The organism is Mixta calida (genome assembly GCF_002953215.1).
In the GTDB taxonomy this organism is placed as follows: domain Bacteria; phylum Pseudomonadota; class Gammaproteobacteria; order Enterobacterales; family Enterobacteriaceae; genus Mixta; species Mixta calida.
Genome location: NZ_CP026378.1, coordinates 4,109,751 through 4,166,830 on the forward strand (window position 1 = coordinate 4,109,751; position 57,080 = coordinate 4,166,830).

Here is a 57,080-nt window from a genome sequence, read left to right on the forward strand (position 1 = left end):
CGCGACGCCGAAGGCCATGAACAGCGTCATAACGAAATCGAGATAGCTGGTGATATCGGTCGCCATCGTGACGCCCTGCGGTGCGGTTTTAGCAAAAAAGCCAAACGCCATCGGGAACACGACGAAATAGGCGAACGCCACGCCGATATAAAACAGCAGCGTGCTGGAGAACAGCAGCGGCATCACCAGACGACGCTCATGACGATACAGCGCCGGCGCGACAAAAGCCCAAATCTGGTAAAGAATGACCGGCACCGCCAGAAAGACGGAAACGATGATAGTGAGCTTAATCGGCGTCAGGAACGGCGAAGCCACGTCGGTGGCGATCATGCTGGCGCCCGCTGGCATCTGCTTAATCAGCGGCTCCGAGACCAGCTGGTAGATATCGTTAGAGAAGTAAACCAGCGCAAGAAAGATAGCCAGCACGGCGATAATGCAGTTAAGCAGCCGTTTACGCAGCTCGATCAGGTGGCTGATAAGCGGTTGGGTATCTTCAACGGCCATGTTCGTCATTCATCGTTGGTTGAGTGAAAGAGGCGGGCTTTTCCCCGGCGACAGGCGCAGTGACGGAAGCGGCGGCCTGGCCTGCGGGCGTCGCTGGCGACGCGTTTTCCGTTTTCGCAGCCGGAGCGGCAGCGGGTTCAGCCGACGCGGCGGACGTATTGACCGGCTTGCCGACAGGCTGCATTTCCGGCGCGGCGGCATTCACCGCCGCCTGCGGCTTCGGCTTCGGCGCGCTGTCATGCTGAGCAGCAGCTGGCGCGGCGTCAGCGTCCGACGCTACGGCTTCCGGCTTCTGCGCTGGCGCGCTGGCCTGATGGTCAGCGCTGCCAGGCGTTACGCCGGTATGCTCGTCCTGCGGCTTGATCAGCGGGTTGTGAATCGTGTGCGCTTCGTCATCGGCCTGCTCGTTTTCGCCCAGGTAGGAACGACGCATCGAGTCCGCCGTTTTACGCAGCTCTTCCATCGATTCCTTCAACTCTGGAGAAAGTGAATTCTTGCTGGCCTGCTCGACTTTCTTCAGGCTGTCCTGTAACTCCTGCAGTTTTAACTCTTGCGCCAGTTCGTTCTGGACGTTCGCCGCCAGCGAACGCATGGCGCGAATCCAGCCGACGACCGTTTTTACCGCTATCGGCAAACGCTGCGGACCCAGCACTACCAGTCCGATAACGAACACCAAAACCAGTTCGCTAAAACCTATGTCGAACACGTTTTATACCTGCTCTTTATCTTTTTTGGCCTCTTCTTTATTTGTCGTGGTCGCCTGCTTATCTACCAGCGGCCGCGTATCAAATTCAGCATCCTGCTGTTTATGCGTCTCTTTGTCGTCATCGCTCATCGCTTTTTTAAAACCTTTGATCGATGAGCCTAAATCGGAGCCAAGATTACGCAGTTTGTTGGTGCCGAAAAGAAGGACCACGATCACGGCAATGATGAGTAACTGCCAAATACTGATACCGCCCATGAGTATGCCTCTGATAAAAAGAAGTGTGAAAACGAGTGGAGAGGCAGTATACCTCAGCTTATGGGCCAGTGACGATGCGTAAGCCCGTCCCCCTGGCCGCAAAGCGCGATTTTACCTTTCCTGACAATTAGCTTGAACGGCGCCATCCGATCAGCCAGGCGCACAGGCCAGCGATAATCATGATCGTCGGCGTCGCGTCCATACCCGGACGGGTAATCAGCAGCGCCGTGCCGCTCAGCAGCAGCGTGGCGCCAATGCCGAACAGATAACGCGACTGATGCTGCCGCTCGCGCTGAACGCTCAGCTCGTTCGCCAGGCGATCGACGCTGTGCTGCAAACGCTTATGCTGGCGCATGCTGTCATAAAACAGATCCGGCAGCTCCGGCAGACGCTCGGCCCAGAACGGCGCTTTCTCTTTCACCGAACGGATAATCGCCGGAATGCCTACCTGATCCTTGATCCAGTCTTCGAGGAACGGCTTCGCGGTTTTCCACAGATCGAGCTGCGGATAGAGCTGTCGCCCTACTCCTTCGATATAGAGCAGCGTTTTTTGCAGCAGCACCAGCTGCGGCTGCACTTCCATATTGAAGCGGCGCGCGGTGTTGAACAGATTCAGCAGCACATGGCCGAAAGAGATTTCCGCCAGCGGCTTTTCAAAAATCGGTTCGCACACGGTGCGAATGGCGAATTCAAAATCTTCTACGTTGGTGTCGGCTGGCACCCAACCGGAATCAACATGCAGCTCGGCCACTTTACGGTAGTCGCGGTTAAAGAAGGCGATAAAGTTTTCCGCCAGGTAACGTTTGTCCGCTTTGTTCAGCGAGCCGACGATGCCGCAGTCGATACCGATATAGAGCGGATCGTGCGGATGCTCATAGCTGACGAAGATATTGCCGGGATGCATATCGGCATGGAAGAAGCTGTCGCGGAAAACCTGGGTAAAGAAGACCTGTACGCCGCGTTCCGCCAGCAGACGCATATTGACGCCATGCTGCTCCAGCGCCACCACATCGTTGACAGGAATGCCGTAGATACGCTCCATCACCAGCATCCCTTCGCTGCAGTAGTCGGAGTAGACTTCCGGCACGTAGAGCATATTGCTGTTTTCAAAGTTACGGCGCAGCTGAATGGCGTTCGCCGCTTCGCGCAGCAGGTTCAGCTCATCGATCAGCGTTTTTTCATAATCCGCCACTACTTCTACCGGACGCAGACGACGGCTTGCCGGCATCAGGCGCGGCAGCCAGCGGGCGAGACGATAAATCAACCGCATGTCCGCCTTGATCACCGGTAAAATATCCGGGCGGATAACTTTGATCACCACCGCTTTGCCGTTCTCTTTCAGCGTCGCGGTATGCACCTGCGCGATAGAGGCGGACGCCAGCGGCGTAATATCGAAATCATCGAACCAGGATTCAACCGGGCCGCCGAGCGACTTTTCAATCTGCTCTTTCGCGCGAGCGCCGTCGAAAGGCGCGACGCGATCCTGCAAGATCGCCAGCTGATCGGCAATTTGCGGCGGAAAGAGATCGCGACGGGTGGACATCATCTGCCCGAACTTGATCCATACCGGCCCCAGCTCTTCCAGCGCCATGCGCAACCGCACGCCCAGCTCCAGATCTTTATGGCGGTTAGGCAGCCAGAAAACGCCGCGCCGCCAGAGGCGGATCGGCAGGGTAATGCGCAGGCGCGGGATCAGCTCATCCAGACCGTAGCTGAGGAAAACTTTGATGATGAAATAGAGGCGGCGAATTTCTCCGGGCGTCATTTCGCCTCCAGCTTTTGCAGACGTTGTTCAAATTGACGGGCCTGGCGCTCCAGCGCCTCGACCTCATCACCATACCAGGCCATCTCCAGCGGACCGGGCGCGACGCGCCACTCTTCGGTCAGGGTTTCCGTCAGGTAGCGCTGTTTGCGCTGGACATCGCCGCGCACCAGCTGAAAGCCGCGTCGGACGACATTGCTGAGGCTCTGCGCGAGAATGTCGCCGGTCCAGGGCGCGAGGTATTCGGCCGGATCGAGCTCCGCCATATCCACCAGCGCGGAGAACTGCTGAACCACCTGCAGATCGCCCTCGACCTCCAGCTCGCCGCTGCGGATCATTCCGGTCAGCTGCTGACGGTCGCGCAGTTTCGGCAGCAGCGACAGACGCGTTTTCACCGTACAGTCGCAGCGATCCTGCCAGTCACCCAGCACATCTACCTGTTGTTCGCTGAACACCAGCGTAATCGGCTGCGCCAGCTCCTCTAGCCGCAGCTGCAACACGCGGCCATTCAGACGCTGTCGGGCCGCTTTCAGGCCTCGGTCGCGATAAAGAACTCGATTCAGTGCGGTCTCCAGACCGGCGGTTAACAGCGGGGTTAACGTCATTCGCTTTCCTGCTTAAAACTTGAACCCGCGGTGCAGAGCGACAATTCCGCCCGTCAGGTTGTGGTACGAGGTGTTTTCGAAACCGGCATCCATCATCATCGATTTCAGGGTTTCCTGATCGGGATGCATACGGATCGATTCCGCCAGATAACGGTAGCTTTCGGCGTCTTTCGCCACCAGCTCGCCGATACGCGGCAGCACATGGAATGAATAAGCGTCGTACACTTTGCTCAGAGGTTCCAGTACCGGTTTAGAAAACTCCAGCACCAGAAGACGTCCGCCCGGCTTGAGAACACGAAACATGGAGGCCAGCGCCTTCTCTTTTTCCGTGACGTTGCGCAGGCCGAAAGAGATAGTGATACAGTCGAAATAGTTGTCCGGGAAAGGCAGAGCTTCGGCGTTCGCCTGCACATAGCTGACGTTGCCGATCACGCCGCTGTTGCGTAACTTTTCGCGGCCCATTTGCAACATAGAGCTGTTGATGTCTGCCAGCACCACCTGCCCGGTTTCGCCCACCAGACGCGAAAATTTCGCCGTCAGGTCGCCGGTGCCGCCAGCCAGATCCAACACGCGCTGACCACGACGCACGCCGCTGCAGTCGATGGTAAAACGTTTCCAGATACGATGGATTCCCATCGACATCAAATCGTTCATCAGGTCATATTTCGCGGCAACGGAGTGAAAGACGCCCGCTACCATGTCCGCCTTTTCGTCTTTTGCTACGGTGCGAAAGCCGAAGTGTGTCGTTTCCCTGGATTCATCTGCCATGTGCTTCACCTGCTCCACAATCAAATATCTTTGCAGTGTAACAGAGTCCCCGTAGTCAGGCACGTCAGCCTGGCGTTATTCATTGATGCGCCGAATGCTGTCATGCCAGGTTGCGGCGCCCTGCTCCGACGCGTTTTCCGCCGCGTCAGTGTCCTCGTCATCGTCATCCGGCAGCGCGCTTTCCGGCATCGCCTGCTCTACCAGCCGGGGATTGATGCCGCGCTTTATTTCCACGCCTAAATGACGAAAGCTTTCACTTTGGGCGATCAAGTTGCCGCGCCCTTCCGACAGCTTTTTCATCGCCTGCCGGTAACTCTCCTGCGCCCTGTCGAGATTCTGTCCCATGCTGGTCATATCATCGACAAACAGCCGCATCTTGTCATACAGCCGCGCGGCGCGATCGGCGATGCGCTGGGCGTTGCGGCTCTGGTGTTCATAACGCCAGAGATTATTGATGGTGCGCAGCGCCACCAGCAGCGTGGTGGGGCTGACCAGCATAATATTGTGCTTCAGCGCCTCGCTGATCAGCTCCGGCTGACGATCGATCGCCAGCAGAAACGCCGGCTCGACAGGGATAAACATCAGCACATAATCCAGCGATCGTAAACCGGGCAATTGTTGATAATCTTTACGGCTCAGCAGGCGGATATGGCCGCGAATGGCGGCGATATGCTCGTCAATTGCCTGGTCGCGCGTGACCTTATCTTCCGCGTTGAAGTAGCGTTCATAGGCTACCAGCGTCATCTTCGCATCAACGACCACGTCCTTGCCCTGCGGCAGACGCACAATCACATCCGGCTGCATGCGGCTTTGCGCGTCGACCTGAATATTTACCTGGGTTTCGTACTCATGCCCCTCACGCAGGCCGGACGCCTCCAGTACGCGGGTCAGCACCACCTCGCCCCAGTTGCCCTGGGTTTTATTGTCGCCTTTCAGCGCGCGGGTAAGGTTAATGGCTTCCTGCGCCATCTGCGCATTGAGCTGTTGCAGGTTGCGGATCTCATGCGCCAGCGTATGGCGCTCGCGTGCCTCCTGGCCAAAGCTCTCCTGCACCTGACGTCGGAAGCCATCGAGCTGCTCGCGCAGCGGCGCGATCAGGCCGTTCAAACTCTGCCGGTTCTGTTCATCGACACGACGGCCGCTCTGTTCAAAGATGCGATTGGCGAGGTTTTCAAACTGGGCGCTGAGACGCTGCTCGCTGTTGGTCAGCAGGCGCTGCTTCTCTTCGGCGGCAAGGCGGGTTTCTTCAAGACGGATAGTGACTTCGCGCAGCTCCGCTTCCTGAGCGCTGTTAACCTCCAGCTGATTGCGCAGTTCACGGCTCAACTGCTCGCATTCATTGCGCCAGTAGTCGAAGTGCTGGAGTTTTTCCTGGGCGGCGGTCAGCGAGCCATGCAGCTGACGCAGCTCTTTTTCGCGCTGTTGCAGCTGCTGCTGTTCCATCTGACACTGCTGTCGCAGCTGCGCTTCCTGCTGCTGCGCCTGAGCCAGCGCCTGTTCCAGCAGCCGTCGCTCTGTCTCCTGCGCGGCCTGCTGTTGCAGCGCGCGAAAATGCGCGAACAGCCAGCCGGCCAGCCCGCCGGCCAACGCAAAACTGACGCCGACGATCAGTTGATTATCCACCGCACCTTCTCCTTCCCGCTGCAAACAGAGCAAAGGTAGAGGCGCGCTGTATGAATGTCCACACAAAAAAATGGGCCGACGCGAAGCCAGCCCTGAGCGGTTACGCCAGCAGGCGGCGCGCCGCGTCGACCACGATGGCGATCGCGTTGCTTTCGGTCTGTTTCATGGTCGCGGCGTCCGGGATCTCTTTCTGCGTGCGGTTCACGATCACGCCTGCCACCATACCGGCGCGCAGTCCCTGACTGGCGCACATAGTCAGCAGCGTGGCGGACTCCATTTCATAGTTCAGCACGCCCATCTGCTGCCACTCTTTCATCGAGCCCTGGAAACGGCTGACGACGCGGCCTGAATAAGTATCGTAACGCTCTTGCCCCGGATAAAAGGTGTCGGAAGAAGCGGTCACGCCAATATGTGGTTCGGCACCGGCGGCTTTCGCCGCGTCCACCAGCGCGGTAGTGCAGGCGAAATCGGCGACGGCGGGAAACTCCATCGGCGCGAAATGCAGGCTGGCGCCGTCGAGACGGACCGCTGCGGTAGTCACCAGCACATCGCCAACCTTAATATCAGGCTGAATGGCGCCAGTGGTGCCGACGCGCAAAAAGGTGCGAATGCCCAGCTGCGCCAGTTCTTCCACCGCGATAGAGGTAGAGGGCCCGCCGATGCCGGTGGAGCAGACGATTACCGCTTTGCCGTCCAGCTCGGCGCGCCAGCTGGTGAATTCACGGTGCGAGGCGAGAGGCTGCGCATTATCCATCAGCGCGGCAATCTTTTTTACGCGCTCAGGATCGCCCGGCACGATAGCCAGCGTGGCGCCCTGCAGGTCCGCTTTGGTAAGTCCTAAATGAAACACATCTGACTGGGCCATATTTCCTCCTGAGAAAAATCAGTTAATCGCGCTACTTTACGGGATGCCCTGCGAAAAATATGTGAGATAAATCAACAGCAAAAATGAAAGTTACATTTTCATGAAAAAACAGTGTGACAAGAATCACATTAAAACGTTATGTATCACCTGTTTGCCACAACTTGCTGTGTGTCTTTATTCAGCAGAATGTTAAAGAGATGTGAGATATGCAGACCGGAGACCCTTGCTGATTTTGGCTATAGTTACCGGATTGCGCTACCAGCAGCACGGAGAGAACAATGAAAACCGAAGACAATCTGGCTCAGAAAGAGCGTAATCGCGGGTTCGCTCCTGCGGCGGCGCCCACGGCTTCCACGACCATCATCACCGATAACGACGCCATTCAGGGCGGCGATACCACCATTAACACCCAGGGCGAAAATATGCCCGCCTGGTTCGCGCGCCCGAAAGAAGCAAATGGCCCGCTGCCGGTTGTGCTGGTGGTACAGGAAATTTTTGGCGTTCACGAACATATCCGCGACATTTGTCGCCGCCTTGCCGCAGAAGGCTACCTGGCCGTGGCGCCGGAACTCTATTTCCGTCAGGGCGATCCCAGTGAATACAGCGATATCAAACAGCTGTTTGAGGAACTGGTCAGTAAAGTACCTGATGCACAGGTGCTGGCGGATCTCGATCACGTCGCCAACTGGGCGGCGCGACACGGCGGCGATATGCGCAATATGGCGATTACCGGCTTCTGCTGGGGTGGCCGCATCGTCTGGCTTTACGCAGCGCACAATCCTCAGCTGAAAGCGGGCGTCGCCTGGTATGGGCGTCTGGTCGGCGAAAAGACGATGAAGCAGTCGAAACACCCGGTTGATATCGCCGTCGATCTGAATGCGCCGGTGTTGGGTCTGTATGGCGCGAAAGATGAAGGCATCCCGCTGGAGAGCATCGAAACCATGCGCCAGGCGCTGAACGCGGCCAACGCCACGGCGGAGATCATTGTCTATCCCGAAGCGGGGCACGCCTTTAACGCCGATTACCGTCCCAGCTATCACGAAGCGTCGGCAAAAGATGGTTGGCAACGGATGCTGGCGTGGTTCCATCAGTATGGCGTGAAGCCGAATCGCTAATAAAAAGGGGCGCACAGCGCCCCTTCTCACCACAACAAAACATCCGTAGAAAAATTTATGCGTTTTCCTCACGCAGCTTGCGCGCCGCCTGCACCATGTTGGCCAGCGCCAGGCGGGTTTCAGTCCAGCCGCGCGTTTTCAGGCCGCAGTCCGGGTTGACCCACAGACGCTCAACCGGAATACGCTTCGCCGCTTTACGCAGCAGCGCCTCGATCCACTCGACGTCAGGCACGTTCGGCGAGTGAATGTCATACACGCCTGGGCCGATTTCGTTCGGATAATCGAACTCTTCAAACGACTCCAGCAGCTCCATATCAGAGCGTGAGGTTTCGATGGTAATCACATCGGCGTCCAGCGCGGCAATAGAATCCATGATGTCATTGAACTCGCAATAACACATATGGGTATGGATCTGCGTATCGTCCTGCGCCACGGCGGCGTTAAGACGGAAAGCGTCCACCGCCCAGTTGAGATAGGCCGCCCAGTCAGATTTGCGCAGCGGCAACCCTTCGCGCAGCGCCGGTTCGTCAATCTGAATAATACCGATGCCCGCCTGCTCCAGATCCGCCACCTCATCGCGCAGCGCCAGCGCGATCTGTTTGGCGATGGTTTCACGCGACACGTCCTCACGCGGGAACGACCAGCAAAGAATCGTCACCGGGCCGGTCAGCATACCTTTTACCGGTTTGTCGGTCAGCGATTGGGCATACTTCGCCCACTCAACGGTAATCGGCTCAGGACGGCTGACGTCGCCGATAATCACCGGCGGCTTCACGCAGCGCGAACCGTAGCTCTGCACCCAGCCGTTCTGGGTAAAGACAAAGCCGTCGAGATGCTCGCCAAAATACTCCACCATGTCGTTGCGCTCAGCTTCGCCATGCACCAGCACATCCAGCCCCAGACGCTCCTGTTCGACGATCGCTTGTTTGATATGCTCCGCAATGCCGGTGCGATAATGATTGCTGTCCAGACGACCCTGTTTGAAATCGAGGCGCAGGCCACGGATCTCCGTCGTTTGTGGGAAAGAGCCGATGGTGGTGGTTGGCCAGGCGGGCAGGTTAAAGCGTTGACGCTGCGCTTTGGCGCGTTCGGCGTAGCTGCTTTGACGCTCGCTGTCCTGCGCGCTGATGGCTGCCAGACGCTGCGCCACTGCGGCGTTATGCACGCGTGTCGAACTGCGGCGGGCGCGGATGGGCGCGCTCCAGGCTTCCAGCGAGGCGGCGTCGTTGTTATTCAGCGCCTTGCTCAGCAGCGCCAGCTCGCCACACTTCTGTAGGGCGAACGAGAACCAGCTTTTTACTTCGTCATCCAGACGGGTTTCTGTGTTGAGATCGATCGGGCTGTGCAGCAACGAGCAGGAGGAGCCGATCCAGAGCTGCTGACGCTGCGCCGCCAGCGGCTGCAAACGCGTAAACCAGCTGCTCAGGTCGGCGCGCCAGACGTTGCGGCCATTGATCACGCCCAGAGAAAGCAGCCAGGAAGACGGTAACTGCGCGTTCAGCGTCGCGGCGTCATCCTTGCCGTGAACCAAATCGACATGCAGGCCCTGCACCGGCAGTTCACGAATGGTTGCAATATTCTGACCGATGCTGTCGAAGTAGGTCGTCAGCAGCAGCTTGCTGTGGCCCTGCAACGCCTGATAAGCGGGCTTAAAGGCCTCCAGCCACGCCTGCGGCAGCTCCAGCACCAGCGCAGGCTCATCAATCTGCACCCATTCGATATCGCGCTTCGCCAGTTCCGCCAGCACCTGCTGGTAAACCGGCAAAATATCATTCAGCAGGCTCAGACGATCGAACTGTTCGCCCTTCACCTTGCCCAGCCACAGGTAGGTCACCGGGCCAAGCAGCACCGGCTTCACTTTGTGGCCCAGCGCCAGCGCTTCGTCCACTTCATCCAGCAGCTGCGTCCAGCTCAGACGGAACTGCTGCCCTTTCGTGAACTCCGGCACCATATAGTGATAGTTGGTATTGAACCATTTGGTCATTTCCGCTGCTGCCGCCGGTTCGCCGGTCGGCGCGCGACCGCGTCCGATGCGGAACAGCGTATCCAGATCGACGGCGCCATTTTTATTCTGATGACGTGCCGGCACGTTGCCCAGCAGCAGGCTGGTGGTCAGTACATGATCATACCAGGCGAAATCGCCCACCGGCACGATATCCACCCCAGCGTCTTTCTGCTGCTGCCAGTGGCGGGCGCGAAGTTCACGTCCAACCGCCAGCAGCTCTTCCTGGCTGCTGTTGCCAGCCCAATAGCTTTCCTGCGCTTTTTTCAGTTCGCGGCGCAGGCCGACGCGGGGAAAGCCGAGCGTATGATTCAGAATAGTCATGCTGTTTCTCCATCGAAATTCATTAATTTGGCGCGGACGGCGCGGTCAGTTTACGTACGGCCAGCGTTAAGCAACCGGGGCGAGCCGCAGTTCGCAGGTTGCGAACCCTGCCCAAACGTAAAATGACCCGCTGCCAAGATGTTTAGCCGTCCAGATGTTTACACCGCTATAATCTGCAGGTACTGTATATTCCTCAAGCGCAAATTGTTCATTGTCGATGTGAAGGACTCTCATGATCGAAATCAGGCACCTGCGAACGTTGCAGGCTCTCAGGCATACCGGCTCTCTGGCCGCAGCGGCGGCGCAGCTTCATCAAACTCAGTCGGCGTTATCTCATCAGTTCAGCGATCTTGAGCAGCGCCTCGGTTTCCGCCTGTTTGTGCGTAAAAGTCAGCCGCTGCGCTTTACGCCGCAGGGTGAGATCCTGTTACAGCTCGCGGAGCAGGTTCTGCCGCAGATTCAGCAGGCGTTGCAGGCCTGTCATGAGCCGCATCAGACGACGCTGCGCATCGCCATTGAGTGCCACAGCTGCATCCAGTGGCTGACGCCAGCGCTGGATACATTCCGTCAAAGCTGGCCGCAGGTAGTGATGGATTTTAAATCGGGCGTCACCTTCGATCCGCAGCCTGCGCTACAGCAGGGCGAGCTGGATGTGGTGCTGACCTCCGATATCCTGCCGCGCAGCGGTCTGCACTATTCGCCGATGTTCGATTTCGAAGTGCGTCTGGTGCTGGCGCCGGATCATCCGCTGGCGCGCGTCGGCGTGATTACGCCGGAGGATCTCGCTCAGGAAGTATTAATGATCTATCCGGTGCAGCGTCAGCGTCTCGATATCTGGCGGCATTTTTTACAGCCCGCCAGCGTCAGCCCGACGCTGAAAAGCGTCGATAACACGCTGCTGCTGGTACAGATGGTCGCGGCGCATATGGGCATCGCCGCGCTGCCGCACTGGGTGGTGGAAAACTTCGAGCGTCAGGGCCTGATTGTGACAAAAACTCTGGGCGACGGGTTGTGGAGCCGCCTTTATGCGGCGGTCAGGGATGGTGAACAGCGGCAGCCGGTTATCGACGCCTTTATTCGCTCCGCGCGCCAGCATGCCTGCCAGCATCTCCCTTTTGTGCGCGACGCTTCACGTCATTCATCGCCGGTCGGTTAATATTTCCCGGTCGGTCCGCCCGGCCGGGAAAATAAGTATATTTTCAAAAATGTAATATCCTCCTGATTATCAGTCATGTTTAATTAAAAGATGAATCTTAATTAATTGACCCTTTAATCGCACAAAGCATAATCCCTCAGGGAAAAAAGATTCCCGACATTAAAATATCAATTATGAGGGTTTAGAAATGAAAGAATTATCTGTAATCGAAATCCAGGCTGTAAGCGGCGCAGGAAAAATTGAAGATTGTCTCTCATCTGTATTTGGAAATTTTTTTAGCGATGCAACTAAAGTACTGAATGGCGTATTTAACTTAGGTTATGAAGTAGAAGCTGCACAGCAAACCGGGCAGGATTTTGGCAGCCGTCTGGGTAAAGCGATCGAAGATGGTGTGAACAATATTCTTTCCCGCTTCAAGAAAGAAATTATTGGTTAATTAAAAAGTACCGGATTCAACAATAAATCCGGTACTTTCTTTAGCGAAGAACCCAGCGACGATGTATCCATAACGAAGCGACAATCAGCCCACCGCCGATAATAAAAGGCGGCCAGTCCGGCTGCTCCTGCCAAATCGCCAGGTTTACCAACAGTCCCGCTGGCACATGCATATTATTCATAATGCCCAGCGTGCCGGCATCAACCTGCGTCGCGCCGTAGTTCCACATAAAATAGCCCAGCCCGGAAGCGACAACGCCCAGCCAGATCAGTATTCCCCATTGCAGATGCGTGGTCGGCAGTTTCTGCGGGTTGCCCCACAGAAACCAGGCGACGATCGCCACCAGCACCGCGCCGATATAAAACCAGGAAAAGGCGGTATGCTGCGGCATCGGGCGTGTTTCCTGTAAACGTTTGTACCCGACCATCCCGACGGCAAAGCAGATATTGGCCAGCTGCACCAGCAGCAGGCCGGTCCAGAAATGCTCGCTCAGCTGGTCGTAGCGAATAATCGCTGCGCCGATCACCGCCAGCAGCGCGCTGAGCGCATAGCCGATGCGCACGCCACGACCACTAATCAGGTCATATATCAGCGTGACGTACAGCGGCGTCATAACGGTAAACAGCAGGAATTCCGGCACGCTAAGATAGAGATACGCCTCAAAACTCAGCAGATACATAATGCCGAGCTGCAACATCCCGACCAGCATATAGAGCAGCAGCGTAGAGGCGCGATAGCCGCGCCAGCGCAGGAACGGCAGAAATACCAGCGCCGCCAGCGCCAGGCGCACCAACACGGAAAAAACGCTGTCCACCTGCCCCGCCAGATAAACGCCAATCAGGCTGAACGAAAAGGCCCACAAAATAGTAGTAATAATCAGTAATGCCACAGTTGATGTCTCCAGCTAAACAGGCGGCTATTGTAGCGGAATGTTCGCTGCGCCTGGCGACTTAGTGGTTGACATCTGTTCTTATTTTGCGCAAAAGCGCCTCCTGATACTCCTGTGGCAGTCCTTAACTGGCCCGCTCTGGCGCCCTACCACGCCGCACTACCCTGTATGGCGCCTTTTTGTGACATCGGTTACAACCCTTTGTCATAAAACTGTAACATTTGCGCTTTACCTCACAGTCAATTTCATCCTCAACCACTATTCTTTGCGCGAAATAGAACATCGGGCAAAAAAATGCCCCTTTTCGCTCATTTTATGCGTGTTTAAAAACATTCTCGCCTCTGGAGGCCTTTTTATGCTTAGCATTTTTAAGCCAGCACCACACCAATCCCGCGTGGCGGCGGATCGCACCGATCCGCTTTACCGCCGTCTGCGTTGGCAGATCTTTATCGGCATCTTTTTCGGTTACGCCGCCTACTATCTGGTACGAAAAAACTTCGCGCTGGCCATGCCTTATCTGGTGGAGCAAGGCTTTTCACGCGGCGATCTCGGCTTTGCCCTCTCCGGCATCTCCATTGCCTATGGCTTTTCGAAATTTATTATGGGTTCGGTCTCCGACCGCTCAAATCCACGCGTTTTCCTGCCCGCCGGCCTGATAATGGCGGCGCTGGTGATGCTGGTGATGGGCTTTGTTCCCTGGGCCACCTCCAGCATTATGATTATGTTCACGCTGCTGTTTGTTTGCGGCTGGTTTCAGGGCATGGGCTGGCCGCCTTGCGGACGCACTATGGTTCACTGGTGGTCTCAGAAAGAGCGCGGCGGCATCGTCTCGGTCTGGAACTGCGCGCATAACGTCGGCGGCGGCATCCCCCCACTGCTGTTTCTGCTTGGTATGGCCTGGTTCAACGACTGGAAGGCGGCGCTTTACATGCCCGCGTTCGCCGCAATTGTCGTCGCGCTGATTGCTTTTGCGCTGATGCGCGATACGCCGCAGTCGTGCGGTCTGCCGCCGATTGAAGAGTATAAAAACGATTATCCGCCCGATTATAACGAGCAGCACGAACAAGAGCTGACGGCGAAACAGATCTTTATGCAGTACGTGCTGCCCAACAAACTGCTGTGGTATATCGCGCTGGCGAACGTTTTTGTCTACCTGCTGCGCTACGGTATTCTCGACTGGTCGCCGACCTACCTGAAGGAAGTGAAGCACTTTGCGCTGGATAAATCCTCCTGGACCTATTTTCTCTACGAATATGCAGGCATTCCCGGCACGCTGCTGTGCGGCTGGATGTCGGATAAGGTATTCAAAGGCAACCGCGGCGCGACCGGCGTATTTTTTATGGTGTTGGTGACCATCGCCACCGTCATTTACTGGCTCAACCCGGTTGGCAATCCGGGCGTGGATATGGCCTGTATGATCGTTATCGGCTTCCTGATTTACGGCCCGGTAATGCTTATCGGCCTGCATGCGCTGGAGCTGGCGCCGAAAAAGGCGGCGGGCACCGCGGCGGGCTTTACCGGCCTGTTTGGTTATCTTGGCGGCTCCGTCGCGGCAAGCGCGATTGTCGGTTATACCGTGGACTATTTCGGCTGGGACGGCGGTTTTCTGATTATGATCGGCGGCTGCGTGCTGGCGGTGATCCTGCTGCTGCTGACCATGCTGAGCGAGACTAAGCACAAACGCCAGATGCAGCATGAGGGTGAAAAATGAAAGCAAAACGGTTAATCGCGACGGCGCTGCTCGCCGTCGCCTGCGGCGTCAACGCGCAGGGGCCTGACAAGATCGTTATCGCGCACCGGGGGCCAGCGGCTACCTGCCTGAACATACGCTGCCCGCCAAGGCGATGGCCTATGCGCAGGGTGCGGACTTTCTTGAGCAGGATCTGGTGATGACCAAAGACGATCGGCTGGTGGTGCTGCACGATCACTATCTCGATCGCGTTACCGATGTCGCCGAACGTTTTCCCCAGCGCGCGCGTAAGGATGGTCGCTACTACGCCATCGATTTCACGCTGGCGGAGATTAAAAGCCTGAATTTCACCGAAGGCTTTAAGCTGGTGGGAGGCAAGAAGGTGCAGACCTGGCCTGGCCGCTTCCCAATGAACACCTCCTCTTTTCACATTCATACTTTTGAAGAGGAAATTGAGTTTATTCAGGGGTTAAATCATTCAACCGGCCGCAATATCGGCATCTATCCTGAGATCAAAGCGCCCTGGTTTCATCATCAGGAAGGCAAAGATATCGCCAGCGCGGTGTTGCAGACGCTGAAGCGTTATGGTTACAGCGGCCGTCAGGATAAGGTCTGGCTACAGTGCTTCGATTTTAATGAGCTGAAGCGCATTAAAACCGAACTGGAGCCGAAAATGGGTATGGATCTGCGGCTGGTGCAGCTGATTACCGAAACCGATTCGCATGAAACGGAAGAGTTGCGCGAAGGCAAATGGGTGAACTACAGCTACGATTGGATGTTTAAGCCAGGCGCGATGAAAGAGCTGGCGAAGCATGTAGACGGCATCGGCCCCGATTATCATGAGTTGTTCAGCGCCGATTCAAAGCCGGGCGCGGTACGTCTGACGCCGCTGGCGCAGGAAGCGCACGCCAGCCATTTGCAAATCCATCCCTATACGGTGCGCGCCGACCAGCTGCCCGACTGGGCTACGGACGTGAATCAGCTGTATGACGCGCTTTATAACCGGGCGCAGGTGGAAGGACTGTTTACCGATTTCCCCGATAAGGCGGTTCAGTTCCTGCAGCGACAGTAAATCTGGCAGAGTTGCGTTTCTCTTTCCGACGCTGCAAAGCGCCTGTGTCGAAAGATAAAAGCGGGAACGCTCAATAAATCAGGCGGCCGTGGGCCGCCTTTTTTACACTCAGGCAAGGAATAGCTGGCGCAGCGTGCGCGGCACCGCATCTTCCGCGTTGCTGCCAATCACTTCCAGCTCCGGCAGCAGATCTTTCAGACGCTGATGGGCATTACGCATGATGTAGCCTTTACCAGCCATAATCAGCATCTCTTTATCGTTCATACCGTCGCCGAAGGCGATAGCGTTTTCCAGCGAATAGCCCAACAGCTTCGAGACCTCTTCCAGCGCATGGCCTTTCGACACGCCGCCCGCCATCACTTCCAGGCAGGTGGGGAAAGAGAAGCTGACATTCACCCGATCGCCCCAGCGCGCCACAATCGCTTCTTCCAGCGGCACGAGTTTTTCAGCGTCGTCGCAGATAAAGAAGACCTTGCTGATGCCGTCAGTCGGCAGCAGACCCGGCTGATAAACCTGATAAGTAAACACCGACTCACGGAAATAGCGTTCTTCCTCCGGGCGGTGCCGGTTCAGAAACCATTCATCATCGCGGTAAACGTTAGTAAGGATATCGGGATCGTCATACTTCAGCGCATAAAGATCGCGGGCGATATCTTCATCAAGGTTGTGGCTGAAGATCAGCTCGCCAGCGGTGTTATGCACGCGCGCGCCGTTAGAGGTGATCATATAGGCTTCGATTTCCAGATTATCACGCATCTGCGAAACATCGACATGATGACGGCCGGTGGCGAAAACGAAATGTACGCCGCGCGCTGTCAGTAGCCGGAGCGTTTCTTTAGTGTAGGGCGTTAAACGATGATCGGGAGAAAGCAGGGTGCCATCCAGATCGGAAGCAACAACATGGTACATGCAAACCTCTGGTATCGAAGAGAGTGGTAACGTTCTGAGTGGTGCAATTTAATCATGCCGCTCGAAAAAATTGACGATGGCATGTAAAGCTTCGGCGCGCATGGCGTCTTTTTCAAACAGGATCTCATGACGCGCGCCTGCAATAACATAGGGCTTTCCGCCTTCGCAGGGATGACCGGCGGCCTGCATCGCCGCGCAGAAGAGATCCTGCGAACGGTTATCGACCACTTTGTCATCCCCGGCCTGCAACAGCAGCAGCGGCGTAGTAATCGCTGCCGCTTTTTTCAGGACATTCTGCCCCGCCTGAATGCCTTCGCGCACCCAATGGTAAGTTGGCCCGCCAACCCGAATCGCGGGATCGTCTGCATAAAAACGCAGGTTGCGCTTATAACGTTCGCGGCTGTGCGTCAGTTCGTTCAGGCTGAACGGCCGCGCACGCCAGCGACCGGTTCCCAGGGCGTAGCCGTCACGCATTGCCGGACGTTTTTCCGCCCAGTCAAGAATGCGGTGCGCCATCCAGGCAGGCATCGGCAGGTAAATGCCAAACATCGGCGAAGCCAGCACCGCCGCGTTAAACGCCGTGGGATTGCGTGCCAGCAGCAGCGTTAAAATAGCGCCGCCCATCGAGTGCGCCAGGGCATAGCGACGGCGGTAGTGGCCAGCGATCAGCTCTTTCAGGCAGAGTGTTTCCAGATCATCGACATAATGTTCGAAATGAACGACGTGTCCCCGATGGGCATCTTTCAACAGCCTGCCGGATCGCCCCTGCCCGCGGTGATCGACAATCACGATATCATAGCCGCAGTGCCAGAGGTCGTAAGCCAGTTCCGGGTATTTAACGTAGCTTTCAATACGGCCGGGCACGATGAGTATGACTTTGTCGTGTTCCGGCGATGTGAAGCGCACATAGCGGATCGGGACGTTTTCGATGCCGGTGAATTCGCATTCTTCGCGTTGACGCCAGAAATCAAGCAGCGGCCCGGTAGCAAAAGCGGCGAAAGCTTGTTCCCGTATTGGCCAGTGTTTTTTATGACTGGTCATGGCTCGACTCCTTTAAACCTTCCGGCAAACAGCCGCCGTAGCGCAACCGCTGGCAATGGCGTATTGTGGCATAATTCTGCGCATTCAGGGAGTGTTACCCATGACTATCGAATGGTGGCTGGCCTATCTGTTAACCACCGTGATCCTCAGCCTGTCGCCCGGTTCGGGCGCTATCAATACGATGAGCACCGGCATCAGCCATGGCTATCGCGGCGCCGCGGCGTCGATTACCGGACTGCAGGTGGGCCTGGGGCTGCATATTGTATTGGTGGGCGTGGGGTTAGGCGCGCTTTTTTCCCGTTCGCTGTTGGCGTTTGAGGTGTTGAAGTGGGCGGGCGCAGCCTATCTTATCTGGCTGGGCATTCAGCAATGGCGCGCCGCCGGCGCGATCGATTTGACTGCGGTTTCGCGCGCGATGCCGCGCCGCCGTCTGTTTCAGCGCGCGGTGCTGGTGAATCTGACCAATCCCAAGAGCATTATTTTTCTTGCCGCACTGTTTCCGCAGTTCATTATTCCCCATCAGCCGCAGGCGTTGCAGTATCTGGTGCTGGGCGTGACTACGATTGTGTTCGATATCGTGGTGATGATCGGCTATGCCACGCTGGCGCGGCGTATTGCGGTATGGATTAAAGGCCCGCACCAGATGAAGCTGCTGAATCGGGTATTCGGCGGACTGTTTGTCGCTATCGGCGCGTTGCTGGCGTCGGCGCGGCGGATGGCATAGAAAGGGCTGGCGTTCTGGTTTCGGTCAGCGGCAAAGAATTGGGCGCCCAGGCTCCGCTCAGCGGGGACAGGCAGCTACGTAAAGACGCCGTGAATCCATCCCTGGAGGCTCCGCCGCGTCATCCATGACGCGGAGGCTTTACTCCGCTGCCTGCCCCCGCTTCCCTGGCTTCAGTGTCTGCCGCTTCCCTGTTTGCTATCAGCCAACCCTATTATCTTTAACGCCCGTTTGTAGCCAGGCCGCCTACACCACAGCCAGACGGCCGTCGACGGCGCAGTGAGTTGCCGTTCGGCCAGCACGCAGCGATCCGAGCGTATAGTAATACGTGAGGAAGCGAGTACTGCCCGGACGGCAAATCATCAGTAAGCCAGGCCGCCTACACCACAGCCAGACGGCCGTCGGCGGCGCAGTGAGTTGCCGTTCGGTCAGCATGCAGCGATCCGAGCGTATAGTAATACGTGAGGAAGCGAGTACTGCCCGGACGGCAAATCACCAGTAAGCCAGGCCGCCTGCACCAAAGCCAGACGGCCGTCGGCGGCGCAGTGAGTTGCCGTTCGGCCAGCACGCAGCGATCCGAGCGTATAGTAATACGTGAGGAAGCGAGTACTGCCCGGACGGCAAATCACCAGTAAGCCAGGCCGCCCTCAGCGGGAAAGGATCAGATGGATGCCGAACCCGGCGAATAGCACTCCCGCCATGCCGTCGATCCATTTCGCCATACGCTGATACTGTCGGCGCATCCACGGCAGCGCGAACACCGCCGCCACCAGGGTAAACCAGGCGAACGTTTCACTGATGATCAGCACAAAAAGCCCCAGCGCGTGCCGGTTGCGACGTCGTCGCCGACAAACAGTGAAAAAACGCTGCCGAAGTAGATGACGGCTTTAGGGTTGGAAAGGTTGGTCAGGAAACCTTTCAGGAAGCTGTGGCCTTTTTTCGCCAGCGCGACTTGCGGCTCGGCATTTTCCACCGGCTGACGATGCTGGCGATGCGCGGACCGCAGCAGCTGCCAGCCCAGCCAGGTCAGATAGAGTCCACCGCACACCATAATCACTTCATGCAGCCACGCCATTTTTTGCAGAATAAGGTGCAGTCCCATCAGCGCCACGCCTGCCCAAATGACTATCCCCAGCGTGATGCCCAGCACCCCCATCATCGCCTCTTTGCGTGAGCGGCTGGCGGCGGTTTGCGAGACAAAAAAGAAATCAGGACCGGGGCTCATCAGTGCCACTAAATGCACTGCGGCGACGGTGAGAAAAAGCGCGAGCATAACAGTTTCCTTGCCGATGAATGGAGTGAGAAAGCCGACGGGCTTTTCACGACGCGCATGATTATTACGCTAAATCCTTTTCGGTTCATCTGTTATCTGCGGCGTCGTGCGACGCCCGGAGAGGATTTATTCCTCGCCGTCGACATGCTCGCGGATCATCACCAGGAAAGGCTTGCCAAAACGCTCCAGCTTGCGATGGCCAACGCCGTTAACGCTGAGCATTTCCGACGCCGTCAACGGCATCTGCTCCGCCATCTCAATCAACGTCGCATCGTTAAACACCACGTAAGGCGGGATGTTCTCTTCGTCGGCGATCGCTTTGCGCAGCTTGCGTAGCTTGGCGAACAGCTTGCGGTCGTAGTTGCCGCCGTAACTTTTCTGGTTGTTATATTTCGCTTTTACCGTCACCAGCCGCGGTACGGCAAGCATCAGCGGCGCCTCGCCGCGTAAAACCGGCCTGGCCGCTTCGGTGAGCTGCAGCGCGGAATGCAACGTAATGTTTTGCGTCACCAGCCCAAGATGAATAAGTTGGCGCAGCACGCTGACCCAGTGTTCATGGCTCTGATCGCGGCCAATGCCATAGACCGGCAGCTTATCGTGGCCCAGCTCGCGAATACGCTGGTTGCTGGCGCCGCGCAGCACCTCAACCACATAGCCCATGCCAAAACGCTGGCCGACGCGATAGATGGTCGACAGCGCTTTCTGCGCCTCCACCATGCCATCGTAGCGACGCGGCGGATCGAGGCAGATATCGCAGTTGCCGCACGGCTGCTGGCGTCCCTCGCCGAAATAGTTAAGCAGGACCAGACGGCGGCATGTTTGCGCTTCGGCAAACGCGCCCATCGCATTCAGTTTATGACGCTCAATATCCTGCAGCGGACCGGGCGCTTTCTCTTCCAGACACCGGCGTAGCCAGGCCATATCCGCCGGATCGTAAAGCAGCATGGCTTCAGCAGGCAGACCGTCTCGTCCGGCGCGTCCGGTTTCCTGATAATAGGATTCAATGTTGCGCGGAATATCGAAATGCACCACAAAGCGCACGTTGGGTTTGTTAATGCCCATGCCGAAAGCGACAGTTGCCACGACGATTTGCAAATCGTCGCGCTGAAATGCCTCCTGCACCTGCGCGCGATGGGCGTTTTCCATGCCGGCATGGTAGGCGCCTACGCTTAAACCGCGGCTTTGCAGACGCGCCGCCGTGTCTTCCACTTTCGCCCGGCTGTTGCAGTAAATAATGCCGCTTTTACCGCGCTGATCCTGCACGTAGCGCAGCAGCTGTTCGGTCGGCTTGAATTTTTCCACCAGCATATAGCGGATGTTCGGCCGGTCGAAGCTACTGATTTGAATCAGCGGGTCGTGCAACTGCAGCAGGCGGACAATATCATTGCGCGTGGTTTCATCGGCGGTTGCCGTCAGCGCCATCACCGGCAGCGACGGGAAACGCTGGCGCAGCTGGCCCAGCGCGCCATATTCCGGGCGGAAATCATGTCCCCACTGGGAAATACAGTGCGCCTCATCCACCGCCAGCATCGCCGGCTTCCAGTGCGTCAGGCTGTCGAGGAAGTTATCCATCATCAGACGTTCCGGCGCGATGTAGAGCAGACGTATTTCGCCGCTGCGACATCCCGCCATCACCGCCTGCTGCTCTTCGCGCGTTTGCGTCGAATTCAGGCACGCCGCCGCCACGCCGTTCGCCAGCAGCTGATCGACCTGATCTTTCATCAGCGAAATCAGCGGCGAAACGACCAGCGTCAGGCCATCACGCAGCAGGGCCGGAATTTGATAACAGAGCGATTTTCCGCCGCCGGTGGGCATCACCACCAGACAATCCCGGCCGCTCAGCGACGCCTGAATGATGGTTTGCTGCCCGGGGCGAAACTGCTGATAGCCGAAGGTATCGCGTAATACCTGTTCAGCCAGCGCTTCCTGATTAATTACTGCCGCCGTAGACACGTCTTCCCCGTATTGCACTGCATTATGATGATGTGACGGGCGGGATAGCCGCCCGAAGAGACAATGACTGTGTGGCAGGCCCGCGTACGGGCCTGTATCAGAACAGATCGTTTAAGGTTACGCCAACGCCGACGCGGGTCTGACGATGATTATAATCGATTAACGATTCGCCGTAGCCACTGAACACCTGCGTATAGAAACGCACATGCTCGCTGATCGGATAGCTCCATCCCAGTTCTGCGCCGCCATAACCGCTGTTCCAGTTATAGTTGCCCTGCACGCTGAAGACGCTGTTGCCTACCCGGTAACCTAATTTGGCGCGATAGTAACCCATGTACTTGGTAATGTCAGGGTTGTCATCGTTGCTTTCGCCATCCGGCAGACGATACCAGGGCTTAATTTCCGCCAGGAGGTTGCCGTTTTCCGCCATCAGTCGCGCATAAACGCGGTTCCAGCTGCGCGACGTCGGATCGGAACGTCCGTTTGACTGGTGGTTCAGGCCCAGCTCGATATCACGCAGCGTCCAGCCGGCGAAAGAGTAGTCCGTTGCCCATCCGAGAAAAATTTGCGGTTCGTAGTTCGTCTCGCGGAAAGGCGATGACGCGCCGCGGTTGGAAAGCTGCCACCAGGAACGCTGAGTATAGGACGCCGCCAGTACGGAATTATCGCCCAAAATGCCGCGCCAGAGCGGAAACGCCAGGCTGAGCTGAAATTTTACCTCATCCTTTTTCGCTTTGTCAGCCCAGTCGTATGATTCAATGGCTTCCTTGTTCATATCGCTGGTCAGGGTATAAAGCAGATAATTGCTTTCATAAGGATAAAGCACGAAGGGATTGTCATGCTTTTCCAGCAGGTTGGCGATAATGCTGCCCTGAACTGCTGGCGCGTCATGTACTTCCCTGACGGTGGCTTCTTGAGCCTGCGCAAAGGCGGGCAATAATAAAGCCGCCGCTATTAGCATACGCATAGTCTTCTCCGGTGAAGCGCTGTGTGACCATTAAATAAAAAAAGCAGGCCATTCTACACACAATCCCGCAACGAGATCAGCGCTGTTTTCTTAAAGTGGAAAGCAGGTTCCTGTCAGCATAAAATACACAATCTGTTAACATCCTAACGCTTTACCAGCCGGTACCAGGAAAATCCTTTTATGTCAGAGACTCAGTTAGATCGGGCGGCGGCCCGCCAGCTTATCGGCGAAATTTTCGTCTACCATATGCCCTTTAATCAGGCGCTCGGTCTGGAGCTGAAAAGGCTTGAATCAAACTACGCTGAACTGCGCTTCGCCAATAAAACCATGCTGGTCGGCAATGCGGCCCAGCAGATCTTACACGGCGGCGTTATTGCGTCAGTACTGGACGTGGCCGCCGGGCTGGTCTGCGTCAACAGTTCTCTGACGCGCCAGGAGCATATTACCGAGGAGGAGCTGCGTCACCGCCTGTCGCGTATGGGCACCATCGATCTGCGCGTGGATTATCTGCGTCCCGGACGCGGCGAACACTTTATCGCCGCCAGCAGCCTGCTGCGCGCCGGGAATAAAATCTCCGTCGCGCGCGTCGAACTGCATAACGACGCGGGCGTCCATATCGCCAGCGCCACGGCAACCTATCTTGTTGGTTAATTTCAACCGCACGCCCGTTTTTACTTTAGACTGGCGCTTTTAATCTGAGAGTACGTGATGGACACACAACAAACGCGCCAGGGTATTTTTTTCGCGCTGGGCGCCTATTTTATCTGGGGCGTTGCGCCAGCCTATTTCAAACTGATCCAGCAGGTGGCACCGGGCGAGATCATGACGCATCGCGTCATCTGGTCGGCGCTGTTTATGCTGCTGCTGATCTCCGTCAGCCGCAGCTGGCCGCGCGTGAAAACCGTAATGCGTCAGCCGAAGAAAGTGCTGATGCTGGCGGTTTCGGCCACGCTGGTCGGCGGCAACTGGCTGCTGTTTATCTGGGCGGTAAATAACCACCATATGCTGGAAGCGAGCCTGGGCTATTTCATTAACCCCTTGCTCAACGTGGTGATCGGCATGCTGTTTCTCGGCGAGCGCTTTCGTCGTATGCAGTGGCTGGCGGTGTTGCTGGCGACCGCCGGCGTGCTGGTGCAGCTGTGGAAGTTCGGATCGCTGCCGCTGATCGCGCTGGGACTGGCGCTCAGCTTCTCGCTATATGGCCTGACGCGTAAAAAAATCGCGGTGGACGCGCAGAGCGGCATGCTGATCGAAACGCTGTGGCTTTTCCCTGTCGCTTCCTGGTATCTGTTCGGCATCGCCGACAGCGCCACCAGCCATCTGTCGCACAATAGCGCCATGCTGAATCTGCTGCTGATCGCCGCCGGGATTGTCACCACCATTCCGCTGATGCTGTTCACCGCCGCCGCTACGCGCCTGCGTCTCTCGACGCTCGGCTTTTTCCAGTACCTGGGACCGACGCTGATGTTTCTGCTGGCGGTGCTGTTCTACGGCGAAGCGATGACGCCCGACAAAGCGGTGACGTTCGGCTTTATCTGGCTGGCGCTGGCGCTGTTTATTATCGACGCGCTCTATACGATGCGCCGCTCACGCACGGGCAAAGCGTGAGATAAAGCGCGCCATAGCCGGGCCGGTAAGCAGAATGGTAAACAGCCGCAGCGTTTGCAGCGCCATGACGAAAGCGATATCGACCCGGCTTCCTGCAGCAATAATCGCCACGGTATCCAGCCCGCCAGGGCTGGTAGCCAGATAAGCGGTCAACAGATCGACATGTAGCAGTTTAGTCAGTATCCACGCCATTCCTCCGCACAACAGCATCAGCCCGGCAATCGACGCCAGCATCTGCGGTAACGTGCGCAACGCCAGACGGAAAATGGGCAGCGTAAAGCGCAGCCCTACCGTCCAGCCGATCAGCGTGTAAGCGGCGGCTAACAGCCATTCCGGCACCTGCAACGCTACCGTTCCGCTGCTTTGCAACACCGCGCCAGCCAGCGCAGGCAACAGCAGCGCGCCCGCCGGAATGCGAAAACGCTGGCCGAGAAACGCGCCTGCCAGCATAACGCACAGCGTGATGACAAAGCGTATATCAAGCGCCGGAAACCAGACCTGCGGCGCCGCGCTTTGCGCATCATCGCCCAGGCTGATGCGAGCGACAGTCGCAGCGGCAGTCGCCACGAACAGCACGCGCAGATACTGCATAAAGGCCACCAGCCGCGCGTCGGCGCCGTAGTCGGCCGCCATCACTACCATCGCCGACGCGCCGCCCGGCGATGAACCCCAGGCGCCGGTCGGCCCCGGTAGATCGCTGTAACGCACCAGCAGGAAACCGGAAAGGCCGCTGGCAGCGAGCGTCATCAGCAATACCGCCAGCACCACCGGCCAGTCGGCGATCAGCGGATCGATAATCGAGGGAGAGAGGCTGCGGGCGATCATGCAGCCCAGCACCGCCTGACAGAGAATAAACAGGCGCTTATCAATACGCAGCGTCGCGCCCAGCAGCCCCATGACCACGCCGACAATCATCGGCCCCAGCAACAGCGCAGCCGGCACATGGAAATATTGCAGAACAAAACCCAGCAGCAGCGAGACGACAATCAGCATCGTCCATTGCTGCCAGCGCGAAAGCTTTTCCATAAAAGGGTGATATCACAGCGGCTTGAAAAACCTAAGGTTACGCACAACCCGCCAGGAATGCCAGCGGCGGAAGGCCGGTGTTTATCCGGCCTTCCGGCTTTACAGCCAGTTTTTACGTTTAAAATAGAGGTACGGCGCCAGCCCGGCCAGGATCATCAGGCCGATCGCGGCAGGATAACCAAAGCTCCACTTCAGCTCCGGCATAAATTCAAAGTTCATGCCGTAGCTGGAGGCGACCAGCGTCGGCGGCAGGAAGACCACTGATACCACCGAGAAGATTTTGATGATGCGGTTCTGCTCGATATTGATAAAGCCCATCGCTGCCTGCATCAGGAAGTTCACCTTCTGGAACAGCGATTCATTGTGCGGCAGCAGGGATTCGATATCGCGCAGGATTTCGCGCGCCTGCTCCAGCTGGTTAGTCGGCAGACGCGCCTTGCGCACCAGGAAGTTCAGCGCGCGCTGCGTATCCATCAGGCAGAGACGCACCTTCCAACCGATATCCTCCAGCTCCGCCAGCGTAGAGAGCGCCTGATCGAACTCGTCGCCCTGCTGTCCTTCCATAATCACGCGGCTCAGCTTTTCCAGATCGCTGTAGATGTTTTCGATCTCATCCGCCAGCTGTTCGATTTTGGTTTCAAACAGATCAAGCAGCAGTTCATAGGCGTTACCGTCAATCAGCGTCTGGCTGCGGGCGCGCATGCGATAGAGGCGAAATGCGGGCAGTTCACGCTCGCGCAGCGTATAGAGGCGGCCTTCGCGGATAGTAAAGGCGACGGTGGCGTTGCCCGCGTGATCTTTGGCGTCTTCGTAGAAAAAGAAGGAGTGAATATGCAGGCCGTCTTCGTCCTCGAAAAAGCGGGCGGACGCCTCGATATCTTCCAGCTCAGGGCGCGTGGCCAGGCTCTGACCCAGCTCACTCTGTACGCGCTCGCGCTCCGCTTCTTCCGGCTCGATAAGATCGACCCATACTGAAGATATCAGGTCTTCCGGCGCATCTTCCAGCTCCAGGCGGGTAAGGCGGCTGCGATCCAGTTTAAAAGCGCTCAGCATAGCAGTACTCCCAATTGGTCATTCAAACGGGACAATACGCCAGAACACAGAAACCTGAGTTTCAGTCAGTGATAAACGCTAACTCGCGCGACGGGAAAAAGAGAGTCGCTGACAACCACAAAGGCTATCAGCATAAGAGGATGGCCTTAGGGGTTGTACCTGTTGACAAGGTGGTTGAGCCAGCATCGACTGGGAGTGTCCAAGGCGAAAGTCCTCTTAGGGTAATCGTGCGCGCATGTTACGCCGAGACGAAAAAGGCGTCAAGCGAAGCCGGGCGCCCTGAAGAGTGCGTTGCTGCTGGCCAGCGAGCGCGCAAGTTAATCCCGCCTGACGCGACGGTCAACGGCGGGAACATCGCCTGCGGTGATGCGCTCAGCCTCTTGCGCTATACCGCTTCGAGACGAGCGTAGGCGGCCACCAGCCATTTAATGCCCTGTCCCTGAAACGCCACCTGCAAACGACTGTGATCGCCGCTGCCTTCGAGATTGATGATGGTGCCTTCGCCGAATTTGGCGTGACGTACGCGCTGACCCAGCGTAAAGCCGCTGTCGTTTTGCGCCACCGGCGTGCCCATGCGCTGATGATTGACCGGCCTGCTAATACTGGCGCGCAGGCGCACCTCATCGACGCACTCTTCCGGCAGCTCGCCGATAAAGCGCGACGGGCGATGATAAACCTCTTTGCCGTACAGCCGACGCGTTTCCGCATAGGTCAGCGTCAGCTTTTTCATCGCGCGGGTGACGCCAACGTAGGCGAGACGGCGCTCCTCTTCCAGCCTGCCGCCCTCATCCAGCGCCATCTGACTGGGGAACATCCCCTCTTCCATACCAACGATAAATACCTGACTGAACTCCAGCCCTTTCGCCGCATGCATGGTCATCAGCTGCACCGCGTCCTGCCATTTGTCCGCCTGGCCTTCCCCGGCCTCCAGTGCCGCATGCGACAGGAACGCCTGTAAGGGCATCAAATCTTCATCTTCATCCTGGTAGCTGTACTGACGCGTGGCGTTTACCAGTTCCTCTAAGTTTTCGATGCGCGTCTGGCCTTTTTCGCCTTTTTCCTGCTCATACATCAGCCACAGGCCGGAATCTTTAATCACCCGGTCAGTCTGGACGTGCAGCGGCAGTTCGGCGGTCTCCTGCGCCAGCGAATCCACCAGTTCGGTGAAGCGTTGCAGCGCAGCGGCGGCGCGTCCGGCCAGCGCTTTTTCCTGCAAAAGCTCGCGGCTGGTTTGCCACAGCGTCAGCTGACGATCGCGCGATGCCTGACGCACCACGTCCAGCGTGCGGTCGCCGATGCCGCGCGTCGGCGTATTGACCACGCGCTCAAAGGCGGCGTCGTCGTTGCGGTTGGCGATCAGACGCAGATAGGCCAGCGCATCTTTGATCTCCTGGCGTTCGAAGAAGCGCATGCCGCCATAAATGCGGTACGGCATACTGGCCTGTAATAACGCCTCCTCCAACACGCGCGACTGGGCGTTGCTGCGATAGAGAATGGCGCAGTCGTTGAGCGCCCCGCCGTTCTCCTGCCAGACCTTGATGCGGTTAACCACAAAGCGCGCTTCATCCAGCTCGTTAAACGCGCAGTAGAGCGAGATCGGCTCGCCGTCGCTGCCGTCGGTCCACAGCTCTTTGCCGAGACGACCGTTGTTGTTGGCGATCAGGGCGTTGGCCGCTTTCAGAATATTGTTGGTGGAGCGATAGTTCTGCTCAAGTCGAATGGTTTCTGCGCCGCGAAAATCCTGCAGGAAACGCTGGATATTCTCCACCTGCGCGCCGCGCCAGCCGTAGATAGACTGGTCATCGTCGCCGACGATCATCACTCGACTGCTGTCGCCCGCCAGCAGACGAATCCAGGCGTACTGAATATTGTTGGTGTCCTGGAACTCGTCCACCATGATGTTGGTGAAGCGTTCGCGATAGTGATTGAGAATATGCGGCTTAGTAAGCCACAGCTCATGGGCGCGCAGCAGCAGCTCGGCAAAGTCGACCAGCCCGGCGCGATCGCACGCCTCCTGATAGGCCTGATAAACGCGCAGCCAGGTTTGCTCCACCGGATTGCCGTAGCTCTCGATATGATGTGGGCGCAGCCCTTCGTCTTTCTTGCCGTTGATGTACCACATCGCCTGACGCGGCGGCCACTGCTTCTCATCCAGGTTCATCGCTTTGATCAGGCGCTTCAGCAGGCGCAGCTGGTCCTCGCTGTCGAGGATCTGGAAATCCTGCGGCAGACGGGCGTCAAGATGGTGCGCGCGCAGCAGGCGGTGCGCCAGACCATGGAAGGTGCCGATCCACATGCCGCCCTGGCTGGTGCCGATCAGCTGCTCAATACGGTGACGCATTTCCGCTGCGGCCTTGTTGGTAAAGGTCACCGCCATAATTGAATAGGGCGAGCAGTTCTCTACCGTCAGCAGCCAGGCGATGCGGTGCACCAGCACGCGTGTCTTGCCACTGCCCGCGCCCGCCAGCACCAGCAGGTTGGTGCGCGGCGCCGCAACGGCCTCGCGCTGTTTATCATTCAGGCTGTTTAGCAGGTCAGAAACGTCCATAAGCACCGTCAGTCAGGAAAAACGCACCAGTGAGACACTGGATATTTGTACAGAAGATTATAACAACGCCGTCAGCGATGCCAACTGCGTAATTTCAACATGCGGCAGCAGGCGCGCATCATGAATCTGCATCAGATTGCCCTCGCGCAGATTGATCCAGCAGGCCTGCATGCCGCAGCGCACCGCGCCAGCAACGTCAGTCGTGAGATCGTCGCCGACGTGCAGAATGTTTTCCGGAGCGATATTCAGCCGCTGCGCCGCCAGATGATACATATCCTGGTAAGGCTTGGCGCGCCCATGCGGGCCCGCGCGCAGCACAAACTGAAAATAGCGGTCGAGCCCGAACAGGTGCGGCTCGGCATTGCCGTTGGTGATCGCCACCAGCGGCACGCGCTCCGCCAGCGCAGCCAGCGCGACGTGCGTTTCCGGCGGCACGCTAATCTGGCTGCGCCAGTGAGCGAATACCTCCATCACCTTATTCGATCCCTCCCGCGCCTCGTTGAGCGTGAGACCCACATCCAGCATCGCCTGTTCGACGGTGCGGCGTCGCCATTCGGTGACGTCGTGGTAGATCTCAGGCTCCTCGGCCAGCAGCCGGTCGCGTAATTTTTGATACGCTTCGGTGGAAAAGTCGCGCAGGCTCGGATGATATGCCTGCAAAAAACGGTGCGACTCCTCGGTGGTCTTCAGGATGACCGGATAGTTGTCATACAGCGTGTCATCCAGATCGAAGGTGATCGCTTTGATCGGCTTCAGCCGACGATAAAAATGCATCAGGATTTTCCTCGTTTGGCGCGCGGATGCGCCGCATCATACACCGTCGCCAGATGTTGAAAGTCGAGATGGGTATAAATTTGCGTCGTGGAGAGGTTGGCGTGGCCTAAAAGTTCCTGCACCGCGCGCAGATCGCCGCTCGACTCCAGCATATGCGTGGCGAAGGAGTGGCGCAGCTTGTGCGGATGCACATGACTGCTTACGCCCTGCTTGACGCCCCACTCGGCGAAGCGCTTCTGCACGTTGCGCACCGAAATACGCTTACCCTCTTTCGAGACGAACAGCGCGTCGCTTTCCGGCGCGTAGATATCGCGTAGCGTCAGCCATTTCCGCACCCATTCCACCGCCGTGCGGCCGATGGGCAGGCGGCGCTCTTTGCTGCCTTTGCCCGTGACCCAGACTTCGCCCGCCTCCAGATCGAGATGACGACGGTCGATGCCCACCAGCTCGGAGAGACGCAGCCCGGCGCCGTACATGATTTCCATCATCGTGCGGTCTCGCACCGCCAGCGGATCGCTCTGGTCAATATCCAGCAGCTGATTCACCTCATCGACATCGATGTTTTTCGGCAGATGACGCGCGGCGCGCGGCGTGGCGATCCCTTTCGCCGGGTTCGCCTTCAGCGCCCCCTGGCTGACCATCCAGTCCAGAAAACTGCGCAGCGCGGAAAGTCGCAGCGCCAGGCTGGCTGGCTGCAAACCGGCGCGACGGCTGCGCGCCGCCAGCTGACGCACGTGCGCCGGCTCCAGCTGCGACCAGTCGGCGATTTTCATCTCGTCGGCCAGCTGCATCAGCGCCGCCAGCTGGCGCGCATAGTTTTCATGGGTTAACGGACTCAGCTGACGCTCGACCTTCAGGTAGCGCAGAAAGCCCTCGACGGCGGCCTGCAGCGCAAGTTGGCTCATACGCGCGCAACCCAGCGGCTGAGCAGTTCCGGCAGCATCAGCGCCAGGTAATGCAGCAGCAGCGTGCCCTGTCCGGGCTGATAATGGTGCGTATCGCGGCTGCTGAACATCAGCACGCCCAGATCGCCGCGCTCGCCGAACAGCGACATCGCCACCGAGCCGACCGAGCGCGCCTGCGGCAACAGCAGCAGCAGCTCCGGTCCGTTCAGCGAGCCGAGATAGTGCTGATCTTTACCCAGACGCTGAATGCGCACCGGCTCAAACGCCTGACGCGACAGCGCCAGCTGCGTAAAGCTGGAGGGCGCGCCCAGCTGCCAGCGATCGCTGAACAGCCGCACGTCTGCGCCGGCAAGCCCCAAATCGCGCGCCCAGCGCTGAAGACGGTTAAGCATCTCCTGCAGCGAAGGCGCAGAAGCCAGGTGACCCTGCAAGCTGAGCAGACGATCGAAAAGCTGATGGTTGGCGGACGCCTGCTCCATCAGCTGCGTGATTTCATTTTCCAGCTGATGGATATGGTTGCGCTGACGCGCCATATGCCACTCCACCAGCGAAACCGTACCGCGCACCGGGTGCGGCACCGCCATCTGTTCGACCTGGCGCGCATTGCGTATAAAAAAATCTGGATTTTGCAGCAGGTAGTCACACACCGACTGGTCGTCCAGCATCAGTTCGGCGGCTGTCTCTCCGACATGTTTCATAAATGAATAAACCCATCATAAACGTGCGTGGCCGGTCCGGTCATATAGAGCGGATGTCCCGGCCCTTTCCATGCGATATGCAGCGTACCGCCCGGCAGATCGACGCGCACTTTTTCCGCCAACAGCCCTTGCTGAATGCCGCAGGCCACCGCAGCGCACGCTCCGCTGCCGCAGGCCTGCGTTTCGCCTGCGCCGCGTTCATAAACGCGCAGACGGATATGATCCGAATTCACCACTTCCATAAAACCGACGTTAACCCGCTCCGGGAAACGTTCATGGCTTTCCAGCACCGGGCCCAGCGTTTCGACCGCCGCGGTTTTTACGTTGGCGACCTGAATCACGCAATGCGGATTGCCCATGGAGACCACGCCGAACATGATGGTTTGCTCGGCGACGCGCAGCAGATAAAGGCTTTCCGCCTTGTTGGCGCGAAACGGCACCTGCTGCGGTTCGAAATTTGGCTCGCCCATGTTGACGCGCACCAGCTCATCGTTGGTGACGCTGAGTACCATGCGCCCCGTCTGGGTGCTGACGCGGATATCGCTTTTGTTCGTCAATCCCTTCAGACGGACAAAGCGGGCGAAACAGCGTGCGCCGTTGCCGCACTGCGCCACTTCGCTGCCGTCGGCGTTAAAGATGCGGTAATGGAAATCGAGATCGGGATCGTAAGGCGGCTCGACGATCAACAGCTGATCGAAGCCGATGCCCAGATGACGATCCGCCAGGCGACGGATCAACTCCGGCGAGAAATAGACATTTTGCGTGACGGCGTCAACGACCATAAAGTCATTGCCAAGACCGTGCATTTTCGAGAACTGCATTTTCTGCTCCGCCGGCTGGGCCATCATGGTTACTGCGTCGCCTGAGTGGCCGTATCCGGGCTGGTCAGGTTATTCTCCTGCTGGCCATCCGGCTGGGTCGCCGTTGAAGAAAGGGTCGTCTGTTCGACAGGCGGCTGCGGCGTAGTCTGTTTCGGCTTATCCTGCGGCGGAAAATAGAGCGGCCCTTTCAGTCCGCAGCCGGCCAGGCTGGCCAGCGCCAGCGCCATTGCCAGGTGGCAAAGGATTTTCTTCATGCTATTCCTGCTTATGTTTGATGCGATTACCTTGTTGCTTATCATCGCAGCTGACTTTGGAAAAGCAACAGGAAAAGGTGACGTGATGTGCTGCATCTCACTCTTGTCAGACGATGTCGTAAAATCCTGCGGCGCGTTATACTGCGCCAAAACCTTAAGGAAACAATGATGAACGACAGTGAATTTCACCAGCTGGCCGATCGCCTGATGTTAACCATTGAAGAGTATTTTGACAGCTGGGACGGCGACAGCGATATCGACTATGAAACCCATGCCGGCATCATGACGCTCAGTTTTGAAAACGGCAGCAAAATCATTATCAACCGTCAGGAGCCGCTGCATCAAGTCTGGCTGGCGACCAAAGGCGGCGGCTACCATTTTGACTACCGCGACGGGCAGTGGATTTGCAACCGCGGCGGCGGCGACTTCTGGCAGATTCTGTCGGACGCCTGCAGCGCGCAGTCGGGCGAAACGGTGTCGTTTCGTTAAGTGTTCTCCATTTGAAACGTACTAATTTGATAGTTAAAAGCTCCCCACAGGAGCTTTTTAATACGCACACTTACTTAAAGAAATATATTTCCCTGTTTTATCATACTGAATATAAAAAGTAGTGAGAGGCCCTCGTTTGCCTACCCAGCGTTCACCGAACATATCGTCATTATTTATGTGGCGGTAGCCTATAGAGCCAAGATAATCTTTTAAAGGTTGAGGATTTATAGCCTTTTCGCTAATAAAAATGATGCTGCTGGTTTCAGGTGAAGCGCCGTCCAGCCTGCGAAAACGAAAGTAGTAATCATCCGAAATACGCGGCGCGCTTTTAATATCTTTATCAACATAAAAGCGATAAAGCCACCGGTCGCTCTCCTTAAAACCCGAATTTCGCTCTGCTGCATTTATCAGTTTTTCATCGATTAAAAAAACGACGACAACTGAGAGAAATAGCAGCCCCAGCGTCCGCCAGATCCATTTCATTCAATATTCACTCCCATTTAGCTGTCACCTGCACTCCGGCATCGATACGACGGACGATAAATCGTCTGTAGAGCTTTGCGCTATAAAGTATATTTTGTCAAAAAGATCATGCGCCTTTCTTTATCCTGCCAGAGATAAAACTCAGGAATCGGCCAGTCTTCTTTTTCCCAGCGGTCTCCGTACTCATCGGTGGTGACATAATGGTAACCCAGAGTAGTCAGATAGCTCTCCAGCGCAGCCGTTTCCGTTGCGTCACGATACACAATACCGCTGATTTCAGGCGATGGGCCGTCCAGCCTGCGAAAACGAAAGTAGTAATCAGCCGAAATACGCGGCGCATTTTTAATATCTTTATCGACGAAAAAGTGATAAGTCCCCCACTCGCTCTGTTTGAAACCGGACATTCGCTCTGCGTCTTTTATTATGATGGTATTAATGTAAAAAAAGGCAACAGCAGAAATAACCAACAGCCCCAGCGTCCACTTTAGCCATTTCATGTTTTTCCCTTACTTTCCCATCCGACAGTAACCTGCACTCCGGCATTGATACGACGGACAATATCAGAATCAAACCGGGTAAACGGCGTAATCGACATCATAAAATTCGGCAGCCTGCCTTTATAAGGAACATGAGGAATGTGTTTATCAGCCGGGTCCGGGAACAGCAGCGGAATAAAACCCCTGTTTTTAAAACTGCCCAGCGCGCCATAGTAATCCCAGCGCCTGAGCGCCGCCTCTTTGCATTTGTTCAAGACAATTTGTTATATCATCCCCGCGCGCATGGCCTAAATCTATCCAACCTAAAACCTCTGAATAAACCAGCCCATATTCTTTTTCCCTACGTGCCCAGGGATCAATAATATCTTCCCGTTTGCTCATTGCCGTCCCTGCTCATTGCTAAAGCGGAAAAGCGTCCGCCGCCTCAGGCAAAATAAAGCAGGCGCGCGTCAGCGCACGTAAGACCTGTCTCGAAAGGCAAAGGAAATCCAGCCGGGCCGGTTAAAAAACCGACGCCGAAGCGGATTCGTGGAAAAGACAGGTAAAAGCAGAGCCCGCAGGCTTAGTGCATCTGGAAGCGCTGCGGGTAGTCGTTGCTGTTGCCGTCAGGCAGGTTCGCGCAGAGCTGGGTCAGCGCCTGGCTGCGGAACGGGATCACCTGCGTGCGGTCGTCCGCTTTCACAATCTGATAGAACTGCGGCAGATTGAAGTTAACGAAGCTGGAACCGTAGGTGAAGCGGTCGTGCGATGAGGAGTAGAAACGGCTGACGTCTCGCACCAGCTCCTCTTTGCTGCCTTCGCAATGGTGATAAACCTCAATGCGGTTTGCTTCATCCAGGATATAGATGTTAAAGCCGCTATCGGTGTTGGTGTCCTCGAAGAAGAACTGGATAATCCCTTCGCTGGCGTAACCGTTGACCACCGGCGGCAGCGGCACCTGCTCTGTCTCCACCTTAATAGAAAGGCCGTGCAGCTTGTTATTCGAGATGGCGCCGTAGAAGTCCACCGCGTTTTCCAGCTTCTGCACCGACACGCCGAGACGCTCGAAGAACAGCCCCCACGTTTGTCCGGCGACGCGCAGCGCTTTAAAGCGGCCTGGGTCCTGACGCGTGCTGGAAAGGCGCAGCTCGATGCATTCGGAGACCAGCTGTTGTACGCGCGTGCGGATCAGGCCGCGCAGATGCTGACTGTAGCAGAATACTTCCACCGCATCGGGCGGCGCGGCGTCCTGATGCATTTTGCCGAGGATGGTTTTCAACGCCTCAAGCATCGCCTGCTCGCCGTTGAAATGCAGCGTGCGCACTTCATTCCAGGAGTTGCGATAGAGCAGATCGACACTGCCGATCAGACACTGCTGCTGCTGGCCGAAGCTAAAGACATCCAGCTTGCGGAAATCGAAATGCACCACCTGATTGCGGAAGGCGGCGGTCGGGTCATATTCCAGATTGACGATCAGTGCCAGATGGCGGATTTCGCACGGGCTGTAGAGCGCTTTCGCCGTCGGCGCCGGCAGACGCAGCGGGAAATGGTGCGAGACATCCGCCACCAGCTCCTGAAGCCGCGCCAGGTCACACACCTCATTGCCTTTAATATGGAGCCGGGTTTTTTCCGTCAGCAGCCCGTTAAACCAGGCCCACGCCACCAGCTTATTCAGATAGCGGTTATATTCCAGCGGCTGATGGCTGATGATGGAGTTCATATCCGGCGCCTGGTTATACAGGTACCAGCCCGACCGGTTGGCGCGCCCCGCCGGCACATGAATAAAGGTCAGGTGCGGCTCGGAAAGGTCGGGTGAAATTTGCGGGTTGACCAGCGTCACCTTGCCCGGCAACGCTTCAAACGCGGCGTACAGCTTGCGCGTCAGCACGCCGATATCCTGCGGACTGGCGCTGACGCTTAAATTATTGCGGCGCGCAAAGCGAATCAGGTTGCGATAGCTCTGCATCATCGCATCCAGCAGTTCATTATGCGCTTCGCGCACGCGTTCGATTTTCCAGTCGGCGCGGCTGTCGAGAACCGCGAGACGCGTCTCGTCCCAGCCCCATTCGCTGACCAGCTGCGCCAGAATCTCCCGACGCCAGCCGGAACGCTGCGGATTTTCATCCTGCGACAGCTTTTCGCATACTTTCAGGTAAAAACAGCGGCGCACCAGATCGAGCCGGGCGTGATCGTCGATGCTGATGAGATATTGTGTAACGCGCTCCAGCATCATGCAGTAGGAGTCAAGACCAAACGAGACAATTTCGCCGTCGTGCAGTCGCTGCTTGATGTCCATGGCCAGCAGGCGGGTACGGGGATACTCCCAGGAATAGGCTTCCAGCAGCAGGGTTTTCAGCACCGCTTTATAAGGCGAATCGATGCTTTTATAGAGCTGCCACAGGCTGGCGCCAAAATACTCTTCGGCGGAGAGCGTGCTCAATCCGCCTAAATCAAGCCACTCATTCGGCGTCAGCACGCCCTGCGCGTAAAGGGACATCACGTAGTCGTCGTAATGTTCCTCTTCTTCGCCAGGCACCATATTCCACAGGATGCGCTTGCCCGCCATCCGCACCGCGGTGCGGTAGAATTCGTCGAGCAGCAGGATATGTTGAGTGGAACCACAATCTTCGCCACCGAGACTGCCGCTTTCATTGTGCCGGAAGCGGTTTTCGTCGATCAGGAAGAAACTGACTTCCACACCCATCGACGCGCACCATTTTTCCAGCAGCTGGCATTTTTTCTGCAGCGCCAGACGCTCTTCGCCGTCCAGCCAGGATTGATGGCAGACCCAGATATCCAGATCGGAAGTGCTGTTTTGCCCAACGGAGGAGGTACTGCCCATAGAGTAGACGCCGGTGATCGGCATCTCCCCTTTAGGCGGTGTGGCGACCTGAAGACCAGATTTCTGCTCCATGTCCTGCAGGTAGCGCCGTTGGTTTTCATCAGACGTGTAAAAGCTGATACCGTATGGAACGTTACCTTCAAGGTAGCCCGGCATCTGCGGATGATGATGATGTAATAAGGTTGGCAGCAGACCGTATACCTGCTGGAAAGCAGGGCCCATTGCGGCCAGCGCGCGGTCGACACGCAGCTGGTTAATGGCATCCAGTCTCTGTTTCAGTGTCTCAATGTAGAGGTACAAGACGTCTCGCCTGATTATCCCAGTGCTTATAAATAACCCTGTTTCCGGGATCTGCCGCTTCATTTAAAAATTTTCGGGCAGATTACTGCTGGAAACGTGATCAATCTAACACCTGGCAGATTGACCGTAAAGAAAGTTGCGCTACTTAACAGTTTAGCACGCTTTATCCACCGATCGTCCTGGCCTTTCCCTTCTACGCTTTTCCTTGCCGTTTCAAAATCGCGAAAACTGACAGCCTTCCTGTATCAATGATAGGATAATCAGTGAACGATCAAAACGGTACCAAGCATGTTAGACAAAATTTTAAGAATTGCCACCAGGCAAAGTCCACTCGCTTTATGGCAGGCACAATATGTTCAGCAGCGTCTGATGGCCTGTCATCCGGGCCTGCGCGTAGAGCTGGTGCCGATGGTGACGCGCGGCGACATCATCCTTGATACGCCGCTGGCGAAAGTCGGCGGCAAAGGGCTGTTCGTTAAAGAGCTGGAACTGGCAATGCTGGAAAACCGCGCCGATATTGCGGTGCATTCTATGAAGGATGTGCCGGTCGAATTTCCGCAAGGCCTTGGATTAGTCACCATTTGTGAACGCGACGATCCGTTGGACGCCTTCGTCTCAAATCATTACGCCACGCTCGATGCGCTGCCGCAGGGCGCGGTCGTCGGCACGTCCAGCCTGCGCCGTCAGTGTCAGCTGGCCGCGCTGCGTCCGGATTTACAGATTCGATCGCTGCGCGGCAACGTCGGCACCCGTCTGTCGAAGCTCGACGCCGGCGAGTATGACGCCATTATCCTGGCGGCAGCCGGACTCAAGCGTCTCGGCCTGCACGACCGCATCCGTTATGCGATTCCAGCTGAGGTTTCTTTGCCCGCCGTCGGTCAGGGCGCGGTCGGGATTGAATGTCGTCTGGACGATGAACAGACCATTATGCTGCTGGCGGCGTTAAACGACGACGACACCGCAACGCGTGTTAAAGCTGAGCGCGCAATGAATACCCGCCTCGAAGGCGGCTGTCAGGTGCCAATAGGCAGCTACGCGGTGCTGGATGGCGATGATATCTGGCTGCGCGGCCTTGTCGGTTCGCCGGACGGCTCATCAATGATACGCGGCGAACGTCGCGGTCCGCGTGCTCAGGCGGAGCAGCTGGGGATCTCGCTGGCTGATGAGCTGCTCAGCAACGGCGCGCGTGAAATCCTGCAGGAAGTCTACCAGGGAAATCCGCCGAAATGAGCATTCTCGTCACCCGCCCTTCTCCCGCAGGCGTTGAGCTGGTGACGCGCCTGTGCGCTTTGGGTCGTGCCGCCTGGAGCTTTCCACTTATTGAATTCACGCCCGGCCGCGAGCTGCCGCTGCTGCCGCAGCAGCTTGCCGCGCTGGCGCCGGGCGATCTGGTTTTCGCACTTTCGCAACATGCCGTTGAGTATGCGCACCCTTGCCTGCGGCAGGCCGGTTTAACATGGCCCGCTGCGCTGGGCTATTATGCTATAGGGCGCAGCACTGCGCTGGCGCTACACAGCGTCAGCGGGCGCGAGGTGAGCTGGCCGCACGACCGGGAAACCAGCGAAATGCTGCTGCAGCTGCCGACGCTGCGTCGACTGAAAGGTAAAAGCGCGCTGATCCTGCGCGGCAATGGCGGCCGGGAGCTGCTCGGCGAGACGCTGGCGAAGCGTGGGGCGGAGGTACGTTTCCTTGAGTGTTACCAGCGCTGTGAAAAACATTATCACGGTCCCAGCGAAGGACGCCGCTGGCGCGATCGCGGCATTGATACGCTGGTGGTCACCAGCGGCGAGATGCTGCAACAACTTTATCAGCTGTTTCCCATGATCGACCGTGAGGAATGGCTGCTACGCTGTCGGCTGATAGTCGTCAGCGATCGTTTGGCTACCCTGGCCAGGGAACTTGGCTGGAACCATATCACGGTAGCCGATGGTGCTGATAACGACGCGCTGATGCGCGCGTTACAATAAACTTGAAAATGGGATGTGCCACAATGACGGAACAAAAAGATTCCTCCGCTATGGTTGAAGAGACCACTCCTGCGGTAGAAACCCGCACCCCGCCTGTAAAGAAGCCGCCGCGTAAATCAGGCCAGGCCGGCACTGCGCTGGGTGCGCTGGCGATTGTTATTGCGCTGGCGATTGGCGCTGGATTATGGATGAATGCGCATCATCAGGCGCAGCAGCAAGCGCAGGTCAGTCAGACGCTCAGTGAGCAGTTGACGGCGCTACAGCAGCAAAGCGAGCGTGAAAAAGCGCAGTTAACGCAGCAGCTCGCCACGCAAACCGCCGACCTGCAAACCGCGCGCGAACAGCAGGCGGCGCTGAGCCGTCAGCTGGATGAGCTAAAAGAGAAAGTGGCCGCCATTTCAGGCAACGATGCGCGCACCTGGCTGCTGGCGCAGGCTGACTATCTGGTGAAGCTGGCGGGACGCAAATTGTGGAGCGATCAGGATGTTACTACCGCGGCGGCGCTGCTGAAAAGCGCGGACGCCAGCCTGGCGGATATGAACGATCCCAGCCTGGTGCCGGTACGCCGCGCACTGACGCAGGATATCAGCAATCTTTCCGCTATCAGCCAGGTGGACTACGACGGCATTATCCTGAAGCTGAACCAACTCTCTAACGGCGTTGATAATCTGCGTCTGGCGGATAACGACAGCGATAGCGCGCCGATGGACGCCGACAGCAACGAGCTAACTTCGTCGCTGCGTGAATGGCGACAGAATCTGGTAAAAAGCTGGCACAATTTTATGGATGATTTTATTACCATCCGTCGCCGCGATAACACTGCCGAACCGCTGCTGGCGCCGAATCAGGATGTCTATCTGCGCGAAAATATTCGTTCGCGTCTGCTGATCGCCGCACAGGCGGTGCCGCGGCATCAGGATGAGATCTATCGTCAGTCGGTAGATACTGTCTCTACCTGGGTGCGCGCCTGGTTTGACACCAGCGACGCCAGCACTAAATCGTTTCTGGCGCAGCTTGATGACTTAAGCCAGCAGAGCGTATCGATGGATATCCCGGAGGCGCTGGAAAGCCAGCCGTTGCTGGATAAGCTGATGCAGACGCGGGTGCGCAACCTGCTGGCGCAGCCCGCTGAGCCGGCGCAACCGCAGCAGGGAGAGTAACGATGTTAAAAGTCTTTATACTGTTCCTGCTACTGATCGCGGGCATCGTGCTGGGTCCGATGATCGCCGGTCATCAGGGCTATGTGCTTATTCAGACCGACAACTGGAATATTGAAACCAGCGTTACCGGCCTGGCGATTATCCTGATTGTCGCGCTGCTGGTTATCCTTGCCGTTGAGTGGCTGCTGCGTCGTCTCTTTCGCACCGGCGCCAGAACGCGCGGCTGGTTTTTAGGCCGCAAGCGCAATCGCGCGCGTCGTCAGACGCATGAGGCGCTGGTGAAGCTGGCGGAAGGCGACTATCGCCAGGTGGAAAAACTGCTGTCGCGCAACGCCGATCATGCCGAGCAGCCGGTGGTGAATTATCTGCTGGCTGCCGAAGCCGCACAGCAGCGCGGCGACGAAACACGCGCTAATCAGCATCTGGAGCGAGCGTCTGAGCTGGCGCACAACGATCCGATTCCTGTTGAGATTACCCGTGTACGTCTTCAGCTGGCGCGTAATGAAGATCACGCCGCTCGTCACGGTATCGACCGATTGCTGGACGTCGCGCCGCGCCATCCAGAAGTGCTGCGTCTGGCGGAGCAGGCTTATGTGCGTACCGGGGCCTGGAGCGCGCTGCTCGATATCCTGCCCGCGATGGAAAAAGCGCAGGTGGCGGATGACGAGCACATTAAAGCGCTGCGTCAGCAGTGCTGGCTCGGCCTGATGAACCAGGCGATGGCGGATCAGGGCAGCGAAGGCCTGAAGCGCTGGTGGCAGAGCCTGAGCCGTAAAACGCGTCATGAAACGGCGTTGCAGGTTGCTATGGCGGATCATCTTATCGCCTGCGACGATCATGAAACGGCTCAGCAGATCGTGCTGGACGGCCTGAAGCGCAACTATGATGAACGTCTGATCCTGCTGATGCCGCGTCTTAAAACCGGTAATCCCGAACAGCTGGAAAAAGCGCTGCGCCAGCAGATTAAGCAGCATGGCGCGACGCCGCTGTTGCACAGCACGTTAGGCCAGCTGTTGATGAAGCACGGTGAATGGCAGCAGGCAGGCGATGCGTTCAGGGAAGCATTAAAGCAGCGTCCTGACGGTTTCGATTACGCCTGGCTCGCGGATACGCTGGATCGCCAGCATCGCCCGGAAGAAGCGGCACAGATGCGTCGTGAAGGTCTGCTGCTGACGCTAAAAAATAATCGTTAACGTCAGAAGCGCTAAAGAAGCCGGGGCATCCCGGCTTTTTTGTATCTGCAATTTGAGCAACAGGAAGCAGCTGGCGGTTTATGGCAAAAAAAAACCTGCCTAAAAAGGCAGGTGTAAAAATCAGGTCGGTAAGACAACCGAATTGGTACCCGACTCAACGTAGTGCCCTTAACTCCAATAAAGCGAACGATATTGGCTGGCTGGACAACAGGTACCCTAATTGGCTCTGCATCATTCCTGAGTTTATGAAGCCGAAGCGAGCATAAGAGATGGAATGAGCATCTACGCCTATATTATTGCACAGGTTGTGCCAAAGTGGGATTTATCGCACCAATGATTTTTATATATGATTGAATTGATTAATTAATTATTTCAAACGGCTGGAATTGTTTGCTTGATGTCTGTCGTTAGCTAACAACAATCTTAGCAGGTGTTGTCGTCAACCAGAGACAACAGATAACGCGTAGCCGAAAAATTCTATAAAACAGTAACTTATATGTCTCTGGTTTGAGACAAAATCGGAAATTAAGCATGCTCGCCTCTTCGCGTCTGATTAACATCGGACGAAGAAATTAACGGCAAAAATGGCATCGAACACCATCAAATAAGTCAGCCAGCTAATTATGCGCATCAAGTATCTGGAATATTCGCCTGGTGGCCGCCTTTGCAAAAGGAGGGAGAGAAAGTACAGCGGCAAAACGAGTACCTGTGCGGGAAGAAAAGGATGGTAAAACAACGCAGGCTCAGCGCAAGAAGCTGAACTAAGGATAAGGATAAGGATAAGGATAAGGAAGTAATGAAGCAGATATGGAACGACAAAAACAAAAAAACCTGCCAATGCAGGTTAATAAGATGGTCGGCGAGAGAGGATTCGAACCTCCGACCCACTGGTCCCAAACCAGTTGCGCTACCAAGCTGCGCTACTCGCCGACGTAATGCTCTTATTCGTACTACTTTCTTTTGCCTGGTGCGAAGAGAGGGACTTGAACCCTCACGTCCGTTAAGACACTAACACCTGAAGCTAGCGCGTCTACCAATTCCGCCACCTTCGCATGTTCCAGCAAAAGTTGGGGTGGCTAATGGGACTCGAACCCACGACAACTGGAATCACAATCCAGGGCTCTACCAACTGAGCTATAGCCACCATTACTTCTTACTTCTACTAACGCGGTAAATGTTACCACCGCAGCTCTTGCGCCTGTCTAATGGCGCGCCCGACAGGATTCGAACCTGAGACCTCTGCCTCCGGAGGGCAGCGCTCTATCCAGCTGAGCTACGGGCGCGTAGCGCCGTTGCGGATGGGGATACTACGGATTTGCACCGAAGCTGTCCAGTGCTTTTTTAAGAAAAAAACGCGTTTGATTACGCTTTGTGCATTCCGTCTAAACAAACGTCACTCTGAATCGCTAAGCGGCTAAAAAGCCGCCGTTTAGCGTTTTGCCGCCTGAGATTCTGCTCTCTTACAGCTGGCCGCCATAGTAATAGCGCAGGAATTTTATTAACCGCAGCTGGCGGCGCAGACGGCTCGGCTGGCTTAACAGGCGGTAAAGCCACTCCAGCCCCATCCGCTGCCAGATAAGCGGCGCGCGCTTTACATGGCCGGTAAACACATCATAGGTGCCGCCCACGCCCATATAGAGCGCCTGCGGCCAGACGGCCTTACATGCCTGCATCAGCAATTCCTGTTTCGGCGAGCCCATCGCCACCGTAACGATCTGCGCCCCGCTCGCCGCCACGCGACTGAACAGCGCTTCACGCTCATCTTCTTTAAAGTAGCCGTGCTGCGTGCCGACGATATTGACGTTCCACTGACGTTGCAGCTTCGCGACTGTCTCCTCCATCACCTGCGGCTTGCCGCCGATCAGGAAAACCGGAATTCCCTGCGCGCCCGCACGCGCCATCAGCGCTTCCCATAAATCGGCGCCGGGAATGCGCGTCACCTGCGCCTGTGGATACTTTTTGCGAATGGCGCGTACAATGCTAATGCCGTCGGGATATTTGATCTCCGCCTCATCAATCAACTGACGCAGTGCCGAGTCGTTCTCATAGGTCAGCACCTTTTCCGCATTGATGGCGACCAGCGTACCGCTACGCACCGCACCCTTAGGGCACAGGTAATCCAGACATGCTGTCATGTCGGCAAAGCCGTGCAGACTGATGCCACGGATCGGGTACTGGGGCGCGTTTGGCGCAACGTCCATTTCAAACATCCTCACATCATTCCGGCGACGCCGACAGCGTCCCGGTCGGCTGTGCGCCGCATCGGCGCGGGCGAATCAAACCAGCGCTGTCGAACAGCCAGAAAAGTAACTTAGCCACCACCACGCAGGCGGCGAAAATTAAACAGAAAAACACTACGCGGCTGACGAAAGCGTCCAGACCTTCTCGCGCCAGCACAATAATATTGAACACCGCGCCAAAGCAGAAGCTTTGCAAAATGGCCGACTTATAGCGGTTGGGATGCTGCTTGCCGCGCTCATAGAGCCAGTCGAACCATTTGATAATCAGCCCTACCGCCACCGCGCCCAACGGAATAAAAGCCGCGCCGCCCATCACGACCAGCGAGCCGAGCAGGGTCGGCGAAATCGCCAGCCCGGAATGGTTATTCAGCACTTCCCAGGTAAAGTAGTTGGCGCTGTTCAATACCAAAGAAGGCCGCCCCGGCCAGAGCCAGCCGGGAATATAGACGTAGAAATCACGCACTATCGGCGCCAGGCCCTGAAAATGGATGTTGTCGTAGTTTTGCAACAATAGCGCCAGGTTTTCCCAGGGCGAGAAGGTATCGCGCGTCAGATAAAGGAAGGTATAGAGCGCCTCTGCGCCGCTGACGTCCAGGTTATAGCGGCGCAGCGCCAGCCAGAACATGCCGACAATACCGAACGCCCCCGCCGCCGCCAGCATCCAAAGCGTGATCCAACCGCGAATAATGCCGATAAACAGAAACAGGGAAAACGCGATGATGATATTAGCACGCGTGCCGCCGACGATCGCATAGGTCAGCAGGCCAAAGGCGACGGTGCTGGCGAGGAAAAAGAGCCACGCCTTACGCCCCGGCTGTAAGAAGTAAACCACCAGCATCGCCGGAATAAAGAAGTAGAAGAAACGCTTTAGCGCCACGCCGGAGACTTCGCTGGAAAATATTTCGCTGTAAGCATGCAGACGAAACAGCAGAAAGCCGTTGCGCATAAAGAATATCGCCACCGTAACCAGCGCCAGCAGCGCAAGAATGCCCCAGATCAGGTGCGCCTCCACCCGGTTAACGGTGAATAAACTGCGCTCGCGCCTTTCCTTCCGCGCACGCAGGCGCGTTTTATAGCTGACGTAATAAATGGCGTAAAAGCTGCCGGCCGCGAGCAGCGCCTGTAGCAGGAATGTCGGCGGCACGACCGCCACATCAAAGCGAAACACCAGCAGGCTGGTGAGCGGAAAACCGAAATAGAAGGTCAGCAAAAACAGCAGCGAGAAAAAGACGTTGAAGTTAAACCGCACTCGTCGAAACTCACGCCACGTCAGGGTCAGAATAAAGGTCAGGGAAACCAGCCAAACCAGCAGCAGGCCGCCGAACTCTGCAAGGCTCATTGCGACTCTCCTTCTGCAAGGGCCAGCGCCCGTTGCCAACCGACAACAAAAGCGGGATCGAAAAAGGCGATATGGCGCTTATCGATACCGGCAAGCTGTCGACGCGCCTGCGCAACGATATTTTCGCTCAGCGCATCGTTATCAAACAGTACCGGCAGCTGTTGTTCAACCATATCCTGCCAGAACGGATTTTTACGGTTCAGCACCACCGGCACATTGGCCTGGATCAGCAGACAGAGCGTGCCGATCCCCTGCTGTCGCTCAAAGGTAAAATAGCCCAGATCGCAGTCAGCGATCAGTTGCAGATAGTCGTCGAACGCCAGCTTGTCCGTCAGCAGACGCACCTGTCCTTCCGGGAACAGGTTTTGCGCTGCCGCGCGTACCTGGCCGATATAGTCCAGGTTGTTTTCCGGATAGCCCAGCGGCACCAGAACCCGTACCTGCTCGCCGAACTGCTGACGTATCGCCTGCAATGCCGGAATATGACGATTGCTGGGATCGCCGGAGTTACCCAGCAGCAGCGTCAGAGCGCTCTCCTGGCGCTGACGCGCCGGCATCGTTGAATGCATGCGCGTCGGGAAATAGAGCAGCGAGGCCGGGACGCGGCGATGACGCTGCTGATAATGGCTGATATCGCCACGCGTGGCGAACAGATGTGACACTCTGCCCTGGGCCAGACGGCGCAGCAGATAAAACAGGCGAAACTTCAGGCTGCGCGACTCTTCATAAAGATCGGCGCCCCAGACGTGCCAGAAAACCTGCTTGCGACGCAGACCGCCGTTCAGCAATGCCAGCCACAGCCAGGGATTGAACTGACCGTGCAGGAAAAAGCGCGTCTGGCGATCGCGCGCGCGCTGCAACACCGCCTGCGCCAACGCTTTTTTATTGGGGTAAATCTCTACCTGCAACGCCTGGAACGCCGTTTGCAGCACTTCATCCTGGCTTACGACCATAAACAGGCGCGGCGCGGGACACGGCTGCGCCTCGCTCATCACATCATTAAAAAAGCGCAGAACCGTCTGGTTATGATGTGGAATATCCGAACCCAGTACATGAATCAATGTCGTCATACTCTTCGGCGATAGATCAAAAAGGCGCATAAACAGAGCGCAAAATAGACAATATAGGTGGCCATGTAGGCTTGCGCCGCGCCAGTTGCGCCGGAAAGCGGGATCAACCAGCGCGAAAAAGCGGTCAGCAAAATAAACTGGCTTAGCTCGGCGGCAATATAAAAACGCAGCGAGGCTTTCGCAATCACCAGATAACCGAAAACGTAGGCGCCGACTTTTAATACATCGCCAATCAGCTGCCAGACAAACAGATCGCGCATGCCGTGAAACTGACTGGAGAACAACAGCCAGATCGCCACGTCGCGCAGCAGCCAGACGCAGAATCCCACCGCAGCCACCAGCGGCAGTACAAAGCGTAGCGTGCGGAAGATCTCGCGGGAGATATCCTGCTTTGCGTTCAGACGCGAGAGCGTCGGCAACAGCCAGACGCTGAAGGTAGCGGTGATAAATTGCAGCCAGGCGTCAGAAATGGTAGTAACGCCCTGCCATAACCCGACTTCCTGCCAGCTGTAACGCGCCGCCAGCAGGTTACGCATCATCATCCAGGCGATGGGCAACGTGGCGGAGGTAATCAACGCCATCAGGGTAAACTTCGCCAACTGTCGAGCCAAATCGCCGTGCCAGCGCGGCAGCAGCGCCCGAAGCGGCAGATGGTCGCGCTTGATCAGCAACAGCATCGCCGGGATAACGATCAGCGCCGGCACCACCGCCAGGCCGACCAGCGCGCCGCGATAGCCGCCCAACCAATAGCAGATCACATAGCCGATGACGCCGATAACGCTGCCCGCCATCAGCGACAGCGCATTACCCAGCGCATCGCGGAAGCCCTTCATGATCGCCAGCGCAAGGTTCGCCCAGGCGATGCCCATCTGTAAAAACGCCACGATACGAATAATATCCTGATAGCGATCGTGCCCGAATAGCGCCTGGCTGATCGGCGCGGCGGCCAGCAGAAAAACCACCGCTACCAGCAGTGAAAAGCTCAGCACCATAGCAGAGGCGGTGCCGGTCACAGCAGCCAGCCGCAGCGGCTGGTGCTGATGTTCCGCCACATACTTGGTGACGCCGTTGAAAATCCCGGCGCCCGCCAGCACGCCCAGCACGGTAATCAGCTGGCGGAAGTTGCCCGCCTGCCCGACCCCTTCCGGGCCAAAGCTCACCGCCAGCAGCTTGACTACCAGTAAACCGGAGACAATTTTTACCAGCGTGGACGCGGCGGTCCACACTGAGGCCTTTGCTAATGACATATCAGGCGAAGAAGCTCAGCAGAGAATTGATGACGGTGCTTTGATTGTTCTCTGACAGGTTGTAGAACAGCGGCAGACGCAGCAGGCGTTCGCTTTCGACGGTGGTATTGCGATCTTCGCCGTCAAAACGGCCAAAGCGCTCTCCGGCAGGCGAGCTGTGAAGCGGGATGTAATGAAATACCGCCAGGATTTCCGCCTCTTTAAGCCAGCTTATCAACGCCGAACGATCGTCGGCGTCACGCAGTTTGATCCAGAACATATGGGCGTTGTGCTGGCAGTGCTGCGGAATAGCGGGCAGCGTAATGCGGCCGCTGGCGGCCACCGACTGCAGTGCAGCATAATAGCGCTGCCAGAGATGCAGGCGTCGCTCGTTGATACGCGTGGCCGCTTCCAGCTGCGCCCAAAGATAGGCCGCCTGCAGATCGGACATCAGGTAGCTGGAGCCGATATCGCGCCAGGTATATTTATCTACCTGGCCACGGAAAAACTGGCTGCGGTTGGTGCCCTTTTCGCGAATAATTTCCGCGCGCTCCGCCAGCGCCGGATCGTTAATCAACGTCGCGCCGCCTTCGCCGCCGGCGGTGTAGTTTTTGGTTTCATGAAAACTGAAGCAGCCGATATGACCGATGCTGCCCAGCGCTTTGCCCTTCCAGGTGGACATAACGCCCTGCGCCGCATCTTCAATCACGTAAAGCTGATATTTTTCCGCCAGCGCCATGATCGCATCCATTTCACAGGCGACGCCTGCATAATGAACGGGCACGATAGCGCGGGTTTTCGGGGTGATCGCCGCTTCGATGCGCGTTTCATCGATATTCATCGTATCCGGCCGCACGTCAACAAAGACGATGGTAGCGCCGCGCAGTACAAAGGCGTTAGCGGTGGAAACGAAGGTGTAGCTCGGCATAATGACTTCATCGCCGGGCTGCAGATCGATCAGCAGTGCGGCCATCTCCAGCGACGCGGTACAGGAAGGGGTCAGCAGCACCTTTTTACTGGCGAAACTTTGCTCCATCCACTGCTGGCAGCGACGCGTGAATCCGCCGTCGCCGCACAGTTTGCCGCTTTGCATGGCGGACTGCATATATTCAAGTTCGGTACCCACCACCGGTGGCGCGTTAAATGGAATCATGACGTTACCTGTATAGCCAGTAAGCGGTGCTGTCGATAGCAGCACCACAACGAGTATAGAGCCGCATCGCGGCCAGATTGCTGAGCTGCGTGGCGACATGCAGCCTGGTCAGGCGTCGCGCCCGGCACCAGTCCACCGCCGCCAGCATTAACTTTGTTCCGATGCCTTTGCCCTGCGCTGTCGGTAACGTCGCCAGCAGCCCGATACGCGCAGCGTCAGCGCCGACTTCACGTAGCGAAACAAAGCCCTGCAGCTTGCCCTGCTCATCATGAGCGATCAGGCATTGGTTATCGAACGTGCCCCGCACCGCGTTTTCAATCCACTGCGCATAGAAGCGCGCGCTGTCATGCGCCTGATACCAGGGCGCGCGGAATCGGCTCAACGCGAACGCCGCGCCTGCTGCGGCGCGCAGCGCGGGAATATGTTCCGGGCGCGCAATGCGGATGCGGGTCTGTCTTTCCGCCGCCGTAACCGCCAGCAGGAGATCCGCTTCGCCTTCCACCAGGCGGAAGCCCAACTGCTGTAAGGCATCCAGCCGCGCCGTTTCCCGGCTGTCGACTTTCGCCTGCACAAGGTCAAAGGCCGCCAGCTGCGCGGCTTCAAGCACGACGGCGTCATCCCACACCAGCTGCGCGCTGTTGCGTTGGAAAAACTGATTTTCCCAGTCGAGGGATTTAATACTGGCGTGGACGGGCATGAAGGATATCCAACAGATACTGGCCGTAGCCGGTCTTTTGTAGCGCCTGCGCCGCGCGCCGCAGGCCATCGTCATCCAGCCAGCCGTTGCGCCAGGCGATCTCTTCCAGGCAGGCAATTTTGAATCCCTGCCGCTTTTCCACCGTTTGCACAAAGGTGCTGGCTTCAATCAGGCTGTCGTGCGTACCGGTATCAAGCCAGGCGAAGCCGCGGCCCAACAGCTCAACATTTAACTCGCCGCGCTCCAGATAGCGCTGATTAACAGAGGTGATTTCCAGCTCGCCGCGCGCGGAAGGCTTCACCTGGCGAGCGAATTCCACTACCTGGCTGTCATAAAAGTAGAGGCCGGTAATCGCCCAGTTCGATTTCGGACTGGCCGGTTTTTCTTCCAGCGAAATAGCCCGGAAATTATCGTCAAACTCAACCACGCCAAAGCGCTCCGGGTCCATAACCTGATAGCCGAAGATCGTCGCACCCTGCGGTCTTGCTGCGACTTTGCGCAGCTTGGGGCTGAAGCCCTGACCAAACCAGATGTTATCGCCCAGCGCCAGACAGCAAGGTTCACCGTTAAGGAAGGTTTCGCCAATAATAAACGCCTGCGCCAGTCCATCCGGGCTGGGCTGCGCGGCGTAGCTTAGCGTGATGCCGAATTCGCTGCCGTTGCCCAACAGACGTTGAAAATGCGGCATATCATCCGGCGTAGTAATGATCATAATGTCGCGGATGCCCGCCAGCATTAAGACCGACAGAGGATAATAGATCATCGGCTTGTCATAAATTGGCAACAGCTGCTTGGATATCCCGCGTGTAATGGGATGGAGCCGCGTACCAGACCCGCCAGCCAGAATAATGCCTTTCATGATGACGCGCCGTCCTGAGAGGCGTGAGAGAGTCCGAGCCGCTCGCCCTGATAACTGCCGTCAAGAATGCTGCGCCACCAGCGCTCATTATTCAGATACCACTGCACCGTTTTACGCAGGCCGCTGGCGAAAGTTTCCTGCGGACGCCAGCCCAGCTCGCGCTCGATTTTACCGGCGTCGATGGCATAGCGCAGATCGTGCCCCGGACGATCGGCGACAAAAGTAATCAGCTCACGATACTGCGTTACGCCAGCCGGTTTGGTCGGCGCCAGCTCATCCAGCAGATCGCACAGCGTTTCCACCACGTCGATATTACGCTGTTCGTTATGGCCGCCGATATTGTACGTCTCTCCCGCCTTTCCTTTGGTGACCACGGTCACCAGCGCGCGGGCATGATCTTCCACATAGAGCCAGTCGCGCACCTGATCCCCTTTGCCATATACCGGCAGCGGTTTCCCCGCCAGCGCGTTAATGATCATCAGCGGGATAAGTTTTTCCGGGAAGTGATACGGGCCGTAGTTGTTAGAACAGTTAGTGACGATGACCGGCAGCCCGTAGGTGCGCATCCAGGCGCGCGCCAGGTGATCGCTGCTCGCCTTGCTGGCGGAATAAGGGCTGCTCGGCGCGTAAGGCGTGGTTTCAGTAAAGAAATTATCGCTGCCGTGCAGGTCGCCAAAGACTTCGTCGGTGGAGATATGATGAAAAACAAAGCCCTGCTGGCGTTCGGACGGCAGGCTGCGCCAGTAGTGACGTGCCGCCTCCAGCATTTGCCAGGTGCCGACAATATTGGTTTCAATAAAGGGCCAGGAACTGTCGATCGAACGATCGACATGGCTTTCCGCCGCCAGATGCATAATGCAGTCGGGCTGATAATGCGTCATGATGCGATCCAGCGCCGCGCGGTCGCAAATATCAACCTGCTCGAAGGCAAAACGCTCGCTCGAAGCGACCTCGTCCAGCGAAGAAAGATTGCCGGCGTAGGTCAGCTTATCGACCACCACTACGCGATGCTCCGTCTGCTGAATCAGATGCCGCACCACGGCTGAGCCAATAAAACCGGCGCCGCCGGTGACCAGAAACTGCTTCATCGCCATACTCCTTTGGTATCCACTACCCAGCGCTGGGCTACCTGCTCGCCAGGCACCGCTCTGAAGGCGCGGTGGTCCACCAGCATAACCAGCACATCCGCCTGCTGTAACGCCTGTTCACTGGAAACCAGCGTCGCCTCGCTGGCCAGCTTCGTCGGGATCTGTTTCACGTTGGGCTCCACCACCCAGGTCGCGCCGCTGTGCCAGTCAGCAATCAGATGCGCCACTTCCATCGCCGGGCTTTCGCGTAAATCATCGATGTTGGGCTTAAAAGCCAGGCCGAAACAGGCGATCGTCAGCTCATCGGCGCGCTTGCCGGTTTCGGTCAGGCAGTCGGCGACGGCGGCTTTTACCTGGTTTAACACCCAGTGCGGCTTGGCGTCGTTGACCTCGCGCGCGGTGCGGATCAGGCGCGCCAGATCGGGATTCTGCGCCACGATAAACCAGGGATCGACGGCAATGCAGTGGCCGCCGACGCCCGGCCCCGGCTGGAGAATGTTAACGCGTGGATGGCGATTCGCCAGCGCGATCAGCTCCCAAACGTTGATGCCCTGCTGCGCGCAAATCAGCGACAGTTCGTTGGCGAAGGCGATATTCACATCGCGGAAGCTGTTTTCGGTCAGCTTGCACATTTCAGCCGTGCGGGCGTTAGTCACGACGCACTCCCCTTCCAGGAAGATGCGGTACAGCTCGCTGGCGCGCGCCGAGCAGGCAGGCGTCATGCCGCCGATCACACGATCGTTTTTAATCAGCTCGACCATGACCTGTCCCGGCAGGACGCGCTCAGGACAGTAGGCGATATGCACTTCGGGATTTTCCGCCTGCTGCTGAGGAAAAGCGAGATCGGGACGCGCCTCCGCCAGCCACTGCGCCATCTGCTCGGTCGCGCCGACCGGCGAGGTCGACTCCAGGATCACCAGGTCACCTTTCTTCAGCACCGGCGCCAGAGAGAGGGCCGCCGCCTGTACATAAGCCATATCGGGCTGATGTTCGCCTTTAAACGGCGTCGGCACGGCAATCAGAAAAGCATCGGCCGCGACCGGCTGAGTGACGGCGCGTAAACAACCGGCCTGCACCGCCTGTTTGACGACGGCGTCCAGGTCCGGCTCGACAATATGAATTTCCCCACGATTAATGGTCTCAACCGCCTGGGCGTTGATATCCACGCCAACCACATTTTTTCCGCGCGAGGCGAAAGCCGCTGCGGTAGGGAGTCCGATATAACCCAGGCCAATAACCGAAATAGTATTAAAGCTCATAGCGTTACTCTGTTATTTTTTAGCGCCTGCAGAATGCGCGCGCAGGCATGGCCATCGCCATACGGATTATGCGCGCGGCTCATCGCCTGCCAGGCTTCTTCATTGTTCAGTAGATGGTTAACTTCCGCCACGATCTTCTCTTCGTCCGTACCTACCAGCCTTACCGTGCCGGCCTCAATCGCTTCGGGACGCTCCGTGGTTTCCCGCATGACCAGCACCGGTTTGCCCAGCGACGGCGCTTCTTCCTGAATACCGCCGGAGTCGGTCAGAATCAGCCAGGCGCGATGCATCAGCCAGACAAAGGGCAAATATTCCTGAGGTTCGATCAAAATAATGTTATCGATACCGCTCAGAATGCGGTTAACCGGCTCACTGACGTTCGGGTTCAAATGCACCGGATAGACGATTTGAATATCGGGATGCTGACGCGCCAGCGTCGCTAGCGCGCTGCAAATACGCTCAAAGCCGTCGCCGAAGCTTTCGCGGCGGTGTCCCGTCACCAGAATCAGCTTTTTCGCCGGGTCAAGGAAAGGGTAACGGGCCGCCAGACTCTCATAATGCTGGCGATCGGAAAGAATACGGTCACGCACCCAGAACAGCGCGTCGATCACCGTGTTGCCGGTAACGAAAATCCGGCTGTCCGCCAGGTTTTCGCGCAGCAGATTTTGTCGTGAATTCTCAGTTGGGGTGAAGTGCCAGGTCGCCAGATGGCCGGTGAGCTTACGGTTGGCCTCTTCTGGCCAGGGCGAGTAGAGATCGCCGGTGCGCAAGCCCGCCTCGACATGCCCAACGGGAATGCGGTGGTAAAAGGCCGCCAGGCTGGCGGCCAGCGTGGTGGTGGTGTCGCCATGAACCAACACCACATCAGGTTTAAACGTGGCGAAGACGCCTTTTAGCCCTTCAAGAATACGACTGGTGATTTCGGTCAGTCCCTGCTCCGGGCGCATAATATTCAGATCGAAATCAGGCGTGAGCGCGAACAGGCGCAACACCTGATCGAGCATTTCACGATGCTGGGCCGTGACACACAGGCGGGCGTCGAATGCATCATCATTCGCCAGCGCATGCACCAGAGGCGCCATCTTAATGGCTTCCGGTCTCGTGCCAAAAACGGTCAGTACTTTCACTGTTTTTCTCTTCGTTCGTTAGCCGTGTCAGTCACAGCGACACCTGCAACGCGCGTTTCAGGCACGAGGACGGCGAATCAGCGCAACACCTGCGCCAGCAATGGCTCCGATTGCGCCCCACATAATCATTAAGAACGCCCGACGCGGACTGTCGCGCTTTACCGGCTCTTCCGGCGTCCGCAGATAGCGGTAAGTCTGAAACTTGCTGTCCAGCGTCGGGCCGACGTTCAACGTATCAAGCATCGCCCGATTTTGATCGTAGTCCAGATCGTAAGTCGGCCCGTTCGCCTGCAGGTTTTCCAGTCGCGCCTGCAACATCGGTCGACCCAGCAGGAAAAGCTCCGAATCGGGCAGCTGTTCCGAAGGCGTGCTGGTTTTGGTCTGGTCAATGCCCTGCTGTTGGGCAATTTTTAACGCCTGTTCAACGCTGCGCACCTGACGTTGATAAACCGCATTGGCAACCGTTTCCTGACGTTTTACCTGCGCTTTCAGTTGAATAGTCCGCGCAGCCCAGGCTGCCGACAGCTCCTGATTCAGGTGACGCGCGGCGCGCTCGCTGGCGAAAGCGATATACTGACGCAGCAGGTTATTGGCGTCCACGGAAGTCTCGGCCACCAGTCTGACGCTATCGCTCACGTTTTTCGCGCTGTCGGCCGGCGTAAATTGAATATTGCCGATCATCTCATCCAGCAGCGCGGCGTCGTTGCGCACATTGCCGTTTTTGCGATGCTTGTAGTAATCGGTTTGCAGCCAGAACTCACGACGGGTATCCCAGGAAGAGAGCTGCATAATAAATTCCTGGTAGGCGTCATCCATCACCGATGTTTGTGGCACGGTCAGCGCGCCGGCGCTGCTGCGCATATCCAGGTTACGTAAAAACTGCTGCTGCGAGTAGTAGCTGCCAATCATATTCACCGTCGGACGATCGGTAATCGCCGTCGCGCTCCACTCCTGTTTAACCAGCAGTGAATAAATCCAGGCCAGTAGCATGCCCAACAGCGCCAGCCCAATAATCCAACGTTTACCGCGCCACAGCGTGCAAAACAGGCCACGAATATCCAGTTCGTTATCCACGGAATCAGAGGTCATAAGTAGGGTATCCTTGTCCAAAGGGAGATTAGCCCGGAAGCTTATTCTTATTGGCGCGACGCAGGCGGCGCTTGATGCGTTTGATCATGCGGGCAACGCGCCAGGCGCGCTTAATGCAGTAGCCATAAAGGAAGAAAGCGAATAAAAACAGCAGCAGCATCACCCACTCCGGGATGAAAGCCAGATATTCACCCAGCACGCCGACGCCCGCCAGCAGCGCAGCGGCAAGCGTGATCAGTACAAACGCCTGCCGGGAAGTAAACCCGGCGCGCATGATCAAATGATGAATGTGCTGACGGTCGGCGGAAAACGGACTCATGCCTTTGCGCAGCCGGCGATACATGATCGCCACCATATCCATCAACGGAATCGCGATCAACCATAGCGCAGTAACCGGCGTAATGGGATGCGTGATGCCCTGCGTGGTTTCCAGCAGGATCCAGATAATGGTGAAGCCGATGAGCGTGCTGCCCGCGTCGCCCATAAAGACTTTATAGCGCTTACCGAAAACGCCAAGATTCAGCAGGATATAAGGCAGCGTGGCGGCAATCATGGCGAAGCACCACATCGCCAGGCTGTGCTGACCGTCAAAGAAAAGGATGATGCCCATCGCGCCGAAGGTGACGCAGGAAAGGCCGCCCAACAGGCCGTCGATGCCGTCGACCATATTGAAGGCGTTGATCGCCGCCCAGACGGCAAACAGCGTCAGTACATAGCCGAACGGCCCTACCACCAGCTCCATCGGCCCGATAATATAGCCAAGACTCAGCAGATAGAGCTTGCCGACCACCATCATCACGATAGCGATCGCCGCCTGCACGACAGCGCGGAATTTTACGCTGATATCGAACCGGTCATCCAGCGCTCCCACCAGAACCAGCACGCCTGCACAGGCCAGATAGAGCATGGCGTGCGGGAGATAGTAGTTGGTAATGAAGAAAGTGAAACAGATACCGGCATAAACGGAAATGCCGCCGACCAGTGGAATCAGCCCCTGATGACGTTTACGGTAGTTAGGTCGATCGACCAGGCCGACTTTTTTAGCTGCTTTACGAGCAAAAAAAAGGAATGCCAGTGAAAACAGAAAAATTAGACCAAGCTCGGTACTCATGGTGAGTAAATTCACATTAACAGCTCTCAGCTAAGACACCGGGTAACTATAAGCAATTATTATGCCTGCCAGCCTGACTGACGTCTGAATAATGCACTTTCGCCGCTTGACCGCTTGTTCTTTAAGCAAAAGCGTCCGTTGCTGTTACGCTTTGCGGCTTACGACGCCCGACAGTCGCTTTATCCTATAGTCCCAAAATGAAAAACGCCACGTTTGAGCGTGGCGTTACCCGAGTTTTCTTACTGCCATCGTGGGCAGCTGTCGCGCAGCTGCCCTATGGCCAGCAATATTATGAACGTTTCATCATGTCGAAAAATTCATCGTTGGTCTTGGTCATCGCCAACTTATTAATGAGGAATTCCATCGCGTCGATTTCACCCATCGGATGGATGATTTTGCGCAGGATCCACATTTTCTGCAGCTCTTCCTGGGAAGTGAGCAGTTCTTCTTTACGTGTACCGGAACGGTTGTAATCGATAGCCGGGAAGACGCGTTTTTCAGCGATTTTACGCGCCAGATGCAGCTCCATGTTGCCGGTACCTTTAAACTCTTCGTAGATAACCTCATCCATCTTCGAACCGGTATCAACCAGCGCGGTAGCGATGATGGTCAGGCTGCCGCCCTCTTCCACGTTACGCGCCGCGCCGAAGAAACGTTTCGGACGATGCAGGGCGTTCGCATCCACACCGCCGGTCAGGACTTTACCGGACGCCGGCACCACGGTGTTGTAGGCGCGCGCCAGACGGGTGATGGAGTCGAGCAGAATAATCACGTCTTTTTTATGCTCAACCAGACGCTTCGCCTTTTCGATCACCATTTCGGCAACCTGGACGTGACGGGACGCTGGCTCATCAAAGGTAGAAGCAACCACTTCGCCTTTGACCAGACGCTGCATCTCAGTCACTTCTTCCGGGCGTTCGTCGATCAGCAGCACCATCAGCACGCAGTCTGGATGGTTGTAGGCGATGCTCTGCGCGATGTTCTGCAGCAGCATGGTTTTACCCGCTTTCGGCGGCGCCACGATCAGACCACGCTGGCCGCGGCCGATCGGCGACGCTAAATCCAGTACGCGAGCGGTCAGGTCTTCCGTTGAGCCGTTGCCGCGCTCCATGCGCAGACGTGAATTAGCGTGCAGCGGCGTAAGGTTTTCAAACAGAATCTTACTGCGCGCGTTTTCCGGCTTGTCATAGTTGACTTCGTTAACTTTCAGCAGCGCGAAATAACGCTCACCTTCTTTCGGCGGACGGATCTTGCCGGAAATGGTGTCACCAGTGCGAAGGTTGAAGCGGCGAATTTGGCTGGGGGAAACGTAGATGTCATCGGGACCGGCAAGGTAGGAGCTGTCTGCGGAGCGGAGGAAACCAAATCCATCCTGCAGTATCTCCAGCACACCATCACCGAAGATATCCTCACCACTCTTGGCATGTTGTTTGAGGATAGCGAAAATGATGTCCTGTTTGCGCATGCGCGCCAGGTTTTCCAGCCCCATGTTCTCGCCGAGAGTAATCAGCTCTGAAACCGGCGTATTTTTTAGTTCGGTAAGATTCATAATGGTGGGTTCTTAAACTCGGGTATATCTCGAAAAGGTT

At 57.0% G+C, this 57,080-nt stretch carries 51 protein-coding genes, 4 tRNA genes and 4 pseudogenes (1 of these 59 only partly in view); 14 read left to right on the forward strand and 45 right to left on the reverse strand.

Translation table 11 applies throughout. The annotated features are described in order from the left end of the window. The 8 genes and pseudogenes from tatC to udp all read right to left on the reverse strand — a co-directional run. On the reverse strand, positions 1-504 hold the 5' portion of the coding sequence (gene tatC, locus C2E16_RS19515) for a Sec-independent protein translocase subunit TatC (protein ID WP_084971310.1). It extends 255 nt beyond the left edge of the window; only the first 504 of its 759 coding nucleotides appear in the window; it begins with the start codon at positions 502-504; the stop codon falls past the left edge of the window. 291 nt (positions 505-795) lie between these two features. Next, a pseudogene (gene tatB, locus C2E16_RS21470) lies at positions 796-1,210 on the reverse strand (Sec-independent protein translocase protein TatB); the annotation flags it as partial. A 3-nt stretch (positions 1,211-1,213) separates the two neighbouring features. Continuing rightward, the gene (gene tatA / locus C2E16_RS19525; protein ID WP_038628902.1) at positions 1,214-1,465 is read right to left on the reverse strand and encodes a Sec-independent protein translocase subunit TatA; all 252 of its coding nucleotides are present in this window, start codon (positions 1,463-1,465) and stop codon (positions 1,214-1,216) included. 127 nt (positions 1,466-1,592) lie between these two features. Beyond that, positions 1,593-3,230: a ubiquinone biosynthesis regulatory protein kinase UbiB gene (gene ubiB, locus C2E16_RS19530; RefSeq protein ID WP_084971096.1), complete on the reverse strand. Its 1,638-nt coding sequence runs from the start codon at positions 3,228-3,230 to the stop codon at positions 1,593-1,595. Next, positions 3,227-3,832, reverse strand: a complete 606-nt coding sequence (gene ubiJ / locus C2E16_RS19535; RefSeq protein WP_038628906.1) for a ubiquinone biosynthesis protein UbiJ — start codon at positions 3,830-3,832, stop codon at positions 3,227-3,229. Before ubiJ ends, ubiB begins: the two co-directional genes overlap by 4 nt. A 12-nt stretch (positions 3,833-3,844) precedes the next feature. Further along, positions 3,845-4,600 (reverse strand): bifunctional demethylmenaquinone methyltransferase/2-methoxy-6-polyprenyl-1,4-benzoquinol methylase UbiE, encoded by a 756-nt coding sequence (gene ubiE / locus C2E16_RS19540; protein WP_038628908.1) that lies wholly within the window; start codon positions 4,598-4,600, stop codon positions 3,845-3,847. Between the two features lie 75 nt (positions 4,601-4,675). After that, positions 4,676-6,223: a DNA recombination protein RmuC gene (gene rmuC / locus C2E16_RS19545; protein WP_084971098.1), complete on the reverse strand. Its 1,548-nt coding sequence runs from the start codon at positions 6,221-6,223 to the stop codon at positions 4,676-4,678. Between the two features lie 100 nt (positions 6,224-6,323). Beyond that, complete coding sequence (gene udp, locus C2E16_RS19550; protein WP_084971100.1) at positions 6,324-7,088, reverse strand: uridine phosphorylase; 765 nt, start codon at positions 7,086-7,088, stop codon at positions 6,324-6,326. Positions 7,089-7,366: 278 nt separating this feature from the next. Here udp and C2E16_RS19555 point away from each other — a divergent pair, with 278 nt between their 5' ends. Beyond that, on the forward strand, positions 7,367-8,203 hold the full coding sequence (locus C2E16_RS19555; protein ID WP_084971103.1) for a dienelactone hydrolase family protein: 837 nt from the start codon (positions 7,367-7,369) through the stop codon (positions 8,201-8,203). 55 nt (positions 8,204-8,258) lie between these two features. On the opposite strand, the gene metE is transcribed toward C2E16_RS19555, so the two are convergent. Then, a complete protein-coding gene (gene metE / locus C2E16_RS19560) occupies positions 8,259-10,529 on the reverse strand; it encodes a 5-methyltetrahydropteroyltriglutamate--homocysteine S-methyltransferase (protein ID WP_038628914.1) in 2,271 nt (756 codons plus the stop codon). Between the two features lie 232 nt (positions 10,530-10,761). Between metE and metR the strand changes: the two genes are divergently transcribed. Together metR and C2E16_RS19570 are read left to right on the forward strand one after the other, a co-directional pair. Next, positions 10,762-11,685 (forward strand): HTH-type transcriptional regulator MetR, encoded by a 924-nt coding sequence (gene metR / locus C2E16_RS19565; protein ID WP_038628915.1) that lies wholly within the window; start codon positions 10,762-10,764, stop codon positions 11,683-11,685. Between the two features lie 187 nt (positions 11,686-11,872). Next, a complete protein-coding gene (locus tag C2E16_RS19570) occupies positions 11,873-12,121 on the forward strand; it encodes a hypothetical protein (RefSeq protein WP_038628917.1) in 249 nt (82 codons plus the stop codon). Positions 12,122-12,161: 40 nt separating this feature from the next. Here C2E16_RS19570 and C2E16_RS19575 read toward each other — a convergent pair whose 3' ends face one another. Next, a complete protein-coding gene (locus tag C2E16_RS19575; RefSeq protein ID WP_038628918.1) occupies positions 12,162-13,010 on the reverse strand; it encodes a carboxylate/amino acid/amine transporter in 849 nt (282 codons plus the stop codon). A 355-nt stretch (positions 13,011-13,365) separates the two neighbouring features. On the opposite strand from C2E16_RS19575, the gene glpT reads away from it, so the two are divergent. After that, entirely contained in the window at positions 13,366-14,721 is a 1,356-nt protein-coding gene (glpT, locus tag C2E16_RS19580) for a glycerol-3-phosphate transporter (RefSeq protein WP_084971105.1), read from the forward strand. Next, positions 14,718-15,772, forward strand: a pseudogene (glpQ, locus tag C2E16_RS19585) (glycerophosphodiester phosphodiesterase). The gene glpT and the pseudogene glpQ overlap by 4 nt, the downstream one beginning before the upstream one ends. Before the next feature lie 108 nt (positions 15,773-15,880). Here glpQ and yigL read toward each other — a convergent pair. Beyond that, positions 15,881-16,681, reverse strand: a complete 801-nt coding sequence (yigL, locus tag C2E16_RS19590) for a sugar/pyridoxal phosphate phosphatase YigL (RefSeq protein WP_038628922.1) — start codon at positions 16,679-16,681, stop codon at positions 15,881-15,883. A 48-nt stretch (positions 16,682-16,729) separates the two neighbouring features. Next, complete coding sequence (gene pldB, locus C2E16_RS19595) at positions 16,730-17,722, reverse strand: lysophospholipase L2 (RefSeq protein ID WP_084971109.1); 993 nt, start codon at positions 17,720-17,722, stop codon at positions 16,730-16,732. Positions 17,723-17,822: 100 nt separating this feature from the next. On the opposite strand from pldB, the gene rhtB reads away from it, so the two are divergent. Then, positions 17,823-18,446 (forward strand): homoserine/homoserine lactone efflux protein, encoded by a 624-nt coding sequence (gene rhtB / locus C2E16_RS19600; protein ID WP_084971111.1) that lies wholly within the window; start codon positions 17,823-17,825, stop codon positions 18,444-18,446. Positions 18,447-19,090: 644 nt separating this feature from the next. Here the strand turns inward: rhtB and rhtC are convergent. The 3 genes and pseudogenes from rhtC to pldA form a co-directional block, all read right to left on the reverse strand. Then, positions 19,091-19,716 (reverse strand): annotated as a pseudogene (rhtC, locus tag C2E16_RS19605) (threonine export protein RhtC). Between the two features lie 126 nt (positions 19,717-19,842). Then, the gene (gene recQ, locus C2E16_RS19610) at positions 19,843-21,669 is read right to left on the reverse strand and encodes an ATP-dependent DNA helicase RecQ (RefSeq protein WP_038628929.1); all 1,827 of its coding nucleotides are present in this window, start codon (positions 21,667-21,669) and stop codon (positions 19,843-19,845) included. A gap of 97 nt (positions 21,670-21,766) precedes the next feature. Further along, positions 21,767-22,636 (reverse strand): phospholipase A, encoded by an 870-nt coding sequence (gene pldA, locus C2E16_RS19615; RefSeq protein ID WP_038628931.1) that lies wholly within the window; start codon positions 22,634-22,636, stop codon positions 21,767-21,769. Positions 22,637-22,816: 180 nt separating this feature from the next. On the opposite strand from pldA, the gene C2E16_RS19620 reads away from it, so the two are divergent. Then, the gene (locus C2E16_RS19620; protein ID WP_038628932.1) at positions 22,817-23,287 is read left to right on the forward strand and encodes a thioesterase family protein; all 471 of its coding nucleotides are present in this window, start codon (positions 22,817-22,819) and stop codon (positions 23,285-23,287) included. A 57-nt stretch (positions 23,288-23,344) separates the two neighbouring features. Continuing rightward, on the forward strand, positions 23,345-24,244 hold the full coding sequence (gene rarD / locus C2E16_RS19625; protein WP_084970236.1) for an EamA family transporter RarD: 900 nt from the start codon (positions 23,345-23,347) through the stop codon (positions 24,242-24,244). Here the strand turns inward: rarD and C2E16_RS19630 are convergent. The 9 genes from C2E16_RS19630 to lptM all read right to left on the reverse strand — a co-directional run bounded on the left by C2E16_RS19630 (position 24,224) and on the right by lptM (position 32,323). Beyond that, entirely contained in the window at positions 24,224-25,270 is a 1,047-nt protein-coding gene (locus tag C2E16_RS19630; protein ID WP_084970235.1) for an AbrB family transcriptional regulator, read from the reverse strand. The two genes, rarD and C2E16_RS19630, sit on opposite strands and share 21 nt — an antisense overlap. A 99-nt stretch (positions 25,271-25,369) precedes the next feature. Then, positions 25,370-26,323, reverse strand: coding sequence for a magnesium/cobalt transporter CorA (gene corA, locus C2E16_RS19635; protein WP_038628937.1), 954 nt, complete (start codon positions 26,321-26,323; stop codon positions 25,370-25,372). A 146-nt stretch (positions 26,324-26,469) separates the two neighbouring features. Then, positions 26,470-26,526 carry a YsgD/CorL family protein gene (gene ysgD / locus C2E16_RS21475; protein WP_353738475.1) on the reverse strand — a complete coding sequence of 19 codons (57 nt, stop codon included), beginning with the start codon at positions 26,524-26,526 and terminating at the stop codon, positions 26,470-26,472. A 182-nt stretch (positions 26,527-26,708) separates the two neighbouring features. Next, a complete protein-coding gene (uvrD, locus tag C2E16_RS19645) occupies positions 26,709-28,871 on the reverse strand; it encodes a DNA helicase II (protein ID WP_038628942.1) in 2,163 nt (720 codons plus the stop codon). Between the two features lie 57 nt (positions 28,872-28,928). After that, positions 28,929-29,645, reverse strand: coding sequence for a 5-amino-6-(5-phospho-D-ribitylamino)uracil phosphatase YigB (gene yigB, locus C2E16_RS19650; protein ID WP_038628944.1), 717 nt, complete (start codon positions 29,643-29,645; stop codon positions 28,929-28,931). Beyond that, positions 29,645-30,550, reverse strand: a complete 906-nt coding sequence (xerC, locus tag C2E16_RS19655; RefSeq protein ID WP_038628946.1) for a tyrosine recombinase XerC — start codon at positions 30,548-30,550, stop codon at positions 29,645-29,647. The genes yigB and xerC overlap by 1 nt, the downstream gene beginning before the upstream one ends. After that, positions 30,547-31,248, reverse strand: coding sequence for a DUF484 domain-containing protein (locus tag C2E16_RS19660; protein ID WP_038628947.1), 702 nt, complete (start codon positions 31,246-31,248; stop codon positions 30,547-30,549). Before C2E16_RS19660 ends, xerC begins: the two co-directional genes overlap by 4 nt. Further along, complete coding sequence (gene dapF, locus C2E16_RS19665; protein ID WP_038630172.1) at positions 31,245-32,069, reverse strand: diaminopimelate epimerase; 825 nt, start codon at positions 32,067-32,069, stop codon at positions 31,245-31,247. Before dapF ends, C2E16_RS19660 begins: the two co-directional genes overlap by 4 nt. A gap of 29 nt (positions 32,070-32,098) precedes the next feature. Then, positions 32,099-32,323 (reverse strand): LPS translocon maturation chaperone LptM, encoded by a 225-nt coding sequence (lptM, locus tag C2E16_RS19670; RefSeq protein ID WP_084970233.1) that lies wholly within the window; start codon positions 32,321-32,323, stop codon positions 32,099-32,101. Between lptM and C2E16_RS20935 the strand changes: the two genes are divergently transcribed. Together C2E16_RS20935 and cyaY are read left to right on the forward strand one after the other, a co-directional pair. Continuing rightward, positions 32,322-32,492: a hypothetical protein gene (locus tag C2E16_RS20935; protein WP_156462396.1), complete on the forward strand. Its 171-nt coding sequence runs from the start codon at positions 32,322-32,324 to the stop codon at positions 32,490-32,492. The genes lptM and C2E16_RS20935 overlap by 2 nt on opposite strands. Continuing rightward, positions 32,492-32,812, forward strand: a complete 321-nt coding sequence (gene cyaY / locus C2E16_RS19675; protein WP_084970232.1) for an iron donor protein CyaY — start codon at positions 32,492-32,494, stop codon at positions 32,810-32,812. The genes C2E16_RS20935 and cyaY overlap by 1 nt, the downstream gene beginning before the upstream one ends. A 57-nt stretch (positions 32,813-32,869) precedes the next feature. Here the strand turns inward: cyaY and C2E16_RS19680 are convergent, their stop codons facing one another. From C2E16_RS19680 to C2E16_RS19695, 4 genes and pseudogenes are all read right to left on the reverse strand, one after another. Further along, complete coding sequence (locus C2E16_RS19680; RefSeq protein WP_084970231.1) at positions 32,870-33,295, reverse strand: hypothetical protein; 426 nt, start codon at positions 33,293-33,295, stop codon at positions 32,870-32,872. Positions 33,296-33,375: 80 nt separating this feature from the next. Next, positions 33,376-33,792 (reverse strand): hypothetical protein, encoded by a 417-nt coding sequence (locus C2E16_RS19685; protein WP_084970230.1) that lies wholly within the window; start codon positions 33,790-33,792, stop codon positions 33,376-33,378. Next, positions 33,789-34,173: pseudogene (locus C2E16_RS19690) on the reverse strand (hypothetical protein). The gene C2E16_RS19685 and the pseudogene C2E16_RS19690 overlap by 4 nt, the downstream one beginning before the upstream one ends. A 181-nt stretch (positions 34,174-34,354) precedes the next feature. Then, entirely contained in the window at positions 34,355-36,913 is a 2,559-nt protein-coding gene (locus tag C2E16_RS19695) for a class I adenylate cyclase (protein ID WP_084970229.1), read from the reverse strand. A gap of 288 nt (positions 36,914-37,201) precedes the next feature. Between C2E16_RS19695 and hemC the strand changes: the two genes are divergently transcribed. Genes hemC through hemY form a run of 4 tightly spaced genes read left to right on the forward strand, consistent with a single transcriptional unit; the run spans position 37,202 to position 41,233 of the window. Continuing rightward, a complete protein-coding gene (gene hemC, locus C2E16_RS19700) occupies positions 37,202-38,143 on the forward strand; it encodes a hydroxymethylbilane synthase (RefSeq protein ID WP_038628954.1) in 942 nt (313 codons plus the stop codon). After that, the gene (hemD, locus tag C2E16_RS19705; protein ID WP_038628955.1) at positions 38,140-38,880 is read left to right on the forward strand and encodes a uroporphyrinogen-III synthase; all 741 of its coding nucleotides are present in this window, start codon (positions 38,140-38,142) and stop codon (positions 38,878-38,880) included. Before hemC ends, hemD begins: the two co-directional genes overlap by 4 nt. A gap of 23 nt (positions 38,881-38,903) precedes the next feature. Further along, entirely contained in the window at positions 38,904-40,040 is a 1,137-nt protein-coding gene (hemX, locus tag C2E16_RS19710) for a uroporphyrinogen-III C-methyltransferase (protein WP_038628957.1), read from the forward strand. Between the two features lie 2 nt (positions 40,041-40,042). Further along, positions 40,043-41,233, forward strand: coding sequence for a protoheme IX biogenesis protein HemY (gene hemY / locus C2E16_RS19715; RefSeq protein ID WP_038628959.1), 1,191 nt, complete (start codon positions 40,043-40,045; stop codon positions 41,231-41,233). Positions 41,234-42,086: 853 nt separating this feature from the next. Here hemY and C2E16_RS19720 read toward each other — a convergent pair. The 17 genes from C2E16_RS19720 to rho all read right to left on the reverse strand — a co-directional run bounded on the left by C2E16_RS19720 (position 42,087) and on the right by rho (position 57,040). Beyond that, a tRNA-Pro gene (locus C2E16_RS19720) sits at positions 42,087-42,163 on the reverse strand. Positions 42,164-42,198: 35 nt separating this feature from the next. Continuing rightward, positions 42,199-42,285: transfer RNA gene (locus C2E16_RS19725), tRNA-Leu, on the reverse strand. Positions 42,286-42,301: 16 nt separating this feature from the next. Next, positions 42,302-42,377 (reverse strand) — tRNA-His (locus tag C2E16_RS19730). A 62-nt stretch (positions 42,378-42,439) separates the two neighbouring features. Continuing rightward, positions 42,440-42,516, reverse strand: a tRNA-Arg gene (locus C2E16_RS19735). A gap of 177 nt (positions 42,517-42,693) precedes the next feature. Beyond that, complete coding sequence (wecG, locus tag C2E16_RS19740; protein ID WP_038630175.1) at positions 42,694-43,434, reverse strand: lipopolysaccharide N-acetylmannosaminouronosyltransferase; 741 nt, start codon at positions 43,432-43,434, stop codon at positions 42,694-42,696. Between the two features lie 16 nt (positions 43,435-43,450). Then, positions 43,451-44,812: an ECA oligosaccharide polymerase gene (gene wzyE / locus C2E16_RS19745; RefSeq protein ID WP_038628962.1), complete on the reverse strand. Its 1,362-nt coding sequence runs from the start codon at positions 44,810-44,812 to the stop codon at positions 43,451-43,453. Beyond that, entirely contained in the window at positions 44,809-45,882 is a 1,074-nt protein-coding gene (locus C2E16_RS19750) for a TDP-N-acetylfucosamine:lipid II N-acetylfucosaminyltransferase (protein ID WP_038628963.1), read from the reverse strand. The genes wzyE and C2E16_RS19750 overlap by 4 nt, the downstream gene beginning before the upstream one ends. Further along, on the reverse strand, positions 45,879-47,129 hold the full coding sequence (gene wzxE, locus C2E16_RS19755) for a lipid III flippase WzxE (protein WP_104951611.1): 1,251 nt from the start codon (positions 47,127-47,129) through the stop codon (positions 45,879-45,881). Before wzxE ends, C2E16_RS19750 begins: the two co-directional genes overlap by 4 nt. Before the next feature lies 1 nt (position 47,130). Then, on the reverse strand, positions 47,131-48,261 hold the full coding sequence (gene rffA / locus C2E16_RS19760; protein ID WP_084970228.1) for a dTDP-4-amino-4,6-dideoxygalactose transaminase: 1,131 nt from the start codon (positions 48,259-48,261) through the stop codon (positions 47,131-47,133). Between the two features lie 4 nt (positions 48,262-48,265). Beyond that, a complete protein-coding gene (gene rffC, locus C2E16_RS19765; RefSeq protein ID WP_038628967.1) occupies positions 48,266-48,958 on the reverse strand; it encodes a dTDP-4-amino-4,6-dideoxy-D-galactose acyltransferase in 693 nt (230 codons plus the stop codon). After that, positions 48,936-49,817 (reverse strand): glucose-1-phosphate thymidylyltransferase RfbA, encoded by an 882-nt coding sequence (gene rfbA / locus C2E16_RS19770; protein ID WP_038628969.1) that lies wholly within the window; start codon positions 49,815-49,817, stop codon positions 48,936-48,938. Before rfbA ends, rffC begins: the two co-directional genes overlap by 23 nt. Continuing rightward, the gene (rfbB, locus tag C2E16_RS19775; protein ID WP_084970227.1) at positions 49,814-50,905 is read right to left on the reverse strand and encodes a dTDP-glucose 4,6-dehydratase; all 1,092 of its coding nucleotides are present in this window, start codon (positions 50,903-50,905) and stop codon (positions 49,814-49,816) included. The genes rfbA and rfbB overlap by 4 nt, the downstream gene beginning before the upstream one ends. Next, the gene (gene wecC, locus C2E16_RS19780; protein ID WP_038628973.1) at positions 50,902-52,164 is read right to left on the reverse strand and encodes a UDP-N-acetyl-D-mannosamine dehydrogenase; all 1,263 of its coding nucleotides are present in this window, start codon (positions 52,162-52,164) and stop codon (positions 50,902-50,904) included. The genes rfbB and wecC overlap by 4 nt, the downstream gene beginning before the upstream one ends. After that, positions 52,161-53,291, reverse strand: a complete 1,131-nt coding sequence (wecB, locus tag C2E16_RS19785; protein ID WP_038628975.1) for a non-hydrolyzing UDP-N-acetylglucosamine 2-epimerase — start codon at positions 53,289-53,291, stop codon at positions 52,161-52,163. The genes wecC and wecB overlap by 4 nt, the downstream gene beginning before the upstream one ends. Positions 53,292-53,348: 57 nt before the next feature. Continuing rightward, positions 53,349-54,380, reverse strand: a complete 1,032-nt coding sequence (wzzE, locus tag C2E16_RS19790; protein ID WP_084970226.1) for an ECA polysaccharide chain length modulation protein — start codon at positions 54,378-54,380, stop codon at positions 53,349-53,351. A gap of 28 nt (positions 54,381-54,408) precedes the next feature. Then, positions 54,409-55,506, reverse strand: a complete 1,098-nt coding sequence (gene wecA / locus C2E16_RS19795; protein WP_425325813.1) for a UDP-N-acetylglucosamine--undecaprenyl-phosphate N-acetylglucosaminephosphotransferase — start codon at positions 55,504-55,506, stop codon at positions 54,409-54,411. Positions 55,507-55,780: 274 nt separating this feature from the next. Next, positions 55,781-57,040 (reverse strand): transcription termination factor Rho, encoded by a 1,260-nt coding sequence (gene rho / locus C2E16_RS19800; RefSeq protein ID WP_038628983.1) that lies wholly within the window; start codon positions 57,038-57,040, stop codon positions 55,781-55,783. Between the last annotated feature and the right edge of the window lie 40 nt (positions 57,041-57,080).

Excerpts from the sequence above, each read along its gene's own strand:
- tatA (WP_038628902.1), bottom strand. The coding sequence starts at position 1,465 with ATGGGCGGTATCAGTATTTGGCAGTTACTCATCATTGCCGTGATCGTG.
- ubiB (WP_084971096.1), bottom strand. The coding sequence starts at position 3,230 with ATGACGCCCGGAGAAATTCGCCGCCTCTATTTCATCATCAAAGTTTTC.
- ubiJ (WP_038628906.1), bottom strand. The coding sequence starts at position 3,832 with ATGACGTTAACCCCGCTGTTAACCGCCGGTCTGGAGACCGCACTGAAT.
- ubiE (WP_038628908.1), bottom strand. The coding sequence starts at position 4,600 with ATGGCAGATGAATCCAGGGAAACGACACACTTCGGCTTTCGCACCGTA.
- udp (WP_084971100.1), bottom strand. The coding sequence starts at position 7,088 with ATGGCCCAGTCAGATGTGTTTCATTTAGGACTTACCAAAGCGGACCTG.
- C2E16_RS19555 (WP_084971103.1), top strand. The coding sequence starts at position 7,367 with ATGAAAACCGAAGACAATCTGGCTCAGAAAGAGCGTAATCGCGGGTTC.
- metE (WP_038628914.1), bottom strand. The coding sequence starts at position 10,529 with ATGACTATTCTGAATCATACGCTCGGCTTTCCCCGCGTCGGCCTGCGC.
- metR (WP_038628915.1), top strand. The coding sequence starts at position 10,762 with ATGATCGAAATCAGGCACCTGCGAACGTTGCAGGCTCTCAGGCATACC.
- C2E16_RS19570 (WP_038628917.1), top strand. The coding sequence starts at position 11,873 with ATGAAAGAATTATCTGTAATCGAAATCCAGGCTGTAAGCGGCGCAGGA.
- glpT (WP_084971105.1), top strand. The coding sequence starts at position 13,366 with ATGCTTAGCATTTTTAAGCCAGCACCACACCAATCCCGCGTGGCGGCG.
- yigL (WP_038628922.1), bottom strand. The coding sequence starts at position 16,681 with ATGTACCATGTTGTTGCTTCCGATCTGGATGGCACCCTGCTTTCTCCC.
- pldB (WP_084971109.1), bottom strand. The coding sequence starts at position 17,722 with ATGACCAGTCATAAAAAACACTGGCCAATACGGGAACAAGCTTTCGCC.
- rhtB (WP_084971111.1), top strand. The coding sequence starts at position 17,823 with ATGACTATCGAATGGTGGCTGGCCTATCTGTTAACCACCGTGATCCTC.
- pldA (WP_038628931.1), bottom strand. The coding sequence starts at position 22,636 with ATGCGTATGCTAATAGCGGCGGCTTTATTATTGCCCGCCTTTGCGCAG.
- C2E16_RS19620 (WP_038628932.1), top strand. The coding sequence starts at position 22,817 with ATGTCAGAGACTCAGTTAGATCGGGCGGCGGCCCGCCAGCTTATCGGC.
- rarD (WP_084970236.1), top strand. The coding sequence starts at position 23,345 with ATGGACACACAACAAACGCGCCAGGGTATTTTTTTCGCGCTGGGCGCC.
- C2E16_RS19630 (WP_084970235.1), bottom strand. The coding sequence starts at position 25,270 with ATGGAAAAGCTTTCGCGCTGGCAGCAATGGACGATGCTGATTGTCGTC.
- corA (WP_038628937.1), bottom strand. The coding sequence starts at position 26,323 with ATGCTGAGCGCTTTTAAACTGGATCGCAGCCGCCTTACCCGCCTGGAG.
- uvrD (WP_038628942.1), bottom strand. The coding sequence starts at position 28,871 with ATGGACGTTTCTGACCTGCTAAACAGCCTGAATGATAAACAGCGCGAG.
- yigB (WP_038628944.1), bottom strand. The coding sequence starts at position 29,645 with ATGCATTTTTATCGTCGGCTGAAGCCGATCAAAGCGATCACCTTCGAT.
- xerC (WP_038628946.1), bottom strand. The coding sequence starts at position 30,550 with ATGAGCCAACTTGCGCTGCAGGCCGCCGTCGAGGGCTTTCTGCGCTAC.
- C2E16_RS19660 (WP_038628947.1), bottom strand. The coding sequence starts at position 31,248 with ATGAAACATGTCGGAGAGACAGCCGCCGAACTGATGCTGGACGACCAG.
- dapF (WP_038630172.1), bottom strand. The coding sequence starts at position 32,069 with ATGCAGTTCTCGAAAATGCACGGTCTTGGCAATGACTTTATGGTCGTT.
- C2E16_RS20935 (WP_156462396.1), top strand. The coding sequence starts at position 32,322 with ATGCTATTCCTGCTTATGTTTGATGCGATTACCTTGTTGCTTATCATC.
- lptM (WP_084970233.1), bottom strand. The coding sequence starts at position 32,323 with ATGAAGAAAATCCTTTGCCACCTGGCAATGGCGCTGGCGCTGGCCAGC.
- cyaY (WP_084970232.1), top strand. The coding sequence starts at position 32,492 with ATGAACGACAGTGAATTTCACCAGCTGGCCGATCGCCTGATGTTAACC.
- C2E16_RS19680 (WP_084970231.1), bottom strand. The coding sequence starts at position 33,295 with ATGAAATGGATCTGGCGGACGCTGGGGCTGCTATTTCTCTCAGTTGTC.
- C2E16_RS19685 (WP_084970230.1), bottom strand. The coding sequence starts at position 33,792 with ATGAAATGGCTAAAGTGGACGCTGGGGCTGTTGGTTATTTCTGCTGTT.
- hemC (WP_038628954.1), top strand. The coding sequence starts at position 37,202 with ATGTTAGACAAAATTTTAAGAATTGCCACCAGGCAAAGTCCACTCGCT.
- hemD (WP_038628955.1), top strand. The coding sequence starts at position 38,140 with ATGAGCATTCTCGTCACCCGCCCTTCTCCCGCAGGCGTTGAGCTGGTG.
- hemX (WP_038628957.1), top strand. The coding sequence starts at position 38,904 with ATGACGGAACAAAAAGATTCCTCCGCTATGGTTGAAGAGACCACTCCT.
- hemY (WP_038628959.1), top strand. The coding sequence starts at position 40,043 with ATGTTAAAAGTCTTTATACTGTTCCTGCTACTGATCGCGGGCATCGTG.
- wecG (WP_038630175.1), bottom strand. The coding sequence starts at position 43,434 with ATGGACGTTGCGCCAAACGCGCCCCAGTACCCGATCCGTGGCATCAGT.
- wzyE (WP_038628962.1), bottom strand. The coding sequence starts at position 44,812 with ATGAGCCTTGCAGAGTTCGGCGGCCTGCTGCTGGTTTGGCTGGTTTCC.
- C2E16_RS19750 (WP_038628963.1), bottom strand. The coding sequence starts at position 45,882 with ATGACGACATTGATTCATGTACTGGGTTCGGATATTCCACATCATAAC.
- wzxE (WP_104951611.1), bottom strand. The coding sequence starts at position 47,129 with ATGTCATTAGCAAAGGCCTCAGTGTGGACCGCCGCGTCCACGCTGGTA.
- rffA (WP_084970228.1), bottom strand. The coding sequence starts at position 48,261 with ATGATTCCATTTAACGCGCCACCGGTGGTGGGTACCGAACTTGAATAT.
- rffC (WP_038628967.1), bottom strand. The coding sequence starts at position 48,958 with ATGCCCGTCCACGCCAGTATTAAATCCCTCGACTGGGAAAATCAGTTT.
- rfbA (WP_038628969.1), bottom strand. The coding sequence starts at position 49,817 with ATGAAAGGCATTATTCTGGCTGGCGGGTCTGGTACGCGGCTCCATCCC.
- rfbB (WP_084970227.1), bottom strand. The coding sequence starts at position 50,905 with ATGAAGCAGTTTCTGGTCACCGGCGGCGCCGGTTTTATTGGCTCAGCC.
- wecC (WP_038628973.1), bottom strand. The coding sequence starts at position 52,164 with ATGAGCTTTAATACTATTTCGGTTATTGGCCTGGGTTATATCGGACTC.
- wzzE (WP_084970226.1), bottom strand. The coding sequence starts at position 54,380 with ATGACCTCTGATTCCGTGGATAACGAACTGGATATTCGTGGCCTGTTT.
- rho (WP_038628983.1), bottom strand. The coding sequence starts at position 57,040 with ATGAATCTTACCGAACTAAAAAATACGCCGGTTTCAGAGCTGATTACT.